The sequence below is a fragment of the Fischerella thermalis PCC 7521 genome, from assembly GCF_000317225.1.
Classification (GTDB): Bacteria; Cyanobacteriota; Cyanobacteriia; order Cyanobacteriales; family Nostocaceae; genus Fischerella; species Fischerella thermalis.
On sequence record NZ_AJLL01000061.1, the window covers coordinates 1 to 57671 of the forward strand.

The 57671-nt window shown below is 41.8% G+C and carries 55 protein-coding genes and 1 pseudogene (1 of these 56 running past the window's edge); 29 read left to right on the forward strand and 27 right to left on the reverse strand.

All coding sequences use genetic code 11. From position 1 onward, the window contains the following. Positions 1–66: 66 nt before the first annotated feature. The 3 genes from UYK_RS0112820 to pirA form a co-directional block, all read right to left on the reverse strand. Complete coding sequence (locus UYK_RS0112820) at positions 67–303, reverse strand: hypothetical protein (protein WP_009457369.1); 237 nt, start codon at positions 301–303, stop codon at positions 67–69. A gap of 497 nt (positions 304–800) precedes the next feature. Further along, entirely contained in the window at positions 801–1265 is a 465-nt protein-coding gene (gene psbU, locus UYK_RS0112825; protein ID WP_009457367.1) for a photosystem II complex extrinsic protein PsbU, read from the reverse strand. 640 nt (positions 1266–1905) lie between these two features. Beyond that, a complete protein-coding gene (gene pirA / locus UYK_RS26555) occupies positions 1906–2061 on the reverse strand; it encodes an arginine synthesis PII-interacting regulator PirA (RefSeq protein WP_009457366.1) in 156 nt (51 codons plus the stop codon). A gap of 115 nt (positions 2062–2176) precedes the next feature. Here pirA and UYK_RS0112835 point away from each other — a divergent pair, with 115 nt between their 5' ends. Together UYK_RS0112835 and UYK_RS0112840 are read left to right on the forward strand one after the other, a co-directional pair. Further along, the gene (locus UYK_RS0112835) at positions 2177–2986 is read left to right on the forward strand and encodes an SAM hydrolase/SAM-dependent halogenase family protein (RefSeq protein WP_009457365.1); all 810 of its coding nucleotides are present in this window, start codon (positions 2177–2179) and stop codon (positions 2984–2986) included. A 69-nt stretch (positions 2987–3055) separates the two neighbouring features. Beyond that, positions 3056–3712 (forward strand): DUF2301 domain-containing membrane protein, encoded by a 657-nt coding sequence (locus tag UYK_RS0112840; protein ID WP_009457364.1) that lies wholly within the window; start codon positions 3056–3058, stop codon positions 3710–3712. Here the strand turns inward: UYK_RS0112840 and UYK_RS26110 are convergent. Beyond that, positions 3683–3937, reverse strand: a complete 255-nt coding sequence (locus UYK_RS26110; RefSeq protein WP_157221820.1) for a hypothetical protein — start codon at positions 3935–3937, stop codon at positions 3683–3685. The genes UYK_RS0112840 and UYK_RS26110 overlap by 30 nt on opposite strands. A gap of 78 nt (positions 3938–4015) precedes the next feature. Here UYK_RS26110 and dprA point away from each other — a divergent pair, with 78 nt between their 5' ends. Next, positions 4016–5134 (forward strand): DNA-processing protein DprA, encoded by a 1119-nt coding sequence (gene dprA, locus UYK_RS0112850; protein WP_009457363.1) that lies wholly within the window; start codon positions 4016–4018, stop codon positions 5132–5134. Positions 5135–5147: 13 nt separating this feature from the next. Then, positions 5148–5330 (forward strand): annotated as a pseudogene (locus UYK_RS25060) (photosystem II q(b) protein); the annotation flags it as partial. 243 nt (positions 5331–5573) lie between these two features. On the opposite strand, the gene UYK_RS0112860 reads toward UYK_RS25060, so the two are convergent. Then, the gene (locus UYK_RS0112860; RefSeq protein ID WP_009457361.1) at positions 5574–5981 is read right to left on the reverse strand and encodes a hypothetical protein; all 408 of its coding nucleotides are present in this window, start codon (positions 5979–5981) and stop codon (positions 5574–5576) included. 265 nt (positions 5982–6246) lie between these two features. Continuing rightward, complete coding sequence (locus UYK_RS0112865; protein WP_009457360.1) at positions 6247–7218, reverse strand: M48 family metallopeptidase; 972 nt, start codon at positions 7216–7218, stop codon at positions 6247–6249. Between the two features lie 151 nt (positions 7219–7369). Between UYK_RS0112865 and UYK_RS0112870 the strand changes: the two genes are divergently transcribed. From UYK_RS0112870 to UYK_RS0112885, 3 genes are all read left to right on the forward strand, one after another. Further along, positions 7370–8977 (forward strand): helicase C-terminal domain-containing protein, encoded by a 1608-nt coding sequence (locus tag UYK_RS0112870; protein ID WP_009457359.1) that lies wholly within the window; start codon positions 7370–7372, stop codon positions 8975–8977. Positions 8978–9116: 139 nt separating this feature from the next. Next, complete coding sequence (locus UYK_RS0112880; protein WP_009457357.1) at positions 9117–9335, forward strand: DUF2839 domain-containing protein; 219 nt, start codon at positions 9117–9119, stop codon at positions 9333–9335. A 395-nt stretch (positions 9336–9730) separates the two neighbouring features. Then, complete coding sequence (locus UYK_RS0112885; protein WP_009457356.1) at positions 9731–10168, forward strand: Fur family transcriptional regulator; 438 nt, start codon at positions 9731–9733, stop codon at positions 10166–10168. Between the two features lie 398 nt (positions 10169–10566). On the opposite strand, the gene UYK_RS24225 is transcribed toward UYK_RS0112885, so the two are convergent. Next, positions 10567–13383, reverse strand: a complete 2817-nt coding sequence (locus UYK_RS24225; RefSeq protein WP_016871523.1) for a pentapeptide repeat-containing protein — start codon at positions 13381–13383, stop codon at positions 10567–10569. Positions 13384–13699: 316 nt separating this feature from the next. On the opposite strand from UYK_RS24225, the gene UYK_RS0112895 reads away from it, so the two are divergent. Beyond that, positions 13700–15454 carry a DUF3685 domain-containing protein gene (locus UYK_RS0112895; RefSeq protein WP_016871524.1) on the forward strand — a complete coding sequence of 585 codons (1755 nt, stop codon included), beginning with the start codon at positions 13700–13702 and terminating at the stop codon, positions 15452–15454. 150 nt (positions 15455–15604) lie between these two features. On the opposite strand, the gene UYK_RS0112900 is transcribed toward UYK_RS0112895, so the two are convergent. The 4 genes from UYK_RS0112900 to UYK_RS0112915 form a co-directional block, all read right to left on the reverse strand. Further along, on the reverse strand, positions 15605–17155 hold the full coding sequence (locus UYK_RS0112900) for a dihydrolipoyl dehydrogenase family protein (RefSeq protein WP_009457353.1): 1551 nt from the start codon (positions 17153–17155) through the stop codon (positions 15605–15607). Between the two features lie 73 nt (positions 17156–17228). Beyond that, a complete protein-coding gene (gene cobD, locus UYK_RS0112905; RefSeq protein ID WP_016871525.1) occupies positions 17229–18317 on the reverse strand; it encodes a threonine-phosphate decarboxylase CobD in 1089 nt (362 codons plus the stop codon). A gap of 29 nt (positions 18318–18346) precedes the next feature. Then, complete coding sequence (locus UYK_RS0112910) at positions 18347–18631, reverse strand: HU family DNA-binding protein (RefSeq protein ID WP_009457351.1); 285 nt, start codon at positions 18629–18631, stop codon at positions 18347–18349. Between the two features lie 629 nt (positions 18632–19260). Then, positions 19261–19428, reverse strand: coding sequence for a helix-turn-helix domain-containing protein (locus UYK_RS0112915; protein WP_235182328.1), 168 nt, complete (start codon positions 19426–19428; stop codon positions 19261–19263). Positions 19429–19432: 4 nt separating this feature from the next. Between UYK_RS0112915 and UYK_RS0112920 the strand changes: the two genes are divergently transcribed. Further along, complete coding sequence (locus tag UYK_RS0112920) at positions 19433–19633, forward strand: hypothetical protein (RefSeq protein WP_026086456.1); 201 nt, start codon at positions 19433–19435, stop codon at positions 19631–19633. 138 nt (positions 19634–19771) lie between these two features. On the opposite strand, the gene UYK_RS0112925 is transcribed toward UYK_RS0112920, so the two are convergent. The 5 genes from UYK_RS0112925 to pilM form a co-directional block, all read right to left on the reverse strand. Next, entirely contained in the window at positions 19772–20158 is a 387-nt protein-coding gene (locus UYK_RS0112925) for a four helix bundle protein (protein ID WP_009457350.1), read from the reverse strand. Positions 20159–20217: 59 nt separating this feature from the next. Beyond that, positions 20218–22611, reverse strand: a complete 2394-nt coding sequence (locus tag UYK_RS0112930) for a type IV pilus secretin family protein (protein WP_009457349.1) — start codon at positions 22609–22611, stop codon at positions 20218–20220. A 282-nt stretch (positions 22612–22893) separates the two neighbouring features. Beyond that, a complete protein-coding gene (locus tag UYK_RS0112935; protein ID WP_009457348.1) occupies positions 22894–23649 on the reverse strand; it encodes a hypothetical protein in 756 nt (251 codons plus the stop codon). Continuing rightward, positions 23646–24410 carry a PilN domain-containing protein gene (locus tag UYK_RS0112940; protein ID WP_009457347.1) on the reverse strand — a complete coding sequence of 255 codons (765 nt, stop codon included), beginning with the start codon at positions 24408–24410 and terminating at the stop codon, positions 23646–23648. The genes UYK_RS0112935 and UYK_RS0112940 overlap by 4 nt, the downstream gene beginning before the upstream one ends. A 169-nt stretch (positions 24411–24579) precedes the next feature. After that, a complete protein-coding gene (gene pilM, locus UYK_RS0112945; RefSeq protein WP_009457346.1) occupies positions 24580–25686 on the reverse strand; it encodes a type IV pilus assembly protein PilM in 1107 nt (368 codons plus the stop codon). A 143-nt stretch (positions 25687–25829) separates the two neighbouring features. Here pilM and UYK_RS0112950 point away from each other — a divergent pair, with 143 nt between their 5' ends. Then, positions 25830–27131 (forward strand): ABC transporter substrate-binding protein, encoded by a 1302-nt coding sequence (locus UYK_RS0112950; RefSeq protein ID WP_009457345.1) that lies wholly within the window; start codon positions 25830–25832, stop codon positions 27129–27131. A gap of 242 nt (positions 27132–27373) precedes the next feature. Here UYK_RS0112950 and UYK_RS0112955 read toward each other — a convergent pair whose 3' ends face one another. From UYK_RS0112955 to UYK_RS0112965, 3 genes are all read right to left on the reverse strand, one after another. Then, positions 27374–28690 carry a bifunctional folylpolyglutamate synthase/dihydrofolate synthase gene (locus UYK_RS0112955; RefSeq protein ID WP_009457344.1) on the reverse strand — a complete coding sequence of 439 codons (1317 nt, stop codon included), beginning with the start codon at positions 28688–28690 and terminating at the stop codon, positions 27374–27376. 140 nt (positions 28691–28830) lie between these two features. Beyond that, entirely contained in the window at positions 28831–28956 is a 126-nt protein-coding gene (locus UYK_RS0112960) for a photosystem II protein Y (RefSeq protein ID WP_009457343.1), read from the reverse strand. A gap of 188 nt (positions 28957–29144) precedes the next feature. Next, the gene (locus UYK_RS0112965) at positions 29145–29672 is read right to left on the reverse strand and encodes a gamma carbonic anhydrase family protein (RefSeq protein WP_009457342.1); all 528 of its coding nucleotides are present in this window, start codon (positions 29670–29672) and stop codon (positions 29145–29147) included. Here UYK_RS0112965 and UYK_RS0112970 point away from each other — a divergent pair. The 6 genes from UYK_RS0112970 (at position 29662) to map (ending at position 35623) form a co-directional block, all read left to right on the forward strand. Continuing rightward, a complete protein-coding gene (locus UYK_RS0112970) occupies positions 29662–29844 on the forward strand; it encodes a hypothetical protein (protein WP_016871528.1) in 183 nt (60 codons plus the stop codon). The two genes, UYK_RS0112965 and UYK_RS0112970, sit on opposite strands and share 11 nt — an antisense overlap. A 33-nt stretch (positions 29845–29877) precedes the next feature. After that, on the forward strand, positions 29878–30387 hold the full coding sequence (locus UYK_RS0112975; RefSeq protein WP_016871529.1) for a TIGR02652 family protein: 510 nt from the start codon (positions 29878–29880) through the stop codon (positions 30385–30387). A gap of 181 nt (positions 30388–30568) precedes the next feature. Continuing rightward, complete coding sequence (locus UYK_RS0112980) at positions 30569–31021, forward strand: VOC family protein (RefSeq protein WP_026086457.1); 453 nt, start codon at positions 30569–30571, stop codon at positions 31019–31021. Between the two features lie 180 nt (positions 31022–31201). Continuing rightward, complete coding sequence (locus UYK_RS0112985; RefSeq protein ID WP_009457339.1) at positions 31202–34024, forward strand: M16 family metallopeptidase; 2823 nt, start codon at positions 31202–31204, stop codon at positions 34022–34024. A 91-nt stretch (positions 34025–34115) separates the two neighbouring features. After that, a complete protein-coding gene (locus tag UYK_RS0112990; protein ID WP_009457338.1) occupies positions 34116–34583 on the forward strand; it encodes a cupredoxin domain-containing protein in 468 nt (155 codons plus the stop codon). 212 nt (positions 34584–34795) lie between these two features. Next, entirely contained in the window at positions 34796–35623 is an 828-nt protein-coding gene (gene map / locus UYK_RS0112995; protein ID WP_009457337.1) for a type I methionyl aminopeptidase, read from the forward strand. 191 nt (positions 35624–35814) lie between these two features. On the opposite strand, the gene UYK_RS0113000 is transcribed toward map, so the two are convergent. From UYK_RS0113000 to UYK_RS0113010, 3 genes are all read right to left on the reverse strand, one after another. Next, positions 35815–36945 (reverse strand): CO2 hydration protein, encoded by a 1131-nt coding sequence (locus UYK_RS0113000; protein WP_009457336.1) that lies wholly within the window; start codon positions 36943–36945, stop codon positions 35815–35817. A 131-nt stretch (positions 36946–37076) separates the two neighbouring features. Then, the gene (locus UYK_RS0113005) at positions 37077–38573 is read right to left on the reverse strand and encodes an NADH-quinone oxidoreductase subunit M (RefSeq protein ID WP_009457335.1); all 1497 of its coding nucleotides are present in this window, start codon (positions 38571–38573) and stop codon (positions 37077–37079) included. 230 nt (positions 38574–38803) lie between these two features. After that, on the reverse strand, positions 38804–40660 hold the full coding sequence (locus UYK_RS0113010) for an NAD(P)H-quinone oxidoreductase subunit F (RefSeq protein WP_009457334.1): 1857 nt from the start codon (positions 40658–40660) through the stop codon (positions 38804–38806). Positions 40661–41297: 637 nt separating this feature from the next. Here UYK_RS0113010 and UYK_RS0113015 point away from each other — a divergent pair. The 10 genes from UYK_RS0113015 to UYK_RS0113060 all read left to right on the forward strand — a co-directional run bounded on the left by UYK_RS0113015 (position 41298) and on the right by UYK_RS0113060 (position 50136). Further along, the gene (locus UYK_RS0113015; protein WP_009457333.1) at positions 41298–41606 is read left to right on the forward strand and encodes a carbon dioxide-concentrating mechanism protein CcmK; all 309 of its coding nucleotides are present in this window, start codon (positions 41298–41300) and stop codon (positions 41604–41606) included. A 230-nt stretch (positions 41607–41836) separates the two neighbouring features. Beyond that, positions 41837–42181 carry a carbon dioxide-concentrating mechanism protein CcmK gene (locus UYK_RS0113020; protein ID WP_009457332.1) on the forward strand — a complete coding sequence of 115 codons (345 nt, stop codon included), beginning with the start codon at positions 41837–41839 and terminating at the stop codon, positions 42179–42181. A gap of 6 nt (positions 42182–42187) precedes the next feature. After that, positions 42188–42490, forward strand: a complete 303-nt coding sequence (ccmL, locus tag UYK_RS0113025; RefSeq protein WP_009457331.1) for a beta-carboxysome shell vertex protein CcmL — start codon at positions 42188–42190, stop codon at positions 42488–42490. Between the two features lie 101 nt (positions 42491–42591). Next, entirely contained in the window at positions 42592–44235 is a 1644-nt protein-coding gene (gene ccmM / locus UYK_RS0113030; protein ID WP_016871530.1) for a beta-carboxysome scaffolding protein CcmM, read from the forward strand. 102 nt (positions 44236–44337) lie between these two features. Continuing rightward, complete coding sequence (gene ccmN / locus UYK_RS0113035) at positions 44338–45006, forward strand: beta-carboxysome scaffolding protein CcmN (protein WP_009457329.1); 669 nt, start codon at positions 44338–44340, stop codon at positions 45004–45006. Positions 45007–45050: 44 nt separating this feature from the next. Further along, a complete protein-coding gene (gene ccmO / locus UYK_RS0113040; protein WP_009457328.1) occupies positions 45051–45806 on the forward strand; it encodes a beta-carboxysome assembly protein CcmO in 756 nt (251 codons plus the stop codon). Between the two features lie 253 nt (positions 45807–46059). Next, positions 46060–47004, forward strand: a complete 945-nt coding sequence (locus UYK_RS0113045; protein ID WP_009457327.1) for a LysR family transcriptional regulator — start codon at positions 46060–46062, stop codon at positions 47002–47004. A 420-nt stretch (positions 47005–47424) separates the two neighbouring features. Next, positions 47425–47652 carry a histidine kinase dimerization/phospho-acceptor domain-containing protein gene (locus UYK_RS27270; RefSeq protein WP_009457326.1) on the forward strand — a complete coding sequence of 76 codons (228 nt, stop codon included), beginning with the start codon at positions 47425–47427 and terminating at the stop codon, positions 47650–47652. Between the two features lie 74 nt (positions 47653–47726). After that, positions 47727–49355: a mucoidy inhibitor MuiA family protein gene (locus tag UYK_RS0113055; protein ID WP_016871534.1), complete on the forward strand. Its 1629-nt coding sequence runs from the start codon at positions 47727–47729 to the stop codon at positions 49353–49355. A gap of 94 nt (positions 49356–49449) precedes the next feature. Beyond that, the gene (locus UYK_RS0113060) at positions 49450–50136 is read left to right on the forward strand and encodes a Uma2 family endonuclease (protein ID WP_009457324.1); all 687 of its coding nucleotides are present in this window, start codon (positions 49450–49452) and stop codon (positions 50134–50136) included. 101 nt (positions 50137–50237) lie between these two features. Here the strand turns inward: UYK_RS0113060 and UYK_RS0113065 are convergent, their stop codons facing one another. Continuing rightward, on the reverse strand, positions 50238–50450 hold the full coding sequence (locus tag UYK_RS0113065; protein ID WP_009457323.1) for a hypothetical protein: 213 nt from the start codon (positions 50448–50450) through the stop codon (positions 50238–50240). Between the two features lie 298 nt (positions 50451–50748). Here UYK_RS0113065 and mnmE point away from each other — a divergent pair, with 298 nt between their 5' ends. Both mnmE and UYK_RS0113075 read left to right on the forward strand, forming a co-directional pair. Next, complete coding sequence (mnmE, locus tag UYK_RS0113070; RefSeq protein ID WP_009457321.1) at positions 50749–52131, forward strand: tRNA uridine-5-carboxymethylaminomethyl(34) synthesis GTPase MnmE; 1383 nt, start codon at positions 50749–50751, stop codon at positions 52129–52131. Between the two features lie 77 nt (positions 52132–52208). After that, complete coding sequence (locus tag UYK_RS0113075; RefSeq protein WP_009457320.1) at positions 52209–52928, forward strand: energy-coupling factor ABC transporter ATP-binding protein; 720 nt, start codon at positions 52209–52211, stop codon at positions 52926–52928. Between the two features lie 196 nt (positions 52929–53124). Here UYK_RS0113075 and UYK_RS25065 read toward each other — a convergent pair whose 3' ends face one another. Then, a complete protein-coding gene (locus tag UYK_RS25065) occupies positions 53125–53319 on the reverse strand; it encodes a hypothetical protein (protein ID WP_071588122.1) in 195 nt (64 codons plus the stop codon). A 312-nt stretch (positions 53320–53631) separates the two neighbouring features. Further along, on the reverse strand, positions 53632–53802 hold the full coding sequence (gene psb34 / locus UYK_RS26125) for a photosystem II assembly protein Psb34 (RefSeq protein WP_009457319.1): 171 nt from the start codon (positions 53800–53802) through the stop codon (positions 53632–53634). Positions 53803–54121: 319 nt separating this feature from the next. Here psb34 and UYK_RS0113085 point away from each other — a divergent pair, with 319 nt between their 5' ends. Next, the gene (locus UYK_RS0113085; protein ID WP_016871536.1) at positions 54122–55201 is read left to right on the forward strand and encodes an ATP-dependent 6-phosphofructokinase; all 1080 of its coding nucleotides are present in this window, start codon (positions 54122–54124) and stop codon (positions 55199–55201) included. 29 nt (positions 55202–55230) lie between these two features. Here the strand turns inward: UYK_RS0113085 and UYK_RS0113090 are convergent, their stop codons facing one another. Next, complete coding sequence (locus UYK_RS0113090) at positions 55231–55905, reverse strand: tetratricopeptide repeat protein (RefSeq protein WP_016871537.1); 675 nt, start codon at positions 55903–55905, stop codon at positions 55231–55233. A gap of 166 nt (positions 55906–56071) precedes the next feature. After that, positions 56072–57671, reverse strand: partial view of an acetate--CoA ligase gene (acs, locus tag UYK_RS0113095; RefSeq protein WP_009457316.1) — the 3' portion only. Its footprint extends 371 nt past the window's final position; 1600 of the gene's 1971 nt are visible here — the last part of the coding sequence; its start codon lies beyond the right edge, outside the window; it ends in the stop codon at positions 56072–56074.

A 57671-nucleotide genomic window follows, 5' to 3' on the forward strand; every position in this document is an offset into this window, starting at 1 on the left:
ATTTTTGCTAACCTACTCATTTAGGCTTGAAGCTACGAGTTAGTTTTTAAAGATAGCGTCAATAAATTAACGGGACTCTGTTCCTTGATTAGGGCTACCTGCTACAGTATCTTCACTAGCTGATTCTGGTGAAGCACTAGTTTTGCCACTAGTTTCGTCGTCGCCACTGCTAGTTTTACGAGTAGCAGAATCAATATCAGTGATATTTTCTTCCATAGGATTTTCGTAACCACTAGATCCAGTAGTTTCGTATTCACCAGGCTTCATAGATGAAGATTCTTTTCCTTGTTGTTGCTCAGACATAAATTTTTACTCCTTTATTGTTTTGTCCTGGCAACAAGTTTAAAAAACCAAGAGTACAGATTCATCTTTCTAAAAACTGGTTTACCTGCTGTCTCTCATATGTCCGAAGGATTATTTTGCACTCACTAATTAGAGCTATGGTAGAGGAGTATAGACAGTATTACGAATTCTCTACCATTTCACAATCCTCTTCCTTGTCCCCCTTATCTTAGATCTTGCACCTACTTTTTCGTCCGCCAAGAAATAAATTTCAAAGGCTCAAAGCTCAAGCAAGCTAAAGCTTACTGGATATACATTTGAGTCCATTTTAACGGACTTGGGCTATGAGGGTTGAACTTCAGTTCAAGGCGTACTCAGGGCGAGGTGCAACTCAGGTGAGTTATCCCCTTGTCTCCCTTGTCCCCTTCCCTTCCCCCTGTTCTTAATAACATCCCACTCCTTATTTCTAGGGAGTGGGATACTGTTTTCTGGGAAAAAACCGTAAATACGGTTATGTTCTATCTGTAGATACCGTTGTTAAAACGATCAAATCCTTCGGTGTAGACTGGTTCTACTTCTGTAACTTTGAAGTGATCTAGGTTAGCTTGCAGGATTTGTTTTTGACGTTCGCTTAATCCTTGAATTTTCAATACATCCTCTACCTCTTTGTAAGGAGCATTTTTGATAATTTTACCTGCTAGGGTAGGATACAAGCCGGGGTATTTCTGAAAAGCTCGCACATTGGTGTTATTTAAATCAATTTTGTCACCATATACATCTGCAAGCTTGGCGTCTGCTGGGTTACGCAGGCTGATACTTTGTTCAACCGCCAGAACAGATACTGATCGCAAAGCAAAACTATTCAAATTGCTTGCTTGGGCTATCTGAGGCGTACCTAACCATGCCAAGCATCCTACCAACAAAAAACTAAAGACTGTTAATAAACGCACCAATTTTTTCACGATTTTTCCACCTCTTTCCATCAAACCAAAATAAAAAGTTTTCAGCTAGTGGCGCTTAGTTCAAGGCTGTAAATACCTATTGGGTAGGAAAAGTTTTGCAACAAAGTTCACCAAGTTAGCCCAAGGGCTTGTAGGTTTGTGTTTGCCTTGACTTTATCCTACTCTCAGGGATGGATGAGGGCTAAACCCTACAAAAACCACCCACAAGGCATTTACTGATTATGTTGTTGATCCTTTCGCTGATAGCTATTCGCTTCATCAGCACACAGCAGTCATCAGAAACTAATATACAGCGTATTAATATCCACAATCTTTGCAGCCACTATGATTGACCCAAGTTTTGCGAAAATTTTTTCAAATTAGCAATAATACTTATGCAAAAAACTAACTAAATTGGCTCAAATCTCCGAAAAAGCTGACTTTCTCGTAATTTTTATTTACAAAATTTAATACTATCTACGCTTTCATCTCAGGGAACACAGAGGTAGGTTTTGAGTCTTAGACGGTTTAACTATAAAGTCTGATACCTTTGAGGAACAGGAAGACAAGGAGGAAAAGGGAGAAGATGGTGAAATGGTATTACCACTAAGAAAGCCTGCTGAAACAGCAGGCAAAAACACAACAGAACTATGAACAACCTATGTGTAATAAACTTTATGATTTAACCGAAATATCTCATCTCTGCCTCTAGCTGGCGAATGAGGTTTTCATCGCCCTTAGCTCTTGCTACTTCCAAGCGATGCTGTAAACTTCTTCTAATGTTTTCTCTATGAGCTTCCCGTGCTTTTTTTACTACTTCTGTTCTGTTCATAATCATAGGTTTTATTTTGTCTGAATTATCGTGAACTTATGTCTTGTTATCCTAACATATCAAAATTTTAGTCGCGTATGTTACAGAAAAAACAAACTTAATAATATAAAGATTATCACTCATGTCAAAGAATCAACAAAATCCACAGAGGCTGCTGACTTTGCTCAGTGATTTTGGCGATCGCGATGTGTATGTAGGCGTAATGAAAGGAGCGATCGCCCAAATTAACCCCAAGCTCAAGGTAATAGACTTAACACACCAAATTCCGCCACAAAATATTGCCGCAGCTAGGTTTTGTCTGATGGATGCTTACCCTTACTTTCCTGTGGGAACAGTACATGTAGCGGTGGTAGATCCGGGTGTAGGAGGGCAAAGAAGAGCGATCGCTGTAGAATTTGCCAATGGGTACTTGGTAGGGCCAGATAACGGCTTATTTAGTGGAGTGTTAACTCACAGTCCTGCTATTGCTGCGGTGGAACTGACAAATCCTAATTACTGGCGCACTCCAAATCCTAGCACTACATTTCATGGTCGAGATATATTTGCCCCAGTGGGAGCACATCTAGCTAGTGGTGTTTCCCTCCAACAGCTAGGAACACAGATAAATCCAGAAAGCTTAGTCAAGCTAAAGATAGCCGAATGCAGCCAAAGCGAGAATATAATCACAGGTTGTATTCAATATATTGATCACTTTGGTAACTTAGTCAGCAACATTCCTGGAACTTACGTCCAAGACAAAAGCTGGAGTGTGCTTGTGGGTGACAAAATCATACCAGGAAGCCGAACTTATGGAGATGTGGAAATTGGGGATGCGATCGCCCTTGTTGGTAGTCACGGTTGGGTAGAACTGGCTATCAATAGCGGTAATGCGCGATCGCAATTACAGATGAATTTAAGAGATACCATACAAGTAGTAATCGAGATGGGGTGATGGGGTGATGGGGAGTAGTGAACAACTAACCACTAACCACTAACTATCAACAACCAACTAATTTGACATATGACTACTCAAACAGTGTCAGCACCGGAAGTTTATCAAGGGCAATTTGGCGAGTTTACAATTACTAAAGGCGATCGCCATGGCGTGATCATTTACCGTAGTGGGTTAATGCTAGCAGCAATTTGCTTTGCTGTGGGTAGTGCTTTAGTTTTGTTTTACCCTAACCCTACTACTTTGAAATTACTGACACCTTTATATGCTTGTTTCAGTTTAGGTCTTGGCATTAGTTTACTCACCATTCATATTTACATGGTAGAGTTGCACCGAACTTTACAAGTTTTTTGGCTCATTGGTAGTATATCTGCAATTATCTTGGGAATTACGAGTAGTGAACCTTTAGCTATTACTATTTACACTCAACCACTAACTTTACTTGGCGTTGGTTTTACCTTCGCCGCTTTGACTGGTATTTATTTTAAAGAAGCATTTTGTTTCAATCGTCTGGAAACAAAATTATTAACTCCCATCGTACCTTTGCTGTTACTAGGACATTTAGTTGGTATATTGCCAACACAGTTAGAACAGTTATTGTTAGGAACGTGGGCGATTTTATTTGTTATTTTCGCTATGCGAAAGGCAGTACAGGCTATCCCACCAGATATTGGAGATAAGTCAGTGTTTGCTTATTTAAAAGCAAAACGTTCTGCCAAAGTTTAATGCAGAAAAATGTAAAACATCAACAGCAAAAATCCCCATCATGCGTTTATTTAAGCGCAAGTCTTTGTGGATGCCAACTACCGTGGAATGGAGAGTGTGTAGACCCCTAGCGGCTTCAGGTAAGGGTGGAGTGGGGGAGCCAGCGCGGTCTTGTTGGTTTCCAACAAAGAGCGACTGGCGTGGAGTGTGGGGAGTATGAGGAGTAGAGAAATAATTATTAACCACTAACAACTAACAATTGACCAATGACAAATGATGCTCAAGGCGAGTAATCTTGACTAAATACTCAATGAGGATTGAGAATTGGCAGTTGAACGTGGGTATTGGCTAGCTTGGTCACAAATATCAGGGATTGGTCCGGTATTGCTGCAAAGGTTACAACAGCATTTTGGCACACTCCAAGCAGCTTGGGAAGCTAGTCCTGTACAGTTGCAAGCGGTGGAGGGTTTTGGTTTTCAGACATTGCAAAAAGTGGTACAACAGCGATCGCGTCTTCATCCCGAACAATTACTCATCCAACACCAAGAGCAAAATCCCAATTTTTGGACACCAGTAGATCCAGAATATCCTCGCTTGCTGTTGGAAATTCCCAGTCCACCACCACTACTGTACTTTCGTGGTGAAGTAGAACTACGAGAAACTTTAGGCGAAACTCCATTAGTTGCGATCGTGGGTACGCGCCAACCCTCAGAATACGGTATTCGTTGGACTCGTCAAATTAGTACAGCTTTGGCTAAAAATGGTTTTACAGTCGTTTCTGGTTTAGCAGAGGGAATTGATACAGAAAGTCACGCCGCCGCTTTGAAAGCTGGAGGACGCACCATAGCAGTTTTAGGTACGGGTGTAGATGTCATTTATCCAGCCAAAAATCAGCAACTTTACAAACAGATTTTAACTGCTGGGTTAGTTTTAAGTGAGTACCCAAGCAAAACGCCACCTGAACGCGCTCAATTTCCCCGTCGCAACCGGATTATTGCTGGATTGAGTCGCGCTGTCTTGGTGATGGAAGCACCACTAAAGTCTGGTGCGTTGATTACGGCGAATTATGCGAATGAATTTGGTAGAGATGTTTATGTCTTACCGGGTAGAGTTGATGATTATCCATCCCAAGGATGCTTAAAGTTACTTAGTCAAGGTGCTGCTCCCATTCTCAAAGAATTAGATGAATTGTTAAGAATGCTGGGAGCTATACCAACAATAGATTCTGTTTCTGTGTCCCCAGAACCACAACAATTGATCCTGCCTGATTTGCCACCAGAACTGCAACAAGTAATAAATGTAATTTCTTCTGAATCTTTGGCTTTTGATATGATTATCCAACAAACAGGTATGCCTGCGAGTGTTGTTTCTAGTGCGTTGTTGCAGCTGGAATTGATGGGTTTAGTCTTACAAAAACCGGGAATGAAGTATCAGCGCAAATAATAAAAAGGGAGTATTGTTTATCCAGTCAGTGATTGACTCTCAGGGTCGCGTGATCAACACTTGGGCAGACATCATCAACCGCGCTAACTTGGGTATGGAAGTTATGCACGAGCGTAATGCTCACAACTTCCCCCTCGACTTAGCTAGTGGCGATGTTGCTCCTGTTGCATTGACTGCTCCTGCGATCAACGGCTAATCTTCTCTAGTTTGTCAGATACATAAAAAAGCCCCCTCCCAACTGGAGGAGCTTTTGTTTTTGTTTAGTTGCGATCGCAAATTACGAGAGGTTTGTAGTGAGCGATAAATCGCTTAATTTTAAGGACTAAAGTCCTGACTAGGAACCTTCTCAATCAACTTATGTATCTCATCAATAATGATCGCAAGATTTGGAACCCGTCATCAAAGTTTGAGCTTTGAGACTCCTTTGTAAAATCGGTAGTTATTTCCCTTTTTGCTGTGAATAACGAGATAGTATAGCTTTTGTTTTCAAATCACAAATTTTCACGATCGCCTCTACCATTTCCTTCTGATCGCCTTGCAAATTAAGTTTGTCTAGCGCTTGACGAAAGTTATCACCAGAACGTAGGTTGTAAGTCAATTCAGTCATTTGAGATGAGTCCAAAACTTTTTGAATCTCTCGATTGCGGCGTTGACGTACTGCTTGGAGTTGTTGGCGTATTTGTGGGGTAAAGTTGATATCTAAAGATGATTGAGTTGCTGGAGCAATAGCTACAGGAGAGTTTGTCTTAAAATTAAATGGGGAAGCCGAAGCAGTTGTTGGTGATAAGACGACAAGCAGAAAAATTACACTGAAGATACATAGAAGCTTGATAAATTTGAACGTCATATTCAAAAATTTTTTTTAGTAACTACCTAGATAGTAGGATTTGAGGAAAGGAAAACAGTAGGAGCGACTCGACACCAAGTTTGTGTTTTGAACCAAAACACATGTAGCCAAACAGCCCTGTATTAGAACGGGAATGGCAGCTTAAAAATATAGTACATTTGTGCGCCAGACAAATATAAAAGAAGAAAAGATGAGACAATTCTTTTGTCTGGTCAGCCTCGCGTCTACGCGTAGCCTCTCCTTTAGGAAAATCCCTAATCTTCACCTAATCTGATTTTTTCATTCTGTCAATCTCTCTTTGCAATTGTGCAATTTTTTGTCGTAATTTTTCGATTTCTTCGTTTCGGGCAGCATTTTCCGTCGCTTTCACATCCACTGCTCCAGATGCAGGCGATCGCATGTAATTTCCTTGCTTGATCTGCTGATATTCTGTTGAAACTGCCCACTCCTGTAGATAATGTAAGCGTTCTACAGGGAAAGGATGGCTCAGCATTTCGCTTTGACTACCACTGTAAACCAAAAATTTATAGACTTGATTCAATTCATCTTCGTCAAGCACCTGATAATTTTCTGACTGACGAATTAACTCTTGTAAACTACATTCATTGGCATATTTTATACTGCCACCTGTAGTTTTCATAATTGATGACATCACAGTATTCAAGTCATCTACTAACAATAATGCGGCTCGATCTGCTGATAACTCTGCTTTGCGTCGCCATTCAAAAAAAGCATAAATTAATGCTGGTGTAACAAAATTACCTATACCAAAAGTAAATCTACCAAGGGCAGAAGCAGCACTCATCGCCCCCATCGCCATTTGAATTAAAATAGTATGACCACATTTAATATGCCCCAGTTCATGGGCTAACACCGCCCTAATTTCGGCTTCGTTTAGTAAGTCTAAAATCCCTGTATTTATGACTATATAAGGATGTTCTTGCCCCAGCGCATAGCTATCAGCTTGGGGATTTTGTGATAAAAACAGTGCTGGCTCTGGATAAATATCCAAATCCCGCACACATTCCCGAAAAATCTGGTAAATAGTGGAGTATTGACGAGGCCCAACTTGGATGGTGTTGCCCATTAAATAGATTAACTGCGGGCGCTCGTAGATAAATTCCATGAGTTTACGGGCAACTAAATCAAATCCCGGTAAACTACGCAAGGCTTGCTCTGCTTGCCGATCTAAGGGGTGTCTAAAAGCTTCGCTGGAAATTCCTGTATAGGTTGCCATAATTTACGGTAATAATGTCAGTGGTTCTTTGTTGGTGGGTGTTTGTTAGTGGGAAAATTCCAGAAAACTAACAACTATCAACTAACAACTAACAACATAATAGAAATGGGGCTGTTACAAGTAAAATCACTTTGTATGGGATGAAAAGCGTGTGATTGAGGCAGAAGTTCATTTATCATTACATAACTTCCTGCGATCGCAGGCGGGTTTCCCTTCCTGGCCCCATCATTTAACGATGGCACGGTTGGTTGCACGCGCCTTGCGCCTGGGACGTAGCGCCCTGATTCAAGTAGGTGCAGCTTGCAGCTATCAAGGGCGGTATCGTACAAGCTTTGTGGCATCAGCTTTGATGTGGCATAGCCCTGTGATTATCGTTGCTGCTGAAGTTGTGCAGCAACGTCTTGTGAAAGTAGAAATTCCCCGCTTGCAGCAATGGCTGGGAATTAACAAGCCTATTAGAATAGGTGATGCTTGGCCTGGTGGTGACTTTCAAGGATTATTTTTGATTTCACCTCAAGCTTGGTTAAAAGCACAACTAACACCCCAGGAAAAATTTCCGGCTGGCATTCCTACGATTATTGATGGCGTAGACGATTTAGAAGTTTGGGCGCGTGATCAACTCACCATCACTTGGGAAGCCCATGATTGGGATCAACTGATACTTGGCTACCCACACATTGCTGAGGAAATTCGCTCTGTACGAGCAAAACTAACACACGAACTATTCCAGCATCCTGCAAATCCCTACGAATGTTATTTGATTTCCCAAGCAGAAACAGAAATATTGAGCAGTCTTTATTCAAATTTAGACATAGATACTCTCCCCGATGCTTGGAAACAGTTTTGGCAACAATTCCAGCACTGTTGTTCCCTTACCCCCCCATTGCCCCTAATCCCCACTCCCTTGGGGGAGTGGGGGCCCCGAGTTCCCCATCGCCCCACCACCCCATCTCTCCTCTGGGCCACTATTGCCCGTCGTCAAGGTTTATTTTCTTTACACAGCGCCCCAATTGATATCGCAGAAATACTGACCCCGATTTGGCAGCGACAGCCTGTGGTATTGATTGGTAGTTCCCTAGAACCAGAAACCGAGGCTCCTATTTTTCGCCAACACCTTGGGTTAGGTGAGGAGTTGACTTGTTTAAAGTTCTCGGATAGTCAAACGGAAGCGATTCAACTTTACATACCGTACCAGTTACCCTTACCCAATACCCCAGAATTTCAAGCAGCATTTATTCACAAAGTGCGGACGCTGGTTTGTCTGAGTGCAACATCGCCAGGATTGACGGTGGTGTTGGTGGGAGATGTACCATTGAAGTCCCAAGTCGGAGCAATCTTAGCTTCGGAATTTGGTTCGCGAGTCCAGGTAGAAAAAACTTGTTTAGATGAAAATGGGATTTTAATTAGTGGTTGGGAATTTTGGCGCGAACATCAAAAAGTTTTGCCTGCACCACAATTGATTATCATCGCGACTCTACCTTTACCATCTCTTGAACATCCCTTGGTAGCAGGAAGAGTTGCCCACTATAAGCGATCGCATCAAGACTGGTTTCGTTTATATCTATTGCCATCTGCTTTAAACGAATTACAAAGAGCGATCGCCCCAGTCCGAGAAAGTCAAGGTATTGTAGCTTTGCTTGATAGTCGAGTCATCAACCGTAGCTATGGCGCTCAAATATTAACTGCTCTTAGTCCCTTAGCGCGTATTAACTATCTTGATCCCAGCTTATTTTCCCAACATAGTAAGGACGACTCATAAAAGTTGTGTTTGTGGTTGATGGTAGGGGCAAAGCATTTGTATCAGTTCAGGGTACAACAATCAACAATCAACAAACAACAAAATACACAACTGTTATTTAATAGAGAAACATTTGGAATTTTAGTCGTAGGTGAAGTCAATGGGTGAAGCAAAACGTCGTAAAGAAGCACTGGGAGAAAAATACGGTCAAGCTCAACAAGAACGCATTATGCCTTGGGTTCCGATCACAAAATCACAAGCAGAACTATTTGTCAAATGGACTTCTCGTGGTGCTTGGATTGGTATTGGTATTATGGTTGCAGCCTGGGTAACAATTCGTTTTATTGGCCCGACTTTTGGTTGGTGGCAAGTAGTTTGAACCACTGCTTTAAATAAATTTTTTCAAAAAGACAGCTTGCATAGCCCAGCTGTCTTTAAATTTTTATACCAATAACTTGCAAATATGCAGCTGTGATAATTCAGCAATTATTAAGTTGTACGAAAAGGTGAGTCAAGCTCTTACATTGCCAATTAAAGTAGACATTTACAATAATTTTAAGCTAAAGTTGTAATGAGTTTGTTTTATATTAAGGTGTGACTGCAAAATTGTCAAGGAATATAAAAATTCCTCTCGGCGATCTGTGATTTCCGCAGCAATTACTCGTAGCAACACAGTTTCAAACTGACCAGAAAGTACATAAACCTTAAAAATATAAAATAACAAATAAACATTCAAAAGAAAAAAAATTACTAAAACAGTTAACAAGCATCAATATGCAAAAACCGACAATATCTAAAAAACCCATTCGTTCCTTAGAAGATGCAATAGACCAGTGTCAAACGCAGGGTATGCGTGTTAGTCGCCAACGTCGCTATATTCTCGAATTACTTTGGCAAGCAAAAGAGCATCTTTCTGCTAGAGAAATTTACGATCGCCTCAATCAACAAGGTAAAGCGATCGGTCACACTTCTGTATATCAAAATTTAGAAGCCTTATCTTCCGGTGGCATTATTGAATGTATTGAACGCTGTGACGGACGTCTGTACGGTAATATCAGTGATTCCCACAGCCATGTTAACTGTTTGGATACAAACCAAATTATAGATGTTCACATAACATTACCGGAAGAAATTATTCGTTTGGTTGAAGAACAAACAGGCGTTAAAATTACAGACTATAGTATTAATTTTTACGGCTACAGAAATTCGTAAGAAGAGGAATCGGGGATGGGAAGGTGAACAAGGAGGACAAGGGAGACAAGAAATTTTAGATTTTAGATTTTGGATTGCAATCTCATCCAAAATCGCCAAAATGCCCAATTCCCAATCCCCAATGACAAATGACCACCACCAACCAACTATCCCAATACTGTCTCATCATCAGCATAATCTTCATATAAATCACCAGACATCATTGGTTCACCTTCTGCACTTTCAATAATATTTCCAATGGCATCATTATTTAACCAAGGGGCTGTTTTTTCATAAGAATTAATATTATTAATACAAGTAGATTTGGATAGTAATTTTTTGATAGTTTGAAAATCTTTAATTGAAAAGATTGCACCATTAAGTATGGCAATTTCTTTGTCAGTTTCTTGCAGAACAGCTTAAAATAAGCAGGTATTGGTGAGATTCGTTGACTGAAGATTTGCGCCTGTGAGGTTAGCACCAGTCAAGTTAGCACTCGCTAGGTTTGCACCTGATAAATTTGCATCTGTGAGGTTAGCACCAGTCAGGTTAGCACCTGCTAGGTTTGCATCCTGCAAATTAGCTCCAACTAAATTGGCTCCCATGAAATTAGCATTAGATAAATCTATTTGCCCAAAATTGACACCAGCTAACATTGCTTGTGACAAATCAGCGCCTGATAAGTTGAGACAAGTGAGGGATGTTGATTGCAGACGTTTTGCGAAAGCAGCTGGATGTAAAACTTTTGTCCTGGCAATTAATATTATTAATGCTTGTGAATAAAATTCAGACAAACTTTCTGGATTACCACAAGGCCAAAAAGTAGTTTTGGTTTGTTGGTGACAAGCACAAAGTAATAAAAATACATTCAGTCCCACTGCTGCATGAATCTGTTCTACATTTGCAGGGTTTTGCAATGCTTGAAAATGAGCGAATGCTTTGTGTGCAATACCTTCATCCAACCAACGACCTCGACAATAGCCATACCAAAAAGATAGCAAGCGATCGCACAACAATTCAAAAGAAAATTCATCCTGTGGTTCTCGTCGCAAACCCTCAATCACCAAATTTTCCAATTCCGGGGAAACAATTCCAAAACCAAATAAATTGTAAAGCTGCTGAGCAACGCTACTAGCAGACTCTAGCACGAAGGTAAATTCACCATAAGCGTTTTCTTGACGTTGAATAAGTAACTTCAGTTGAACAACAATAGCCTGAGTACAGAGGAATTCTCCTAATTTGGGGTGAGAGAATTCAGTTTGCAGGTGAGGAGTGTAAGGCGGGAAGGTTGAGTGTTGACTCTGAAAATAAAAGGCTGGGAGGTTCTTGTGGCTGGGTTCTAAAGTAATTTGATGGCGTTGGGAGTGCAATATTTGTAGTGCGATCGCTTGCATATGTTCGAGTACATCTTGGGGATGACGGTTTTGCAGCAGATTAGCGATCGCGTCTTGTGTGCGGTGGATATAAGTCGAACCTGAACGCAGCAGCATTGTTTTAATACCACCAGTTTGGGGATATCCTAATAACCATCTACTCAGCCGTTGGTGAATTTCCCATAAAACAGTAGCGCTGGTAGCTGCTTGAGTCTTAGTAGCTAATAGTAATATCTGCTCATCCAGAAGTCCGTCTCGATGCAACACTCCTAATAAATAAAGCATCAGGGGTTGACGGACAAGGGCTGAAAGTTCCGGTAGCTTGGATGTAGCTGAGAATAATCCTGATTGTTTGAGGAACGTAAAGAAATTTTGAGCAATAGGCAAAGATTGGACTTGCGCCCATAGTTGAAACCATTGTCTCCACTCTTCCTGTTCCCAAGGTTGAATACTAATTCGGCACAATGGCAATGGTTGTTCTAGTTCTTGAATGATTTCCTGTAAAGCTTGTGAAGTACTAGTCAAAACAATCTTATGCCGAGACTGAGACTGCAAGCTAAACAACTGCTGCATCAAAATGATTTTTGCCTGATTACCCTGACTAGCAGGTGGTAGTTCATCTAAACCATCTAACACAAGCAAACAAGGAGGATAGTCTTGTTGCAGCCAATCACCAAGGTGGATATAACGATTAAGAGCAAAACCAGAATTTAAGGTTGCTGCTAAAGTTTTACCGTACTTAACATCCTTGAGGCGAATTAATATCGGTATCCATGCAGGGTAAAGTTCTTTCGCTGCAACTGCTGTCCACATTTGACAGAAACTAGTTTTGCCATAGCCAGGTTCCGACTCAATCACAGCAATAGTATCTAAATCAACCAGTTGTTGTCGCACCCATGTCATTAAATCAATCGCTTCAACTGTTTTTTGTTCTGGTTGCGAATCACTATCATTGATTGGTAAACCATTCAGGGGAACATAAATATCCTTGAGAGCAAAGGATTCCATAAATAATGTTTCTGATTGTCTCTGCATTAAACTAGCTCGGTAGAGTTCCCGCAACAAGTCAATTTTGTCACTTACATATAAGCCAGTCTCGGAAATTTGCAGATGTTTGTCAGTGGAATTAACAGGGTATGAATTTCCTAATCCAACGAATTTTTGTAGTTGCGCTAAAGGTGGTGCGTTTTCTGCTATCACTGCTAGTAAGTGTCCAAACAGTGAATTTTGCAAGCGTTTCGTGATTAATTTACTTTCTGCTTCCTCCACTCCATTGGCAACAAACCAGGCTTTGACAGCATTATCTATTTGCTGTACCAGTAATGAATCTGCTACTAAACTTAAAGCTTGTTCAGCTTGAGTATCCGTGAGTTTACCAGGGCGGAGAGTTTTGAGGAGTCCTTGCAGTTGGGTATCTTGTAGGAGTCGCACAGGAGTTTTTAATAAATCGCCTGTGTCTTTATTGTCTCCGTTTTCTCTTCTACTATCCCAAAGCATTATCTGGTTTAACCAAGGTCTTTGTAAGCTTTTTTCTTGAGCGAAAACTTGCTGTAAGCCTCGAAGATAGGCTATTTGAAATGCTAGCCATGTGCCTTCGTTACGTTTTAATGGCTTTTTATGAGAAATGGTCCGCAGAAGACTTTCTGTCAATTGAGCAAAGACTGTTATGTCCTGCCACACACTAGCCAAGGGTAGTTCTAACACTTCTGCTAAAGTACAAATGTCCAAAGGTATGAGACTTTTTACTTCCATATCATGAACAATACGGAAGGCTATACTCACCATCTGTCCTGGTGATAATCCCCTAATATCAGAGATTTCAATATAGTTTTCTGCTAGCCAATGCCGAATACTCAAGCTCATTTAGTTAATCAGTTACATAGTATTTGTCTGTATATGGCAATTATCATCGATCTTTTTCAGTTCAAAAACACATTCATTGAATTTGGATGGATTTGGAATTGACCGATAATCTTTGATGGTGCAGAGCAAGCCAAAATCCAAAATTTAAAATCGAATGACCACTGAATACACACCGATAAACGATAGATGAGACAATTGGGTATTCGGACATCTCAATTCTGAATCTAAAATTGCTTCGGTAAGAATAGGGAGAATAGGTGAAGTATCGAAGCTGTTTCCCATTAACTACAAACAGCATCAGAGTATAGTTTAGATTATGAGCGATCGCCCTCTAAAATTATTGCTAGTTGACCAAGACCCCATCTTCCGGCTAGGATTGCGGGTCGCTTTAGAAGAATTTTCTAACTTGCAAGTAGTATCGGAGGTAGAAACAAATACTGCTGCTTTGCAGATTTTAGCAGAACTTGCCCAACAAGACCTCAAAAGTATAAATTTAGTAGTCTTGGAACTAGGTAATAGTCGCTCTCTCCACAGTCAGCAAATAAGTTTACAACTGTGTCGGCAAATCAAAACACAGTATCCAAACTTGCCTATTTTGTTACTAAGTTCTGTGCAAGACCAAGGGCTACTGTTGGCAGCCAAGTCTATTGGTATAGACGGTTACTGCCCCAAAGGAACGCCAGTGACTGAATTAGTTGAGATTATGCAAGAAATAGTAGCTGGTCGTTCTTACTGGTATGTCTTCAACGACACAACAACACAGACCCCATCTCCCCATTTCCCCACCACCCCATCTTTTTATCGTTTCTTCACTCGGCTATTAGAAAACCTCCGTTTGTCAGGAAATACCCAAATAGATGCTAATTTAGCAGCAGTAACAGCAAAATTGCAGATTCCTGGACAGCCGATATTAGAACGAGCAGTGTTAGCTGGACAGCGACGGGAGTTGTTAGCAGCTCGTTGGTTGATCAATCATTTATTAGCAACACCACAACCTAGGCAAATCAACGACCAAAGTCAACCTCAAGCTGCTGAACAATTACCATTACCCGTAGTAAATATCCCTAGCGATCGCACCATCACCCCAAACACTCCCTCCCTACTTAGCCCCAGAGCGCTGCAAGCAACAATATTTACATTTTGCCTAAATAAACTACAATTACCATTGCAAAATGTTACAGATGTGTCTTTAGAAATTGACATTTTGCGCCCAGATAAAAAACGAGAATTACTTTATTTGATTTTGCAAAAAGTTGCTGATACTTTAGATGATCTGCGTAATTCCCAAATTGAAATTAATCAACTATCTGACATCAAAAGTGCAATCTTACATGAATTATGGAAGGAAGTTTCTACAGAATTTTTTGGGAAATTTTCTCGTGTAAGATTTGGTAATAATCAGATCGAAATTATCAATGTGATATTACAAAGTGCTGGAGTAGTACAAACAGGCATTCTCAACCAAATTCCCTTAGTTGTCGATTTATTTTCTTACTTGTTATTTCAAACAGATTTAATTATTGATAATACTAATTATTCTGCGGGAAGCTTTGAAGCTAATCAACAGGCAGAAATGTTATTAGAAAACTTGTTAATTCAAGTAGGTAATGCTGTAGTACAACCCCTCCTGAACTATTTAGGAGATATAGAAGATATTAAGCAAAATTTTTATGATCGTAAATTGATTTCCACACGAGAAATTGAACGCTTTAGAAATAGTTTATCTTGGAAATATCGGATCAAAAATTTGGTTACAGAACCGAAAGCTATTTTTGAAAGTCGCTATGATCTATTTGTATTTGCTCCCCGTGGTATTGCCAAAACTTCTATTTATGCTCCTCGTCGTCAAGAATTAGCTGAACTTTCAGGAATTCGTTTATTGGTGACACTAGGACTAGAATTTGGTGATGCGATCGCCCCTCGTTTGCAATCGCTATTATCTTTCTTAGGGAGTGGAGTCGTCTTTGTGCTCACAAAAATAGTTGGTCGGGGTTTAGGTTTAATTGTTCGTGGGATTTTGCAAGGTATTGGTAGTGTTTCGCTCCCAGAAGGAAAAAATAAAAAAAGTTAGTGGTTAGTAGTTAGTGGTTGGCGGTTGGTGGTTGGTGGTTGATAGTTAATTACCATTGACAAATGACCAATGATCACCAATTACCCATTACCAATTACCAATTACCTACCCAACGGATAATATTAAGTGTTCAAGCGGACATGATATAACTCATATTTTCCAATCACGGCGGAAGTGGAAGAAACTTTCCAAACAATCTTGCAATTTTGTATTATTTTGTAACCTTTGCTGATGCCACTGTCTGGCAGTTTGTTCTAAAATTTCTGAAAAACTAGGAAAAATTGCAGCTAAATTTGCTATGTGATTGATTTTAATTTTTTGAGCGATCGCTAAAGCAATAATATTAATTAATTCATTTGCTGCTGTTCCCAATACCCCACATCCTAAAATCTCTCCATTACGTCGAACAATTAATTTACAAATACCTGTGGTTTCTTCCTGGATTTGAGCTGCTGCCAGGAGTTTAAAATACTGTCGTAACACTATAATTTCATTCTTACCATACTGGTGTTTTGCTTGTGCCTCTGTCCAACCAACTTGAGCCAGTATGGGGTGAGAACAAACTCCCCAAGGAATGGAATGATAATTGACTTTATTCCAAGGAAAAAATAGAGCATTTTTCAACGCAATTCCTGCCTCATAATTAGCAATGTGAGGAAATTCATAGCCACCAATAACATCACCACAAGCGTAAATCTGGTGATTAGTTGTTTGCAGTTTTTCGTTCACTACTAAGCGGCGTTGATGCCATTTTACACCCACAGCTGCTAAATTCAGGGATTCAATATTTGGCTGCCGGGCAGTAGCTACCAAAATTTCATCAGTTTCAATGGCTTTGTGTCCTGCTTGGAGCCATTTTTTATCTTCAATGAGCCGAACCTGAGTTACTGTTGTGTTTGTCAGGACGCGCACACCTTCTGCTTCTAATTGTGCCTGTAGAAGTTGAACTATTTCAGGGTCAGCATGACGGATGATAGAGGGGTGGTGAACTATGAGTGTAACACTACAACCCAAACGCGCCAGAGTTTGTGCTACCTCTACGCTTTGGGGAGTACCACCAATAATCACCCAATTTTGGGGTGGTGTAGAACTGCCTAGAGACTGCCAAATTTCCGAGAGGGTAAGAAAACCAGTTTTTTGCAATCCTTCAATATCTGGAATTACCGGAACTGAACCACTAGCCAATAAATAGGTGCGTGCGCGCAGTAGACGATTATTAACAGCAAATACTAAATCGGGTGAGGCTTGAAATTGTCCTTTGCCAATCACAACATCGACACCTTGAGCTGCTAATACAGCAGGTGAATGGAATTGTTCTAGATTAGAACTCACACCACGAGCGTAGAGCAATGCTTCTGACCACATCACAGGCGTTTGAGATTTTCCTGAAGATATAGCTATAAAAGAGTCTTGCAGGGAAAGTGCCTCTGTTTTTTCCGTTGAGCTATGAATTGTGCCGTTGGAGACATTTGTAGGATAAAAAATATCTGGTGGTTTAGAAATACCAATTCCGAATTGAGCAGCATTACTTACCTGTTGGGCCAGCCTGCCAATTTCACTAAAAACGTGGTGATGAATAAATCCATAATCTGTTTTGGCTTCTACTAAAGCAACTTTAGCTTTGAGTTGGGTTGCCATCAAAGCAGCAGAACGCCCTGCAAGACTGCCACCAATAATTACGACATCGTAGTCAAGAGTCATTAGTCAAGGGTCAATGGTCAAGGGTCGATTGTCAATTGTCAATAGTCAGAAACTTGGAACATTGGACTGTTAACTATGGACTATTGACTAAAGCGATCGCATCTAATAAACGCTGGTTTTCTGAGGATAAGCGGACAGCAACACGGAAATAGCCATCGCCCAATTCAGGGAAACTCAAGCAGTCGCGAATTAAAATTCGGTGATGCTTGAGTAGTTGTTGCTGCAATTCAAGACTGGAGTACTGTGATTTTACAAGTAAAAAGTTAGCAGCACTTGGCAAGGGTTGCAAACCTGGAATTTGGGCTAAACCCTCAAACAACTGCTTTCGTGTTGGTTCTAGCCATGTCCAGGTTTGCTTCTGAAAGTCTTTATCAGCGATTACAGCAACTGCTGCGGCTTGGGCAAGAGTGTTGACAGGCCAGGGGTCGCGCCAAGACTGCCAACGCCGCAAACGGTCAGGATGAGCGATCGCATAACCCAACCGTAGCCCAGGCAGACTATAGAACTTGGTGAGCGATCGCAAAATGACTAAATTGGGATATTTCTCTACTTCTCCAATTATGCTTTGTTGTTGATCTGGAGGTAGAAAATCCATAAAAGCTTCATCCACCACTACCAAAGCGAATTTCTCTAGATAGGGCAGAATGGCTTGTTTTGAGAATAATTTTCCTGTTGGATTATGGGGGTTATTGAGAAGTAGCCCTTTGTCTTTTGTGATTTGTCCTCTGTCAAGAATAGATGACAGATCACTGATCACAAATGACTCTTGATCAATAACTGAGGAAAGAGGAAATTCCAGCACTTTAGCGTTGTATGCCGCTAGCGATCGGTAGTAGTCGCCAAAGGCTGGAGTTATGAAAGCTGTTGCGGCTAATTCTGCCAATTCCTTTCCTGCCAGGGTTAGTAATTCTGCCGAACCGTTACCCGGCAGAATCCACTCTGGCGGCAGTTGATGAAACTTACCCAGAGCCAGCCTGAGTTCACAATAATCTGGATCTGGATAGTGCCGAAGATTAACCAGTTGTGACTCAATAGCAACTAACGCACTGCTTGGGGGTCCCAACGGGCTGATACTCGCAGAAAAATCAACAATAGCACTGGGGGAACAGCCAGCCAGCGCTGCTGCCCAAGCTAAATTTCCCCCATGTGCCATTTGCCGCATCAAAAAAGATTTCCCTAAAACATCACTAACTAAGATTTTGGGGGTGCAACTTTCTCTCTAAACAGCTTTCCAGCAGAGAAGGCAGGAACCTTGGTTGCGGGAATTTCCATCTTTTCGTTGGTTTTGGGGTTACGCCCTTCGCGGGCTTTGCGTTCCCGCGATTCAAAAGAACCAAATCCCACTAGGGTCACTTTATCACCAGAGGAAACAGCTTCAATGATAGTTTCCAAAGCCGCAGTTAAAACAGCATCAGCTTGTTTTTTGGTTACGCTAGCCTTCTCTGCTACTGCGTCAACTAATTCACCTTTGTTCATGTCAAACTCCTTGAGGTTTATTTGAGATAGGGTACAGATGCACTTGACGCATCTTTACTTAAATCTCTGTTTTGAGATTTACAAAAGCCGTCCTTGTGAGTATTTTTGCTTAAAATTCTTGTAACTCTCATAGGCTCGACTTTTCAATGAATCATTCTAAAGTGTTCAAGCCAGAAGTGGATAGATGAAAGCATTAATTTATATGGATTTCAGGATTTTTTATTGTAAAAGAGTAATTGTTTCACAAAAAACACCCCTAAAATTAGGAAAAAATACTTAGTAAAAGACCCTTTTGCGAAGGTAACAGGGGTGGGGAGGTTGGGGGAGTGGGGGGAGTATGAGGAGTGTCTAGACGCGCTTTGCGCGGCTTCCTGTAAGGGTGGAGTAGGCGAAAAGGGGAAGAAAAGTTTTTAATCTAGCCTTATCATCCCTTTATTTTGTTTTCTAATTTTTTATTAACCAGGATTTGGAATTATTAATTATCTTTTTCAACCTAATAAGAACTTTTTTATAAGTTATGTAAACTTCTCGACCTCTATTAAAACAACACGGGAGAGCGAGAACCCCTATCTTTTTCTTTTAAGGAGGGGATGAAGTCCGACTTGCAGGACTTTAGAAGACGCGTTTCTCTACTTTCCGCGTTCAACGATTACCAATAAATCACCTATTTCACAATCGAGCGCTAGACAAATTTTCTCTAAGGTATCAAGGGGGATAGATTTTGCTTTGCCATATTCAGTTTTTTGAATATTCGCAAGCGACATCTCTAGCTGTCGTGCTAACGCATTTTGAGACAAGCCTTTGTCTTCTCTTAGCTGTTTGAGTCTGATCTCCAGAGGATTGCTGAATTTGGTTTATGCTCGTCAGATTCAGTTTCGGAAACTTGATAAAAATAATCAGCGGCGATTTGCCTGTCGCATTACTTGGAACAACGGTGACAAAGATGTTTTTTTAGGGAATGATGCTCAAGCGATCGCCCAAAAACTTCGACAAATTACATAACACAAAAGTTTTCTTGCTCCCATGCTTTGTGTGGGAGTGGGGAGGTGGGAGTGTGAGAAGTGGGGGGAGTGTGAGGAGTGGGAGAGAAAAGATTCTTAATCTACGCCTGTCATTCCTCTACTTCTTTTCTTCACCTTTCTAATGTTTCATTAACCAGGATTCGGAATTATTAATCATATTGTTGAAGCCACTAAGAACCTTGTTATAAGTTCTGTAAACTTCTCGACCTGTATCACTGTTCAAGTAACCACATTTGACGGCAAACTCTATCCATGTTTGAGTTTCAGCTGCTTCTGCTTCACAATCATTTAACTTAGCTACAAATGCAGCCTTGTATCTTCGTTTTCGCCAAGCCTCTGCAAAATTAGCACAAACAGAACGAGAAGAACGACGAATTTGGTCAGTTAATGAAAAACGTTCCTCAATAGGAAACTTTTTAGACAGATCAAAAATTTCCATTGCAGCATCAAACGCCATCTTATAAACTTCTAAATCTTGGTGTTTTTTCACTAAACCTTTAACCATCTTCCTCAACCCCTCACACCCCTCACACCCCTCACACCCCTCACACTTACAATCACCTACTACTTCGGAACCTGCAACCCCCGACGCTCAAGTATTTGCCGTACCTCTGGGCTAGGAGTATAGCTATAGCCATAAGATGATTTCTCAGAATCATCTATAATTTGAGGTGTGAGTAATACGATTACTTCATTGCGCTGATTCTGTTTGTTTGTCCTTCTAAACAGTGAACCAATTAGGGGAAGATCTCCCAGGATAGGAAGCTTAGAGACAGTAGCTCTTTCTGTGTCTTGAATGATGCCACTGAGAATTAAAGTCTGACCATCGCGTAGACGAATCAAACCGGAATTAAGCGACCTTTGAGAAACTAAGAATATTTGCTGGCTACCTGTACCTAAATTAAGGTTAGTAGCAGCTTGAGGTGCTTTGACAGTCGGAGCCACCGAGAGAGAAACAAAACCATTGTCATCAATGCGATCAACTTTGACAGCTAGGGTTAAACCCACATCTTCTTTCTCTGCTGTAACTGTTTGTGTAGAACTGCCGTCACCTCGTGTAATTTCGTTCTTAATATTTCCCACTACTTGTTGAGTCAAGTTGACATTAGCTGTTTGACCTTCTTGCACAATCAAAGTCGGGTCAGTTAGAATTTTGGCATTACCACTTTGCACCTGAGATTGGAGACTGAGGAGAAAACGTTTGGGGAACTGGTACAAAGAAGGAAGAGAGAATGTATATTTGTCAGGTGTTCCTGGAGTTGTTGTAGTTTGAAAATCATACCTAGTCGGTAGCCCTGTAGCAGGGTCAATTGCAGTCGGCACTATTTCGGTTGTGGTTTGTCCCGGAGTTCCCGGAGAAAACTCTGAGATACCGGGTTGTAGTGGGTTTGTACTCACAGGTGGATTAGCGGAAGGTCTACCTTTTGGATTAAAGAAACCATTATCCAGAAATACACCATCTCCCTCAATAGGATTGGTTATTACTGGTGTACCAGTCACACTAGTTCTTGCTTCTGCACTAGTAGCTGGTCTAGAACCGCCAAAATTTAAAGCTGCTGCACCGCCGTCATTGACGAAAAAGTTATTGCCAATACCAAAAGAAAAGCTAGTGTTAACGTCTTTGGTATTTAAAAGGTTAACATCAATAATTTTGATATTAACTGCCACTTGCCGACGGCGTACATCTAGTTGAGTAAGTTGAGCCATTGCTATTTCAACCAATCTTGGTGGCCCAATCAAAGTCAAAGAATTTGTCCGTTCATCTCCGAGTGCTTGTAAACCCCTAAGTAAAGGTTTGGAATCCTGAAAATCTATGCGTTGAGTTTCAACTCTTGTTTCTGTAGTGGTCTGAGTTTGAGTAATCGGAGCAACTCCATTACCCACAGGAACAGCACTGACATTAGTGACTTGGCGTTCACGATTGACAGCACTTTCTGCACCCAAAGACACTAAAAAGTTAAGAGCAGTCCCTACTGTTACCTGATTCAGTCGCAAGTTCCGCATGACGACATCACGGGTGGAATTGGGTAGCCTTGGCCCGACAAAAACTGTGCGACCACTGCGGTTTGCTTCCAAACCACTCAGACGCAAGACGTAGTTAAATACATCTTGCACTGGCTCATTTTCTATATCTATGGAAATTGTCGGTCCAGCTGCTTGTCCCCCTTGTCCTCCCTGTCCCCCTTGTCCTCCAGTTGTTTCTGCTCCTGAATAAGCCAAATTCAAACCAGCAGCACGAGCCAGCAATGATAATACTTCCCTGACTGGTGCATCTCGCAGCACAAGCCGGGGTACACGTTCTTGAGTTCCTAAGTCAACGCTGCTGGGAGAAGCATCAATATTAGAAATGGCAATGTCTCCTACTGGTGGTGCAACAGCTCTAGGTAAGAAAGGTGGAGCTTGGGTTTGACCTTGTCCTGGTCCGGCTGTTTGCGCTGGTGTGCCGTCAATACTGACTTGCGGGTTCGGAACTACAGACGGGACTGATGGACTGGGATTAGGAGTCGGTGCTTGGGGAGGTGTGGGTGCTGATGCTGTGGTTCCTGTACTGGGAGTTAAGCCAAGAGTAATGTCGTTTGTTCCACGCATCAAAGGCTGAGTATTAGGAGCGCTGTCAGTACCAATTGCCAATACTCTAATGCTATTGGTATCTAGTTGAGTCACCTCAATCGAGGCAATTCCTGGAATGGGATTATCTTTGCGGAAACTATTACCTTTGGGTAAACGTAGTTGAGTGTTAATAATATCTGCAACTAAAGTTTTGCCCCTCTGGGTCGTAAAAATTTGCGGTCGAGAGCCAGAAGAAGTTTTTAAAACAACATTCACTCCGCCATTAACTGTTTTTAGCTGCACATCTGTAATTTGAGTAACCTGTGCTTTAACTGGTTGAGCAGCTAAAAAAACTATTGTGGTAGCACCTAATATAAAATCTAAACCTTTACCGTGAAGCTGTCTCACAGTTCATTCCTCACATTTCACCAATTTTTTTGACTATTTTTGTGACCAATTTTTCGGTATTTATACGTAAGTGCGATCGCTGCTAATTGTGTTTATAGTTTGTATATTTCCCAAAAATTCTGCTGAAATATCACAGTGTCACTAAATTAGGTGGTTAGTGGTTAGTGGTTAGTGCTTATTCCCCTACTTCTCACACCCCTCACACTCCACCCTTACGGGAAGCCGCTACCGCGTCTACACACCCCTCACACCCCTCACACTCCCCACCTCCCCATCACTCCATCACTTCTTCGGTGCTGCTTGAAGGGCTGCGATATCTTCTGGAGTTAGTGGCATCAGCGCCTGTAATTGAAAAGATGTAGAAATAGGTGCTGGTCCTATCCGCAATAGCCTTTTGCCTGGTTCTGAAGCTGGTTGGGGAGCTAAGGTAGATTGATAGTCTTTTACTATTAACAAAGGTTGCAAACGCTCAATATTGCGGAGTATTGATTGCGTTTGTTCATAAGTTCCGATAATTTCCACATTCACACTTCTACGCTTCAGCTTGCCATCTACTTGTTTCCCTAACGAACCATCATTAATTGGTTCAGCTTTATCTGAAACTGGTACAAATTTCCTCAGTTCGGCTCTGGTAGCATTGATAGCAACTGTGGCGTTGTTAGACTCAACTAGACGATTCAAGTCCAGCAGTAAGGTGTCTAGGGTTTTCTCATTCGCAAACAAACCTAAAACTTGAGTTTGTTGCTGTTTGGCGTCTGCTAGTTCCTGTTTAACTTTATCTATCTGCTTGATGGTGGCTTTCTTTTGGTCAACTTGTCCTTGTAGTTCACTTTGTTTAGCTTGGTTTTGTCCAAAGGTTTCCCAAGCCGGCATGACTAAGTTGAATAACATGTAAAGCGCACCAGCAAATCCCAACACCCCTACTAAGATGCCTATAACCTTGGGTGTAAAGCTAATACCAAAGACAACGGGGTAGGCTGATGCAGCCTCTAGTGATTCCCCATCTTCCACAAAATTAATATCTTGACTCAGCGTCATTTTTGAATGACTCCTGTTTTTTGCAAACTGCGAATACGTGCGACTAATCCCACTGTGCCTTTTTGTTCTAATTCTCGGATTAAATCCGAAGCTGGGATATCGCTAAGGCTGGCTTGAATAGTGTATCTGGCTACTTTCGGTGGTTTAATGGCTACACCTGTTTGAGTACCAGGATTTTTTACTGGTGCATCTACTAGTTCTGTGGAAATAATTTTGACATCACTAGCTTTAAAGAAACGAGATTGTTGCAAACTAAGCAAGAAATCATTGACATCATTAAAAGAGCGAGCTAAACCAGTAATTTCTACTCCACCGGCGGGATTTGGTGGAGGCTGTCCCTCGACTGCGGCAGCAGGTGCTATTTGCTTGACATTTTCTATTTGTACTGTAGCTGGAATGCGATCGCGCAAATCTTGTAACATTGCAGACCAAGGACGAATCTGATCAAATACAGCCACTAAAGATTGAGTTTCCGCCTTAACTTTATTGGTTTCTTCCTTAATCTTATTAATACTACCGATTTGGGCATCTAAGCTTTTGCTCTCCTCTTCCAGCTGTGCAACTACTTGCTCCAACTCAGCATTTTTTGCTTGCAAAAGCCACCAACCAGTTGCTACAAAAGCCGGAAAAATAACACCAATCGCCACTCCAATAAACACAGGTGCTAAGTTTCCTGTTTTAATCGCTACTTTTACCTTTTTTTCACTATTTTTGGCAAAATTTGGCCGATCATTGAGAAAATTAATATCTAAACTATACATTTTTCATCATTTGTAATTGGTTAGTAGTTAGTAGTTAGTAGTTAGTGGTTAGTGTTAATGGCTTACTACTCCTCACACTCCTCACACTCCACCCTTACGGGAAGCCGCTACCGCGTCTACACACTCCTCACACTCCCCACACTCCCCATCACCCCATCACCCCATCTCCTCACACCTCCCGCATCCCAAGACCCAGCACTATCCCCAACCCAGGACGTTGCACACTGGGAAACTTTTCTTCGTCAACTTGCAAAGACAAAGATCCTATCGGGTCTATTTGGGAGGTCGGCAAACTCAATCTTTGTGTGAAGAACTCATCTAACTGTGCCAATCCTCCACCCGGACCTGACAAGAAAATTTGTGCTACCTCTAAATTTTCACTTTGGTTGAGATAAAAATCGATGGAACGGCGTAGTTCATCTGTCAGCTCTCCCAACACCCGCATCATTGCTGCGACACCAGGATTAGCTTCGGTGACACCCGTTTTTGCGCCTTCCATAGTATTGAGAGGAATACTCATCCCCTGCAATAATTCCATATCTCGTGATGCAGGTAAACTCATTGCTCTGGCCAGTGCCATTTGCATTTGATAAGTTCCCAAGGGGACTGTCCGTGAAAATTGTGGTACTCCGTTGACAATAATGGCAATTTCTGTGCTGTCGAATTCTATATCGACTAAAACTGCTGCTTCCTGTGGCCCGTATTGCCGCAACTGGTCACGAATTGTCCGAATCAGCGCAAAAGAATTGATTTCTAAGACATCAATTTGTAACCCTGCCTGCTCGAATGTATTTATGTAGGTATCAGTAATTTCCTTGCGAGTTGCAACCAGTAGCACTTGTACTTTTTCAATCCCATCTTCATCTATAAAGTACCCAAGTTTCTGATAATCTACATCAGCTTCTTCACGAGGATAGGGTAAATATAAGCTTGCTTCATGGTTTAACACCATCTCGCGTAGCTCTTTATCATCTAATTCTGATGGAACGGGTATCAGGCGCACAATTGAATCTCGTCCTGTGACAGCAGTGGCAACCCGAGAAGCTTTTATTTTACTCTCTGTGAGTGCCTGCTGAATGATTTGTGCCATTGCTGGAGGATCAGCAATTTGACCATCAACAAAAACACCTTCTGGAACCGGTACTGATGTTAAAGCGTCTAGTTTCAGACCTTGGCGTTGTTTGCGTAAACGAGCGACCTTGACGCATTGTGGCGCCAGTTCGATGCCAATTCCACCTCTAGATTTGCTAAACAGATTATTGATGCTTTTAACCACTGTTTTGTCCGCATGAATGCTAAATTGAAAAGTTTAAATATTAAAAGTCAATTGTTAAGAGTCGTGACCATTGACAATTGACCATTGACCCTTGATCACTCATCAACTTTTCACCCTGATTTAACTGAAAAACTATAAGCACAATGATTCAAGTTCAAAAATTCAAAAGATTAACTATTTGGGCGTTAGTTGGCTTACTGACAAGTTGGATTGTCAGTTGCAGTACAGGTAACGTTAACCCAAGCACAAAACAGGCATCTTCAGGAGCGGCAAAAATTGAGTTTTGGACTATGCAACTCAAACCTCAATTTACCGACTACTTCCAAAGCTTAATTGCGACTTTTGAATCGCAAAATCCAGGTGTAAAAGTTAACTGGGTGGATATACCTTGGGCGGAAATGGAAAACAAAATTTTAACAGCTGTCTCCGCAAAAACGCCACCTGATGTTGTGAACCTAAATCCGGATTTTGCATCTCAGTTAGCAAGTAGAAATGCTTGGTTAGACTTGGATACAAAAGTCCCAAATAACGTACGCTCTTCATATTTACCGAATATATGGAAAGCTAGCACACTGAATGGTAAGAGTTTTGGAATACCCTGGTATCTCACCACACGGCTAACTATTTATAACACTGATTTATTAAAACAGGCAGGTATCAATAAGCCACCTGCTACTTATACTGAATTGGCACAGGTAGCTCAACAAATTAAAGATAAAACTGGTAAGTATGCCTTTTTTGTCACTTTTGTTCCGCAAGATTCCGGTGAAGTTTTAGAATCTTTTGTGCAAATGGGAGTCACCCTAGTAGATGCCGAAGGAAAAGCTGCTTTTAACTCTCCGCAAGGTAAAGCAGCATTTCAGTATTGGATAGATCTTTATAAAAAAGGGTTACTTCCCAAAGAAGTATTGACACAAGGACATCGTCATGCTGTAGAGTTATATCAATCTGGAGAAACGGCGTTACTAGCTTCAGGCCCGGAATTTCTCAAACAGATAGCTAATAATGCACCTGCGATCGCTAAAGCTTCTGCGATCGCACCTCAAATTACTGGTGACACGGGTAAGAAAAATGTCGCTGTGATGAACGTAGTTATTCCTCGTGACACAAAGCAACCAGATGCTGCTGTCAAATTTGCGCTGTTTCTAACCAATGATGAAAATCAGCTAGCTTTTGCGAAACAAGCAAATGTCCTACCATCCACAATCAAGGCTTTATCTGATAGCTATTTCAAGAATGTATCAGCAAATGCCTCAACAATAGATAAAGCTAGGGCAATTAGCGCTAGTCAAATGCAACAAGCAGAAGTTCTAACCCCTACTTTGAAAAATTTCAATATTCTGCAAAAGGCTATTTATGAAAACCTGCAAGCAGCAATGTTAGATGAGAAGACTGTGGATAAAGCTGTAGAAGATGCAGCACAGGAGTGGAATAGCCGTATTTAATAGTCAATGGTCATCCGATTTTGGATTTTGGATTTTGAATTACTCCCACAGAGCAATCTACTTTCTTGTACCATCAAGGAATTATAGGTCATAGATATGTAAAAGTCATTTTGTTTAGAAGCATTCAAATCCTGATTTTGCGAATTTTACCGCCTTGGAATAAATTCCAAGGCCAATAGCTAAAGTCATTTTTAACTGACTGAAATCAAGACAAATTTAGCTTGAACCCACTTTAGCAGGTTTTAACTATTGGCTCTTAATTCTTTTAAAAAATGCCCAATTAAATATAATGAACCACATAAAACAACCAAATCATCCGTCGAGGAAAAAGCGGCTTCTAGTGCGGATGTGACATCTGGAAAAGTATTACAAATACTCAATTCTGGACAAATATCCCTAGCTAGCTTTGCTAATTCCTCAGGATTAGCTGAACTATGATTGGGTACTGGTACTAAATACAATTGGTCATTTGGTCGGAGTAAGGCTTGAAAAATTTCCTGATGATCCTTAGTTGAAAGCATTCCCATTACCCAAGTTACGCCGATTTTGGATGGGGTATCAAAGAATGGGAAAATATCAGCTTCTCTAGGATTTAATAAAATATCTACATAATTTCGCAAAACTTGAGCAGCTGCCGGGTTATGAGCGCCATCAAGCAATAGTTTATAATTTTTCCAGTTAATCCATTGCATTCGTCCTGGCCACTGGGTTTTAGCCATACCATTAATAATGGCTTGCTCAGAAATCTGCCAACCCTTTTGTTGCAAAATTTCCAAAGCACATAAAGCTATAGCTGAGTTTGTCAACTGAATTTGTCCCTGTAGCGGCAAAGGGTATTTGATAGGGTGACCTTTCTCCCCACCACCCAATCTTTCATATTCTGCCCATCCCGCAGCAATTTGACGGGCTGGTTGTGGTGTGTAGATGGGGCATTGCAATTCCAAAACGCGCGATCGCACAACTTGTTCTGCATCTGGTGGCAAGGGGCCAATCACAGCCGGACATCCCACTTTGAGAATACCCGCTTTTTCTCTAGCGATATCGGCAACGGTAGGGCCGAGCCGCTGCCAATGTTCGCGACTAATGGATGTAATGACGGTAATTAGAGGTTGTTCACAGACATTAGTAGCATCTAAGCGTCCTCCCAATCCAACTTCTACTACCGCTACATCAACTTTTTCCTGAGCAAAATATAACCAAGCTGCTGTGGTAATCACCTCAAACTGAGTCGGTAAGTCATCATTCGGGAAAATAGCAGCTTTAACTTCTTGCAATAATTTGCAAAATTCCTTAGAAGAAATTGGCTGTTGATTAATACAAATACGTTCTGTCCAATCAACTAAATGGGGGGAGATGTAGCGTCCCGTGCGATATCCTGCCTCCGTAAGAACCGAAGAAATATAGGCACAAACAGAACCTTTGCCGTTAGTACCAGCAACATGAATTACTGGAACTTGATGATGGGGATTACCAAGATTTGCCAACAATTTTTGGCTGGAATCAAGTCCCAAACGGACGCCAAACTGTTGGAATGGTTGTAATAAGGAGTCGATATCCACAAGTTTTTAAAGGTTGGTGCTTGATGGTTGATGGTTGGTAGTTGATTGTCAACAAACAACCAACAACAAACAACTAAATAATAAAACCGACTGCTTTGATGAGAAACAGCCGGTATCAGACTGATGATGTTGAGTATATTTTATGCTTCTTTATTCAAAAAGCTTTGTACTTGTCTTAAAGCAGCAGCGCCAATATTAAACAATGCCCAACCAGCTGCGATCGCAACTGGCGCTAATACGATAACCACACGCATATCTAAGTCCATATTTAATACCCTCTCTTAAGTACAACTTAAAGTATTGTCAACACTTCTCATTTTTTTATTTTTAGCTGAAGTGGACAATTTTTCCCAAATAATATGTAAAGATTCTTTACAAACTTAGTCAATTGTCATTTGTTGGTTGTTGGTGGTTAGTGGTTAATTGTTTACTACTCCCCATCACCCCACCTTCCTCACTCTGCGCTAAAACCAATATCAGTTCCTTTCCCAGCATGGACTAAACCTAACTTTTTGTAACGTTCAGCGTGTTCAATCAATTCTGCTGCCTGAGTGTCTGTGACTTGACGCAATACCTTTGCAGGAGTCCCAACTACAAGGGATTGAGGCGGTACATCTTTGGTGACGACTGCGCCAGCCCCTACAATGCTGCCAGTCCCGACTCTGACTCCATCTAAAATAATTGCCCCAATTCCAATCAAACTTCCACGTTCAATGTAGGCTGAATGTACCACAGCACGATGCCCTACGGTAACATGGTCTTCTAAGATTGTGGGCTTACCCGGATCTCCGTGTAGAATTGCTCCATCTTGGATGTTGGTGCATTCGCCAATTTCAATTCGTTCTACATCTCCCCTAATGACTGCTCCATACCAAATGCTCACCCCTGCCGCTATTTTCACTGAACCAATAACAACAGCGTTAGGTGCAACGAAGGCAGCTTGAGAAATATTAGGAGAAGACCAGTAGAAAGTGTTAGACACGATAGAATATGAATATGAATATGGTACTCAGGAACACTGGAAAATTTCCAACCTTGGAGGCTGGTTGCAAAACCAGAATATCATGGCTTCGAGCCTGTTCGCTGAGGCAGCAGTCAGTAAATACGCTTATGATGTGGCGCAGAAGTGTAACAAAAACCAACGTCACTGGTGAAGACAAAACCATTCTTCTTATATGCACTTCATGATGAATCCAGGCTTGCAGTACCCAATATTTGGCCCTGAAATACAGTGTCCCCACTGCCGACAGACAATACCGGCACTTACACTGACAGATACCTATCTGTGTCCCCGTCATGGCGCATTTGAAGCCAACCCTAAAACCGGAGAGTTGATTCATTTGCAGTCTGGACGACATTGGCGCAGATGGAATGGCGAATGGTATCGGCAACATACTCATCCCGATGGCATTCGATTTGAAATTCACGAAGCCCTAGACAAGTTATATACACAAGGTTATAGAGCAACACGGGTGATTATCGCTCGCCGCTATCTGGAGTTGATGAGTGGGTATTTAGAACGCAGCACTCCTTGGCGGGGAGGACAGCCGGAAGGGACTGCGGCACGGCTATATGGTTTGCCAGTAGAATTTAGCCCAGATTCCACAGAAGAACCCTGTTGGGAAGTAATTAATTTTGATTTGGAAAAAGAACCTGGCGTGCCTGTGCGCTACCCTTATTTTCGATTGTTTGAATAATAGTTATTAGTTCGTTGTAGGTGGTTGGTAGTTGTACAGACGTGCCATGGCACGTCTGTACATTGGTTATTGGTTAGTGGTTAGTAGTTGGTTGTTGTTTATGGGGTATTCCCAATGCCCAATTACCAATGCCCAATTACCAATTACCAATTACCAATTACCAATTACCAATTACCAAATTATGCACCACGCTTCCATTCGTACTGCTAATATCCATAAAGCGATCGCCTTCTATGAACAACTAGGGTTTACAGTTTGCGAACGCTTCACCACTGGTTATACTCTTGCTTGTTGGATGGAAGGACTAGGCGGCAGAATAGAGCTGATTCAAATACCAGAACCAAAACCAGCGCCAGATGCCTTTACCGACGAACATTATGTAGGCTACTATCACTTGTCTTTTGACCTGACTGAAGTTACTCCCGATTTACCTAGCTACTTGAAAAATTTAACAGAATCTTTTGCTCTAGCTGCACAAGAGCAACCAGAATATCTACAACCACTGAAGATTTTGTTAGAACCCACACAACAGCAAATAGGCGATCGCGTTTATGAAGTCGCTTTTATTGCTGATACTGATGGCTTACCCCTGGAATTAATTCGAGTTTTAGCAACACTAGGGGACAGGGAATAGGGAATCGGGAAAAGGGGAAAGGTAAAGAACTTTCACCCCTCAGCTAGTTGTCATTTTATTACTTTCTCAGTAGAATATTCTTTCTCTGTAGTGTTGCTGAGGTAACAAAATCCCTAGCAGCAATACACTATAGTCATAGAAAATTCTGTAATTTAATTTACAGATACATTAAGCAAATACATGTCTGTGTTTAACAAGTTGCATAGATATCGTCTCTCTATTTTTGTGTTAACTCTCTGGTTAATTACGGTTTTGCTACTGAGTGATGGATCAGCTACTAGTCACACGACCGCAAATTTTTCCAAAGTAAAATCACTTAAAGAAAATGTTTTAAAAAAGACAACAAAAAATTACGTGACAGAGAACGTTTCCCAGACAGTACTGGAAAATGGTTTGATGGTGCTGACAAAGGAAGTCCATTCAGCACCAGTGGTATCGGTACAGATGTGGTATAAGGTTGGCTCGCGCAATGAACAACCAGGTGTAAATGGTATTGCCCATCAATTAGAACATATGATGTTCAAAGGCACAAAAAACCGTCCAATTCAATTTGGACGTTTGTTTAGTGCTTTAGGTAGCGACTCCAATGCTTTCACTACTTATGATCAGACTGCATACTATAACACAGCAGAACGTGACAAGCTCAACGCTCTGCTGATATTAGAAGCAGACAGAATGCAAAATGCTCTAATTGATGCAGAGAACCTAGAAAGTGAAAAACGGGTAGTGATTTCTGAGTTGCAAGGCTACGAAAATAGCCCAGAGTATCGCCTAAATCGTGCGGTATTACAAACAGTATTTCCTGAACATCCTTATGGCTTACCTGTAGGTGGCACTAAAATTGATGTTGAGAAATTTCAAGTTAAACAGGTACAAGAATACTATCGGAAGTTCTACAGTCCCGATAATGCTGTTTTAGTAATTGTTGGTGATTTTGACACAGCCAAAACCCTGAAAGTTGTGAAAGATATATTTGGGAAAATACAGAAAAGCCAAGTATCAAGTGTCAAAAGTCAAGTATCAAGCGTCAAGAGTCAAAAAGTTTCCCACTCTCCTATAATCTTGCGCGAACCGGGAGCAAACGCATTGTTGCAAGCGATATATCCTTTACCAGATGTAAATCATCCTGATATACCAGCGTTAGATGTGATGGATTACATCTTGACAGAAGGGCGGAACTCTCGGTTGAATCAAGCATTGGTGGAATCTGGTATAGCAACCGATGTGACAGGTTCCATTGTGAGTTTGCACGAAGCTGGTTGGTATGAATTGTCTGTGACTGCTGCACCCGGCGAAAATTTGAAAAAAATTGATACAGCGATGCAAAAAGCGATCGCATCTGTTGCTGTGCAGGGAGCAAAAGCAGAAGAAGTGAATCGCGCCAAAGCACAGTTAGAAGCTGCTGTCATTTTGAATAACCGTGATATTACCAGTCAAGCAATGCAGCTGGGTAACGACCAAACAACGGCTGGTGATTATCGCTACACAGAACGCTATCTAGCAGCCGTCCGTCGGGTAACAGCTACAGATGTGCAACGTGTCACAAATAAATATTTGCAACAGAAAGCACGTTTTGTTGGCAATTTTGAACCCACTCAAATCCAAGCATTAGAAAAGAGCAACACTAAATTACACTCTACACTCATCACTGAAAATTTCTCTACTGGTACACCAGAAGTAGCTTCCGAGGTGGTGAAATATTTGCCACCCGTGGATATGAAAACAGTTCCCACTGGGCTATCCCTAACTCCACCAGAGCAATTCAAATTATCTAATGGCTTGGAAGTGTTGTTGTTGCCAGACAAAAGTACGCCAACAGTGACCTTGAGTGGCTATATAAAAGCTGGTAATGAATTTGACCCAGAAGCGAAAGCCGGACTCGCATCTCTTGTGGCAGAAAACTTGATGAACGGGACTAAAACGAGGGATGTATTGGCGATCGCAAAAGCTTTGGATGAACGCGGTGCTAGTTTAGATTTTGAGTCATATCGTGAAGGTGTAGAAATTCAGGGTAGCAGCTTAGCAGGAGACTTACCTGTTGTTGTGCAAATCTTAGCAGATGTAGTCAAAAATCCGACTTTTCCCAGTAAAGAATTAGAACTGACTCGACAACAAGCTTTAACAGACTTGAAAGAGGAATTAGACGATCCGACAGAAGTTGCCAAAAGAATATTTGTGCAATCTGTGTATCCGAAAAACCATCCATTGCACAAATTTGCTACCCAAAAGAGTTTACAGCGCATTCGTAGAGAAGATTTAGTTGCTTTTAAAGCAAAACACTACCGTCCAGATGCAATGGTGCTAGCACTGGTAGGAGATTTTGATCCTCAACAAGTGCGATCGCTCATCGAAGCTGAATTTGGTAACTGGCAAGTTAGCGGTCAAGCTCCAAAATTAGAATACCCTGTAATATCAGTACCAGACAAAATTATGCGTGTGAATCCGGTGTTACCAGGTAAAGCCCAAGCTGTTACTTATATGGGTAACACAGGGATTAATCGCCGAGATCCGCGATATTATGCAGCATTGGTATTAAATCAAATACTAGGAGGCGATACTCTATCCAGTAGACTAGGGGCAGAAATACGCGATCGCCAAGGCTTGACCTACGGAATTTATAGCACCTTCCAAGTTGGAAAAAACGTTGGTATATTTTTAATTGAAATGCAAACAGCACCAGAAGACACAACTCGTGCCATCAACAGCACTCGCCGACTTCTAGAAGAAATTCATCAGCAAGGTGTCACCCCTGAAGAATTGGAAACAGCAAAGCGTACTTTGATCAGTAACTACAATGTTTCGCTTGCCAATCCAGACGAGTTGTCATACAGAATATTGATGAACCAGGTGTACGGGTTAGATAAAGAAGAATTGCGCTCTTTTGTTAGTAAAATTGCCTCAGTCACCCTTGAGCAAGTCAATCAAGCAGGTCGTGAGTTACTCCATCCCGATAAAATCGTTGTGGTGACTGCTGGGCCAACTATAGTAGCGGATAGTCATTAGTCATTGGTTATTGGTTATTGGTTAGTAGTTAGTGGTAAATAGCTAATAACTAACAATCAACAAATGACAAAGAACAAAGGACAAAGGACAAATGACAAAAATATTCCTAAAGATTTTACAATTTATATGCATTGTACTGGTGCTACTAAGTTTCACTATTCTCACAGCTACTCCAACAGAAGCAGCAAGCTTATCTGGGGATTTACTGAAGCAGCCGCCTACAGAAATTACAGTTAGCCTTGGTAACTCTGCTAATGAACTGAAATATGAGCCAAATCATCTAGAATTTTTGGCAGGTAAACGTTACAAGTTAAAGCTGATTAATCCTAGTAATCAAAAGCACTACTTTACTGCCAAAGACTTTGCTGATGGAATTTGGACACAAAAAGTCGAAGCTGGCAAAGTAGAGGTAAAAGGAGCTATTCATGAAGTGGAACTGAAGCCAGGGGCTGAGGCTGAGTGGGTATTTGTACCGATTAAGCCTGGTAAGTATGGCTTACGTTGTCCAATTGCAGGACATACTGAAGCTGGGATGACAGGAGATATTGTTATTCAGTAAACAGTTATCAGTTGCCAGTTGCTAATATGCGAATGGTGAAAAAGGTGGAAGTCACAAGGTAAAAATACGTTAACTTAAAATATAGATACTATTTCCCAACTAACCTTAGCCTGCTCATACAGTAGTTAGTAGTTGCTTCAAACAACAAATAATGAACAACTAACAACTAAAAATGAAAAAAGCAGCAAGGTGCAAATAACTACTAATTTCCCATGAACATTCTAAGTAACCTGCTTTCTCAACCAACTCAAAATAACCGTCCCAAGAGACAACGCAGAGGTATTGAAATTAAGTCGCCACGTGAAATTGAAATTATGCGGCAATCAGCTAAAATTGTGGCAACTGTGCTGAAAGAAATTTCTGAGTTGGTACAGCCAGGAATGACCACAGCTGACTTAGATGCTTATGCGGAAAAACGCATTCGGGAGATGGGTGCAACACCCAGCTTTAAAGGCTATCACGGCTTTCCTGGTTCTATCTGCTCCAGTATCAATAATGAAGTGGTGCATGGCATTCCTAGCAAGAAGAAAGTTATTCGATCTGGGGATGTTTTAAAAGTAGATACAGGAGCTTATTATGAAGGTTTTCATGGTGACTCTTGCATTACTATTGCTGTCGGTGAAGTCACTCCAGAAGCTGCGAGATTGATTCGCGTTGCTGAAGAAGCACTTTATAAAGGTATCGAACAGGTAAAAGCAGGAAATTACCTGATGGATATTGCAGGTGCCATTGAAGACCATGTGAAAGCTAACAAGTTAACCGTAGTAGAAGACTTTACTGGTCATGGTGTCGGTCGTAACCTCCATGAAGAACCTTCCGTGTTCAATTTTCGGACTCACGACATGCCAAATGTGAAGCTACGGGCGGGAATGACACTGGCAATTGAACCAATTTTAAATGCTGGATCTAAGTATACACGGATACTAGCAGACCGTTGGACAGCTGTAACTGTAGATAATGCTTTGTCGGCTCAATTTGAGCATACTGTGTTGGTGACAGAAACAGGCTACGAAATCTTGACAGACCGTTCTCTGGTCTAATTGTTATACCGATTTGAAAAAAAGGCCGTTGCTGAATCAAGATATGAATTTACAATTCACGGATATGTAGAGACGTAGCAATGCTACGTCTCTACAAAAATGTATACAAACATAATTCATGACCAGATTCAGCAACGCCATACAAGCGATCGCTCAAATAAGATTTTAGTAATATATTGTCAACAATTTAGCTACGCATTAACATCCATCAATCGCGATGTTTGTAATCTATCCATCCACTTTTCTAAATAAACTCGGTTAAGTTCCTGTTCTTGTGGATCTTGAGTATCCGCAGGGTAAGGCATAAGTCCCAAAATAGCTGCTGTAGTCACACAGAACATAGACTTTTGGAAACTCATACATATTTGTACTCGCAAATCATCTTCTCCCCGAAGACTACGGCGATATACTTCATGCAAATACTCTGGCAAAAAGTGACGCATATCTTGCATTAACAATGTGGGGGGAATACCGGCGCCGCCGATGGGTAGAGGATCAGCATACAAAGCACCGTACTGAAATCTACCTTGATCTGGTGGAATTTGATATGCTTGGGCATTGTAGGAAACTGTGCCAGGAAAAGGTGTTCCCCGAAAGAAGACAGCTTCTACATAGGGAATTGCTGTATCTGCAAGGAATGTTAAGCCAAGGCTGGCGGGAAGAATTTCGTAAACTTTATTCTTAATTTTGACAGAGTAGGTAATCGGCTTATGTGCAGCTTTTACTAAACCAAGTTTGATGTGATCTACAACTTGCGGAATAGATTTAATTTTGCCTTGATCATAGAGGTCTGATAAGCTGAGAAAAATATCAGCCATCACCCGCCAAAATTGACCCAAGCCACTGTAGTAACAAGAAACGCGCAACTGCTCAATTAAAAAATCAGGAAAAAGTTGATGGATTCCCATCATTATCGGATTATTTTTAAACTTAGCTGCAATCACAGCTTTAGCTCTTTGCTGAAAATCTTTTGTGTCTAAATATTGATCTAGTCCACCGCCACCATGCCAAAACATGGCTTTCATGCAATACTCGGCGTACTCAAAATTAATGCGATCATGCCACCAGTGGCGCAGTAATTTCTGGAAAGAAATTTCGCCATTAAAATATTTGAAAAAAGGGAAAAAAACTAAAAATTGATTTTCAGCAATATAGATAAGATTTTTTGAATAAGCATCTAAAACAACGCCGTAGCTTTTGAGAATACCAACTACTTCTAATACATTTTCTGGGGTATCGCGAAGTAGCGCTTCGCCTGTTTGTAACCGTTGAACAAACTCCGTTAATGGATGGCGAGTACGATTATTTGTAGTAGTTACCATTGCAGTTCTCCTGATTTAAAGGGAGTGGGGACAGGGAGGACAAGGGAGTGTGGGGAGTAATGTAGAGACGTGCTGTTTGAAGCGTCTGGGAGTGTGGGGAGAATAAATAGTGACAAATGACTAATGGATCACTAATCCCTGATCCCTTGCACTGAAACATGAGCAACAACGCTTCGGGTATTGGCTATTGCTGTTGTTGTTGCTTCACTCCAACGGGTTAACCAAGCAGGTTGGATACCTAAAATGACAATCAATACCGCTAGAATGATGGCTGGAGTCCGATCGCTCCAATATACTCTTGGTAGGTTGATGACTTGTGCTGATAAGCGCCCAAAAAAGGCGCGGTTGGTGAGAAGTAAGAAGTAAACCGCAGTTAATCCTGTACCGACCATGCATAACAAAGTTTGCACTGGATAAACTGCAAAACTGGCACGAAAAACGACGAATTCTGCAACAAATCCTACCATTCCTGGAATGCCCGCACTGGCCATAACTCCAATTACAATCAAGCTACCAACTACAGGCATTCCTCGTTCTGGGTTAAACAGTCCCCGCAGTACATCTAAATCACGGCTACCCGCTTTTTTATACACTACTCCCACTAATAAAAACAGTAGTGCAGAGATTAAACCATGACTAATCATTTGCATGACAGTTCCCAATATGCTTAATGGGGTAGCAGCAGCAGCAGCTAACAAGATGTAACCCATGTGTCCAATTGAACTGTATGCCACCATTTTTTTCATGTCTTTTTGGGCGATCGCACAGGATGCACCATAAAGGACGCTGATTACTGCCCAAGTAGCCAAAGCGGGAGATACATATCTCCAAGCATCTGGTAATAAGTACATGCCAAAGCGCAGTAAGCCGTATGTTCCCAACTTCAACAATACCCCAGCCAACAGGACTGAAATTGGAGTGGAAGCCTCTACGTGAGCATCTGGCAACCAAGTATGGAAAGGAACTAAGGGAATCTTGATGCCAAAACCAACTAAAATCCCTGCCAACAGTAAAATTTGGGTTGCTAAAGGTAAGCCTTTGCTGTTGAGACTTTCCAGGGCAAAGCTAGGGGAACCACTCAACCACACTAACCCGAGGAAACTTGCCAAAATTAAAATGCCAGAAAAAGCAGTGTAAATCAAAAATTTAGTCGCCGCATAACCGCGCCTTTGACCGCCCCAAATCGCAATTAGTAGATAAAGAGGAATAAGTTCTAGCTCGTAAAACAGGAAAAATAATAGTAAATCCTGTGCGAGAAATGCTCCACTGACGCCCGCACTTAACAGCAATAGTAAAGAGTAATAAAATCGTGGGCGTTGTATATCTTCGTCTGTACTATAAATGGCAATGCCAGTTAAAAGTCCATTCAAAAGTAGTAAAGGCAAAGATAAGCCATCTATGCCGAGATAATAGTTTAAACCCAAAGCATCTATCCAAGGTAGGAATTCGGCAAATTGTTGACTAACTATGGTGGGGTTAAACTGAACTGCGAGGAAAACTATCCAGGCAAAAGCCAAACTAGCAAAGACTAAAGCGATACTACGGGATAGTTTTCCATTCATACCGACAGGCAAGAAACCAATCAAAGCCGCACCTAATAATGGCAGCAAAATTAAAGCACTGAGCATAGGGGATTGGGGATTAGGGAAGTAAAGGGAGGTGGGGAGATGGGGGAGTGTGTAGACGCGCCGTGCGCGGCTTCCCGTAGGGTGGAGTAGTAAGCCATTAACCACTAACCACTAACCACTGTAGGCCGCGTGCATTTGTACCAAGATATTTAGTTTTCAGCAAAGATACTTATACAAATGCTTCGCCCCTACTAACCACCAACAACCAACAAACAACCATTGACAATTGACTAAAAAGGCAATTTCTCTAATAAGCCTAGTGACCAGCTAATGAAGAAACCTAGTATACTGATGCCGACAAGGATAGTGAGTAAATACCCTTGTGATTGCCCAGATACGCTATATCTCAAGCTTTGTCCACCGAAAATTGCTGCAAATCCTATCAAGTTAACCAGACCGTCTACTAGATAGCGATCGCTCCAAGCGGATATTTTAGAAAATAGGGCAACTGCACCAACTACTGTAAATTTATAGATCCGATCTATGTAAAAGTCGTATCCCAGCAAGTCTTGTACCAGTCTCCAAGCCAATATTCTAGAACGTGACCAAGCTTTATGCAGGTACATTGTAGAGCCAATACCTACTCCTAAGAGAGTAGACAACACCAGCATCGCCACTACATACCAGTTGACGCTTTCCCAGGTAGGTAGGAGATACCACTGCTGCAACATCATGGGTAATAATAGGGTAAGAATTGTGAGAGTTACCATCGGGAAAGCCATTGGCCAAGGGGCTTCTGGGGCGCGGCGGGTCTTTTGCTGCGGTTTTCCCCAGAATACTAACCGGAATACTCTTGTTAAATTTAATGCTGTGAAGCCATTCACAATTACTAGTACCCACAGTACCCAAGGGGTGACTATTGCCAAGCCGTCAGCCCAGGACAACATCGCCCAGAAGCTTCCTAAGGGTAACAGACTTACCATCCCAGCAGAACCAACTACAAAAGCGGTCGTAGTTGACGGCATTCGTGACCATAAGCCGCCCATTTCTGTTAAATCTTGACTGCTGGTGGTGTAAATTACTGAACCACTACTCATGAATAATAGTGCTTTGGCTATCCCATGGGTAAACAGTAAAATCAGAGCTACGCCTCCTTGCTGTAAGCCGACTGCCAAAAACACCAAACCCATGTATGCACTAGTGGAGTGAGATAGTGCCCGTTTGATATCAGTTTGAGCGATCGACACTAAAGATTCACCAATTGCCGTTACTGTACCAATAATTATGAGAGTATTGAGAGCAAAGGGCGATAGTGCTAAGATAGGCTGCATTTTGTAAAGCACATAGGCCCCACCAGCTACTACCATTGAGTTCCGCATCACTGAAGCCGGATTCGGCCCTTCCATTGCTTCATCTAACCATAGGTGGAGCGGGAATTGAGCACATTTACCCGCAGGTCCTGCAATCAATGCTAATCCTAACAAACTTGAAGTTAATGGGCTAAGGTGCACTGTTTGCGCCCATTCATATAAATCAGAAAAATTCAAACTCCCTGCTTTCGTAGACAGAGTTACCACCCCCATTAGCAACAACAAGTCTCCTACACGCTTAGTTAAAAACGCATCTCGTGCTGCTGTGACTACCAGTGGTTGAGCGTACCAAAATCCTACAAGCAAGTAAGTCGAAAGAGTCAGCATTTCTAGCAACGCATAGCTGAGAAATAGGGAATCACTTACTGCTAAGCCGCTTAGGGCTGCTTCAAAAAAGCCCATTAAGGCAAAAAACCGAGCCAATCCCCAATCTTTTTCCATGTAACCCAAAGCGTAAGTTTGTGCCAGTAAACTTAGCCCCGCAATTAAAACTGTTGCCCCAACACTGACTGGTGAAATTTCCAAAGCAAAGGATATGTTTAAATCCGCAGCACTAAACCAGGTCATTACAAAATGTTCTGGTTCTCGATTCCAAATATCCTTGAAGACCAACAGGCTATGGATAAAAGCCAAAAAAGTCGTCAACAAATTAAAATATGCTGCGGGTCTTGGGCCAGTACGACGAATTATTCCCATTGCCCAAGGCAAGGTCAAAATTGCTCCTATTAAGCTATAAAATGGTATCCACCAAGTTGTTGAGAACAAAAACTCATTCATTTAATTTGTCCTTGATGTCTCAGCTTGTAATTCTTCGCCTTGCTAAATGAAATGGATAAGTAAGAGTCTATGATTAAAAGCGTTTAAATTTCATTAAACAGCATTATTTGACTTTTGCTGTCTAATCAATAAGAAATAAAGAGTAATCTTTCCTATAAATCTTTTTTCATTTAAATCTATGCTAACCTCCATTTATTAACTAGAGATTTCTAATGCGAAAATAAACATTTATATGACTGATAATAAAAACTTATAATTTCATTTTTAAATTATCAGGTACAAATAGCGAAACGTGAGGAAGGACACCAATGCTGCTTTGTAGCTTGCTTGTCATTCCCCCAGAGACTGGATTTACGTCTGTATGAAATTGTTTCAGGAAATATTATAAAAAAATTATAAAACAGAAGTAGCTACTCTAGGAATCCGTGAACATTGGTTGAGTAGAATACACATAATCAAAAATTATTAAGTTTTTTTAAACTATTTTATTATAAACTATTATACTAATTTATATTGTCAGGGAAGCCAAGCTTTCTTATGCTTAAGTTGAGAACAGTTAATTAGCTCAAGATGAGCATCCCCGTCAAAAATTTCCACAAAAGAGTACTAATTGCATTAATTGTGTAGGAGTCCTGCGATGCCTATTGCGGTTGGAATGATAGAAACAAAGGGTTTTCCGGCAGTAGTTGAAGCTGCTGATGCGATGGTGAAAGCCGCTCGCGTTACATTAGTAGGCTATGAAAAAATTGGTAGCGCTAGGGTAACAGTGATTGTGCGGGGAGACGTTTCTGAGGTGCAAGCTTCAGTAGCTGCGGGAGTTGAAGCAGCTAGAAGAGTCAACGGCGGTGAAGTGGTATCTACCCATATCATTGCTCGCCCCCATGAGAACCTAGAATATGTTCTACCGATTCGGTACACCGAAGCCGTGGAGCAGTTCCGCACTTAACATAATTGTTTTGCGAAAAGCGAAGTTCCTCGCGTAGCGCGAGGCTTAAAGCTTTTCAAAATGGATTTTAGATTGACTTCGCAGGCAAACGCTTCAAGGGGTAATAGATTGAGAGAGATTTGGCTTGAGATTTAGCAAACCCTAATCCAAAATCTAAAATCTAAAATCTAGAATTTTTGTGGCTTTGCTTGTTTTTGTTTGTTGGAAGCTTCTTAAGGATCGAAAAGAATATGTCAATTGCAGTAGGAATGGTAGAAACGCTTGGCTTCCCAGCAGTAGTGGAAGCAGCAGATGCGATGGTAAAAGCTGCTCGTGTAACCTTAGTAGGTTATGAAAAAATCGGTAGTGGTCGCGTCACTGTGATTGTCCGGGGAGATGTTTCGGAAGTACAAGCATCAGTAGCAGCAGGAATCGAATCAGTCAAGCGAGTCAATGGTGGACAAGTCTTGTCTACTCACATCATTGCTCGTCCCCATGAAAACTTGGAGTACGTTCTGCCAATTCGTTACACCGAAGATGTAGAACAGTTCCGTGAAAATGTGAATGCAATTCGTCCCTTCGGCAGAAGACCATAAATCATAATGCAAATTGCCAAAGTGCGCGGCACAGTAGTTAGCACTCAGAAAGATCCAAATCTCAGGGGTGTGAAACTACTGCTGTTGCAGTTCGTAGATGAAGAAGGACGCATTCTGCCAAAATACGAAGTAGCCGCCGATAGTGTTGGTGCTGGGGTAGATGAATGGGTACTTGTGAGTCGTGGTAGTGCGGCTCGTCAAATTCTTGGCAATGAACAGCGCCCAGTAGATGCCGCTGTCATAGCGATCATTGATACAGTTTATGTTGAAGATCGCATGGTTTACAGCAAAAAAGAGCAATATCGATAACCTTTGGTTAGTGGTTAGTCGTTAGTAGTTAGTAGTAAAAAACAACTAACAACTAACAATCGATAACTAAAAACTAACAATTTTTGAGGAGGAATCTCGCAATGGCAGTCCGCAGTATCGCGGAGGCGGCTCCCCCAACCCCGTGGTCAAGGAATTTAGCTGAGCCAACAATACATCCATCAGCATTTTTACATTCATTCTCCAATATTATTGGGGATGTCAGGATAGGAGCAAATGTCATCATTGCGCCCGGTACATCGGTGAGGGCAGATGAAGGTACGCCTTTTTATATTGGTGAAAACACTAATCTCCAAGATGGTGTTGTGGTACACGGTTTGGAGAAAGGGCGGGTAATTGGTGATGACCGACAAGAATACTCTGTATGGATCGGCAAGAATAACTGTATTACCCACATGGCTTTAATTCACGGGCCATGCTACATAGGCGATGACTGTTTTATCGGTTTTCGCTCTACGGTGTTTAATGCCAGGGTGGGAGCAGGTTGCATTGTCATGATGCACGCTTTAATCCAAGATGTAGAAATTCCCCCAGGTAAATATGTTCCTTCAGGGGCAATAATTACTAACCAGCAACAAGCGGATCGCTTGCCAGATGTGCAAGCTGATGATAAAGAGTTTGCCCATCACGTGGTCGGGATTAACCAGGCACTACGAGCAGGTTATTTGTGTGCTGCGGATAGTAAATGTATTAGAGCTATTCGTGATGAATTAAATAATTCTTATACAAGCATAGAAGTTGATGTATTGGAAAGGAGCGACGAGGTGTCTAGCAATAGCTTGAGTGCGGAAACAGTAGAGCAAGTACGCTATTTGTTACAGCAAGGATATCACATTGGTACAGAACACGTAGACCAAAGACGGTTCCGCACAGGTTCTTGGACTAGTTGCAAACCAATTGAAGCGAGAAGCTTAGGTGAAGCGATCGCAGCTTTGGAAGCTTGTCTGAGAGACCACAGTGGCGAGTATGTCCGTCTATTTGGCATTGACCCCAAAGGCAAACGGCGTGTGTTGGAAAACATCATCCAACGTCCTGATGGTGTTGTTCAAGCATCAAGTTCCTTTAAAGCTCCTGCTTATTCTAGTAACAATGGCAGCTACAACGGCAATGGTAGCAGCAGACTCAGCAGCGAAACAATTGACCAAATCCGGCAGTTGTTAGCAGGTGGTTACAAAATTGGTACAGAACACGTCGATGAACGCCGATTCCGTACTGGTTCGTGGCAAAGCTGTAAGCCCATTGAATCAAGTTCTCCTGGGGATGTGGTTGCAGCTCTTGAAGATTGTATGGATAACCATCAAGGTGAATACGTACGCTTGATTGGTATCGACCCCAAAGCGAAACGCCGCGTTTTGGAAAGCATTATCCAGCGTCCCAACGGTCCAGTTAGTACACCTAGTAGTAAATCAACTGCTACAACAACCTCTTATGCTGCTAGCGGCACAACAGCAACAGCAACTAGCAGCAAATTAAGTTCCGAAGCAATAGAACAACTACAGCAACTGTTGGCTGGAGGCTTTAAAATTAGCGCTGAACACGTAGACGGGAGACGTTTCCGTACAGGTTCCTGGGCTAGCTGTGGACAAATTCAGGCTAATAGCATTAGGGAAGCGATCGCAGCATTAGAAGGCTACATGAACGAATACCAAGGCGAATACGTGCGCTTGATTGGTATTGACCCCAAAGTCAAGCGTCGGGTATTAGAGCTGATTGTTCAGCGCCCGTAATTAGGGGTATGAGGGGTACAAGGATAAAATATTTGTTTTACTCCCCCCACTCCCCCTACTCCCCCACTCACATCTATCCTGGCTTCCGAGGTTAAAAATTCCATGTCTGTGCCGCCACTGCGCCTGGGTAATAACTTTGACTCCTACATCAGTGGCGAGGTAATGATTCATCCGAGTGCTGTGATTGCGCCAGGGGTGATACTGCAAGCGGCTCCAAGCAGTAAGATTATTATTGGATCAGGGGTTTGTATTGGTATGGGGTCAATCCTCAAAGTTCATGAAGGAACCCTAGAAGTAGAAACTGGGGCAAACCTGGGAGCCGGTTTCCTCATGATTGGTAGTGGTAAAATTGGTGCAAATGCCTGCATCGGTTCAGCAACAACAGTGTTTAATTGTTCCGTCGCTCCTGGACAAGTAGTTGCACCGGGTTCAGTTCTTGGAGACAACAGTCGCCATTTTAGTGATTATGTCCCAATAGCTGAGAAAACCCAACAGCCACAACCATCTACTACAAATCCTGCTTCTAGGCAAGAGGACACAGACATACAAGAAGACTTGTGGAACTCTCAATCAAATTCCTCCCTATCTTCCGCTACTCAGGACTCACAACTGGACACTCAGGGTAAACAAGAGCCTACCACTGAATCTCCAACTCCAAATAATATCGGTACTCACATTTACGGACAGGGAAGCATCCAGCAATTGTTGATCACTTTATTTCCGCATCGGCAATCCTTGAATAAGCCCTCTTCTGACGAGCAGTCTGAGTAAGTGTTAATTGTAAGTTGTCGGTTTGAATATCCTGGAGAATTCACATGGACGCATACAATGCCCAGACATCTCGTCGAAATATACTTAGGGACAGTGCTTTAGGGCTAGTGTCAACTCGCAGTTTTCCGGCCATAGTAGGTACGGCAGATATGATGCTTAAATCCGCTGGGGTTCACCTAGTCGGATATGAAAAAATTGGTAGTGGTCATTGTACTGCAATTGTCAGAGGAGCGATCGCTGATGTCCGTCTAGCGGTAGAAGCTGGTGAGCAAACTGCTAAACAGTTCGATCAGTTTGTTTCTAGCTTAGTAATTCCTAGACCATTTCCCAACCTAGAAATAGTGTTACCGATCAATAGTCGTCTCAATGCAATCACTGAAGATGGTACTTATAGTCGTCTGAGTAATCAAGCAGTTGGCTTAGTAGAAACGCGGGGTTTTCCTGCTATGGTGGGAGCTGCTGATGCCATGCTCAAAGCTGCTGATGTCCAGCTAGCAGCCTATGAAAAAATCGGTTCAGGTTTGTGTACAGCCATTATTCGTGGCTCTGTAGCAAATGTTGCAGTAGCAGTAGAAGCAGGCATGTACGAGGCAGAACGTATTGGAGAACTAAATGCTGTAATGGTAATCCCTCGACCGCTTGATGAATTAGAGAAAACTCTACCAGTCGCAAGTTGCTGGCTAGAAGAACGTCAACCTGTGAGATTGCCACTCAATATTAAAGAGCCAGTTGCTGAGGCAGAGTTACTCCAGTTGCCAGATTTATCTACATTACCTGTAAAAATACAGGAGGAATCATAACAAATGTGATGAATAAAAAAACGTTGTACACACCCAGCAGGAAGAGGTTAGTACAACGTTGTTTACTATCCCCAAAAAGCACCTTCTAAGGTGTGCAACGTTGGCTGGAAGGCATCTTACGCTTTGCTTGTTGTTCTGATAATAACTTTTTAATTCTATAAGTTAAATACCTATCTAACAATAACAGGCATAGATTAATATCTATATTTACAACTCATTACTTGAAGTTGCCATTAGTAGAGGAGAATCACCCTTGAACCAAGCGACGTTGCACCAATTGAAGGTGTTTGAGGCAGCGGCGCGACACGGTAGCTTTACACGTGCCGCTGAAGAACTGTTTCTTACCCAACCTACTGTTTCTATGCAAATCAAGCAACTGACGAAATCAGTAGGTTTGCCGTTATTTGAACAGGTAGGTAAGCGCCTGTATTTGACGGAGGCTGGACGGGAATTATATGCCACTTGTCGGCAAATTTTCGATACTATAGCCCAGTTTGAAATGAAAGTGGCGGATTTAAAAGGGCTAAAACAAGGGCAATTACGCTTAGCAGTAATTACCACAGCTAAATATTTTATACCACGTTTGTTAGGGCCTTTTTGCCAACTTTATCCAGGAATTGAGATATCACTACAAGTGACAAATCATGAAGGCATTCTGGAACGCATGACTAACAATATGGACGACTTGTATATCATGAGTCAGGTGCCAGAACATTTGGATGTAAGTTATCAACAGTTTTTGGAAAATCCCCTAGTAGTTTTAGCACCAATTAATCATCCTCTGTCGAAAGAAAAAAATATCCCTATTCAACGTCTTGCTGATGAACCTTTTATCATGCGGGAACCAGGTTCAGGAACACGCCGTGCTGTGCAGCAATTGTTTGACCAGCATGGGGTAACTGTAAAGGTTAAACTAGAATTGGGAAGCAACGAAGCAATTAAACATGCCATAGCTGGTGGTTTAGGAATTTCGGTTTTGTCTCGTCATACCCTGTTACCAGATAGCGGAGATTTAACTATTCTAGATGTAGAACACTTTCCCATTAAACGAGACTGGTACATGGTCTATCCATCAGGGAAACAACTATCTATTGTTGCTCGTACCTATTTTGAGTATCTACTAGATGCAGCCAAACAAATTGTTGAGCAAACTGCTGTTTCTAGTAGTGAGAAGCATGAGGAAAGTGGCATCAACTAAAGTTTGCAATTTGCAAGTTTGGATTTTCATAGGGAAGGTTAAAAATGAAATTCTGTAGTAATTTTGTCTGACTTGCAAACAGGGGAGACATAGAAGGAAAATGTCATTTTTCTTGGCTATAACCTCCCCTATACAGCAACCTCAACTTGAAATAGATGTGGATATAGTTAGTACAGTTTTGCTTAAAAGCATAGCGTTATTAAACGCAGATAGTCGCAGAAGATAAGGCAAAGGGACGCAGAGTTTTGGTACAGAGATTTCGCTATCGGGCTACTTCAGAAGAAGTGGAATTAATCCAAGCTTTGGCAGACACTACATCAGTAGCAATAGAAAACGTCCGAGTTTACACGCGATCGCACAGCGGAGTTAGAAGCTGCAAATCAAGAACTAGAAAGTTTTGCCTATACCCTCTCTCATGATTTGCGATCGCCACTAGGTGTGATCGATGGCTACAGCACACTTTTACTGAATGACTACGGTAGTCAACTTGATGAGCAAGCAAAATATTACATTCAGCGCATTTGTCTTGCTGCGGAGCGTATGAACGATCACATTGAGCATATGCTCTCTTTACACCAACTCTCACGAGTGGAAATTCAGCCGCAAACAATCAATCTCAGCAACATGGCTCAGGCCACCAAAAACTAAATCTTGACGGTTAGACCTGTAAACCTGCAAAATTAACCAGCACGTCTATATAAAAACATAGGGGGAAACTGGCAGTGGTGAACCCAGAAATACCATCTGTGCAAAAAATTGTAACAAGTCAGATTGTGGCAGTGACGGTGTACTCTGACAAAGCTTTGGTAACAAGAAGAGGTATTGTATCCTTAACGGGGCAGGAAAAAGAATTAGTAGTAACTCCACTGCCAGATATTGTGGAAACAGAGTCGGTAAGGGTTAGTGGAAAGGGAAAGGTAGCAGTGCGCTTGTTGGAAGTGAAATGCGATCGCATCTTTTCTACCGAACCTGTAGCAGCAAAAGTTGCTCAATTGACTCAACAAATCCAACAACTAGAAGCAGAATGGCAACATCTGCAAGCACAAGTTGATGCTTTAGCGTTGCAGTCGAGTTTTATCCAAGGTTTGCGTGAGAAAACAGAAGAACAATTTTCGATCAGTCTGGCTCGAAAAAATCTCAATTTGAGTGAGACTTTGGATTTTGTTAACTTTTTGGGAAGTCAGTATACAGAGTATGCGATCGCCACAGCAGAATGCAAAACCCGTCAGCAAGAATTAGATAAGCAATTACAAGCACTCCGCCAGCAGTTACAAACTATCCAAACACCCCATCCCAAAGAAAGTTTAAGCTTGAGTGTCGGGATAGAACCTGCGGGTGCAGGAGAGTTTGAGCTAGAAGTATCTTACCTAGTTAGTCGTGCCAGTTGGACTCCTTTGTATGACCTGCGGGTAAGTAGTACTAGTAATGTTGTCAACCTTGGTTATTTAGCAGAAGTAACCCAAAGCACAGGCGAAGATTGGTTGGGTGTAGCTCTGACTCTTTCTACCGCCAAACCTGGATTAGGTACACTGCCACCAAAACTTGAACCCTGGTATATTGACATACCTATTCCTAGGCAGTATGATTACGTCATGACGGCCGCACCTATAGGCGCTAGGCATCAGTTAGGAGCCGCAAAAGTGCGGACTGTTATGCCAAGTCCACCACCAGGAAGTGGAGAAGTACAAGAAGACATAGCAGCCGAAACTGTGGTAGCAGAAGTATCTAGAGAAGGAAGTGTAGTTACTTTTAAACTGAGTAATAGTGGGAATATACCTAGTGATGGCACACCCCACAAAACTACAATTTTCCATGACGATTTTCCATGTACTTTTAATTACATAGCAATGCCGCGCCTAGTGAGTTTTGCCTATTTGCAAGCAAAGGTCAAAAATAGTTCAGAAGGTGCGACTTTGTTACCTGGTAAAGCAAACATTTACCGCGACAATATTTTTGTGGGTATTACTCAACTAGAAAATATTGCACCAGGACAAGAATTTAATGTTAACTTAGGTATCGACGAAGGTTTGAAAATTGAGCGTGAGTTAGTTGAGCGGCAAGTTGATAAAAAGTTAATTGGTAATAACCGCAGAATTACTTATGCTTATCGATTATTAATTACCAATTTGCTCAACCAACCAGCAAATTTAAAATTAACTGAACAACTACCAGTCAGTCGCAACGAACAAATAAAAGTACGACTAACTCGCAGCAACCCTTCAATTCAACTTGGTGAAATGGGGATGTTGGAATGGGATTTGATGATTCCTGCTCAGGGGAAACAGGAGATATATTATCAGTTTATGGTTGAACATCCGCCGCAGTTAACAGTGGTGGGTTTGGATGTTTAAGGAAGAAGATTAATGCGTTCAAGCACTACTGGATATTTAGTCTCATATTGTATAACTGCTACCCTAAACTTACAGCACCCATACACTTGCAGCTATGTCCGTTGCTAAAGAGATAGAAACCCCAGAATTAGAAACACCGGAAGATGCTATTATATTTCCTCCTGGTGATTTAGACAGTGATGAACCGCCTTTGGAATCTGATTTACATCTGCGGCAAATAATTTTACTGCTTCAATGCTTAGAATTGTGGTGGCGAAACCGCACCGACTTTTACTGTGCGGGAAATCTTACTGTCTACTATAGCCCTCGTCAGCGCAAATCTGAAGACTTCCGGGGACCTGATTTTTTCATGGTATTGGGAACTGAACGCAAACCGCGTAAAAGTTGGGTGGTTTGGGAAGAAGATGGAAAATATCCGAACCTAATTATTGAACTACTCTCGAGTTCAACAGTAGCAACTGATAAAGGCTTAAAAAAACAGATATATCAAGATATCTTTCGCACACCGGAGTACTTCTGGTTTGATCCGCATAATTTAGAATTTGCTGGATTTATCTTAGTTGGTGGAACTTATCAACCGATTGAACCCAATCCTCAAGGCTGGTTGTGGAGTCAACAACTAAATTTATTCTTGGGAATTTATCAAGAAAAATTACGCTTTTTGACAGCAGCAGGGGAACTGGTTCCCACTCCAGAAGAAGTTGCAGAACAGGAAAAACAAAGAAGCGATCGCCTGGCGGCAAAACTGCGAGAATTAGGTGTAGATCCAGATTCAATTTAAAAACTTTTAATAAACTTTACCCCTCTGGAATAACAAAATCAAAGGCTGAAAATTCTCAAGGAGTAAGAAGACATCATCACTACAAAACTAATTTAAGAGCATTAATCTTCTGGTAATACCCATTTTGGTGGTTCCATGAGTTTTTTGAGTCTTGCAGCTTCAGCAATCTCATGCATTTTGTCTAAAGAAGTCTGTTCAATAAACTTAGAAGTCTCCTCTAAATAAGCTTTCTCATCCTTGACATTCTCTTTGTCGCTGGCTTGGGGATTATTTGTTTTACCCTCTTCCACGCTGACCTCCTTGATTACAGTCATGATTGCTGCTAAGCAAAAACACTTTAGCTCCTCTCATAAATCTTAACCTTGTCACTGCTCCTAGAAACATTGTTGTAATATTTCTAAAATCATGACCGAAGAAAGGCAGAGGAGCCACTGCGGTGGACGGGTTTCCCCGCATAAAGCATGTGGTCTGGTAGAAGGCAAAAATTTAGTAAATATTTATACCAAAATCGGAAATGTGTCCCTGATTTTTGACTTTCCACAAAGAAATGAACTAAACAAAGTCTCTACAATCGACAATAGATTCAATTCCTGATTCCTGAAAAAGGCGCTGATGTCGGAAATTTTTGCCACAACTGGAACCATTGCCGCGATCGCAACTGCTATTGTCCCCCAACAAGGTAGCGTTGGGATTGTGCGCGTATCTGGTTCAGAAGCAATACCCATTGCCAAAACCCTTTTTCATGCGCCTGGGCGTCAAGTTTGGGAAAGCCACCGCATTCTCTACGGTTATATTCGTCATCCCCAAACACGACAACTGGTGGATGAAGCACTACTGCTGATTATGCAAGCGCCCCGCTCTTATACCCGTGAAGATGTTGTAGAGTTTCATTGCCACGGGGGAATTATGGCAGTACAGCAGGTGTTGCAACTATGTTTAGAAAACGGTGCTAGACTAGCGCAGCCAGGAGAATTTACCTTGCGGGCGTTTTTAAATGGACGGCTAGATTTAACCCAAGCCGAAAGTATAGCTGATTTAGTCGGAGCGCGATCGCCCCAAGCTGCACAAACTGCTTTAGCAGGCTTACAAGGTAAACTCGCTCAGCCTATCCGACAACTACGGACTCAATGTTTGGATATCTTAGCGGAAATTGAAGCGCGGATTGATTTTGAGGAAGACTTACCTCCGCTGGATGATAAAACTATCATATCAGAAGTTGAGAAAATTTCAGCAGAAATAGCTAAGTTACTGGCAACCGCCGAGCAAGGCGAACTGCTACGCACAGGTCTAAAAGTCGCGATTGTCGGGCGTCCGAACGTGGGAAAATCAAGTTTGTTGAATGCCTGGAGTAGAAGCGATCGCGCCATTGTCACCGATTTACCTGGTACAACTCGTGATGTTGTGGAATCACAATTAGTCGTTGGTGGAATTCCTGTACAGGTCTTAGATACTGCGGGTATTCGAGCTACAGAAGACCAAGTAGAAAAAATTGGTGTCGAGCGTTCCCGCAGTGCTGCACAAGCTGCCGATTTAGTCCTGCTCACCATTGATGCTTCCGCAGGATGGACAACAGACGACCAAGAAATTTACGCACAGGTAAAACATCGTCCCTTGATTTTGGTGATCAATAAAATTGACCTAGCAGCAGCAGAAACAGTGCAGTATCCCAGAGAAATTAGCCAAGTTGTAAAAACAGCAGTGGTACAAAATCAAGGAATTGCAGCTCTAGAAGCAGCGATTTTAGAGCAAGTGCAAGCAGGGAAAATCCAAGCTGCTGACATGGACTTGGCAATTAATCAAAGACAAGCCGCCGCACTTGTCAAAGCCAAAACATCTTTAGAACAAGTGCAGACAACGATCGCTCAGCAATTACCTCTTGATTTTTGGACAATTGATTTACGTGGAGCAATTCACGCTCTAGGCGAAATTACAGGAGAAGAGGTAACAGAATCTGTCTTAGATAGGATTTTTAGTCGGTTTTGTATTGGTAAATAATTAATTTGTCATTGGTCATTGGTCATTGGTCATTTGTCAATGGTCAACCACCAACTAACAACCACCAACTAACTAAAATGTCACAAACTGTAGTGGTTCAAGACTTAGTGTATGCGTATTCTACACGTGAACCAGTTTTACGAGAAATTTCTTTTACCTTAAATGCAGGCGATCGCGTCGCACTCATGGGACCGACTGGTTCGGGTAAAAGTACTCTGCTTGAGAACCTGATCGGCTTAAAAGAACCCCAAGCAGGGAAGATTTGGATTAATAATATTCCCTTAGAACCAAAAACCTTAGCCCAAATACGTCGTCAAATTGGTTTTGGTTTTCAAGATGCTAACGATCAGCTATTTATGCCCACTATTCTTGAAGATATTACCTTTGGACCACGTAATTATGGTGTATCACCAGCGATCGCCATTGATAAAGCTAGAAATCTATTAGCTGATTTTGGTTTAGAAGCTTATGCTAATCGTTCTGCTCATGAACTGTCTGGAGGACAAAGACGCCTTGCTGCCTTAGCTGCAATTTTAGCATTGGAACCAGATATTTTGATTTTGGACGAACCAACCAATGGTCTTGATCCCGCATGGCGGCGTCACTTTGCTCAAATGTTATTAAAGTGGCAAGGTAAAGTCATGTTAATCGCCTCCCACGATTTGCACTGGTTAGGGAAAGTTACTCAACGTGCTTTAGTGCTTTCTGGAGGACGTATTCATATAGATGGTGATATTCAGTCATTATTACAAGAAACTGATACTTTGGAAAGATTAGGTTTACCTGTAGATTGGTAAATACTTGATGCACATCTTGGACATTCCATAGCGATCCCACTAATTCATATTTCTATTCTCAAACGCCGCGATCGCGCTTTATGATAACGCACGCGACCACTAAGGTTTTCTGTCGATAGCATCTAAAAAAACCCCGGCGTTAAGTACCGGGGCGAAGAGGAGAAGTGTGAATGACGGTGAAAATTGCAGCTTGCTGTTAACAATCAGTTGAGTGCTGAACCTCGGTTTTACCGTTATTCTGGCGCACCTCAACATGCGAACACTGACGCTGACCGCCCGAGGTGTACTCGGATGTGCGTGTTTGCTGTACTTGCTCATTCTGTTGAGTGGTACAGCCTATTAAGGTAGCGATCAGCATGTAAGGCAAAAGTTTGTTGAATAATCTATCCATGGACTGAGGTTGATACGAATCAGATAGCCGTGATTCTGCGGTTTCTAGACCAATTCAGCAATCAATAAAATTCAACTCTTTCTTATTGTTCACTCCTAAACAGCGATCGCATTGGTCTATATGAGTATCTACAGCTTGACTGCTTGCCTTTCCAGAAAACTTACTATTTTTTGCCGATATTATAATCAGGGGGCGATCTTCGAGAAACTGCTAAGTGTTTACGCACCCCACAACAAAAAACCCCGGTGAAACCGACCGAGGTAACGCAGAGAAGAACGAATGACAATAAGAGATATTGCGAGAAAGAAAATCTTAACTAACGCTAAAAGCAACTAAAACTAAAGTACTGACAATGGCTGAAGCAAAAACAGCTTGGATAACGTATTTGCGTTGTTGCCAAATTGCAGGATACTCGGCGTAGTACATCTTGGGTTCAGTTGCGTAGTTGTTGAGAACGCCGTCTTCATTAACAGTAGTGTACATAGCTTGTTTCCTTTATTTGTTTCTCTATGTAAATAAATATAACAATATTTTTACAAAAGGTCAATAAGACTTGACAAAAAAGTTTGATACCTCTAAAAAGAGTCACTTATCAGAAAAAAGAGAGTTAGATGATGAATAGACCTACAAGATAGGTCTAATGTCCAATTCACAAGGGGGTTTGGGAAATCGTCCGTAGGGTCTACAGTCGGGAGATGAGTTTAAATATATAAAATCACTTTAAATTTTTTGGCGCCGGAATCCTGCTCATCGTTTAATCTACTACTAAATATGTTTCACGCAGGAAATGTAAAAACAACATATGGCAAAATGCAAGCGTATTGGCATTCTTACTAGTGGAGGAGATTGCTCTGGTTTAAATGCGGCCATCAGAGCTGTTGTTCATTGTGCTTGTGGAAAAGGTTGGGAAGTACTGGGAATTCGTCAAGCAACTCTAGGATTAATGGCGCGTCCACCGCAATTTATCAAACTGGAAATCGACCAAGTTGACCCACTGTTAACTTCTGGTGGAACAATGTTAGGAACCACCAACAAAGGCGATCCCTTTGCTTTTCCTATGCCTGATGGTACTGTATGCGATCGCTCTGAAGAAATCATTGCAGGCTACCATCAACTACACTTAGATGCTTTGATTGGGATTGGTGGCGATGGTAGCTTGGCTATTCTGCGTCATTTAGCCCAACAAGGCGGTATTAATTTAGTGGGTATTCCCAAAACAATTGATAATGATATTGGCATTACCGAACATGCGATCGGTTTTGATACGGCAGTTAACATCGCCACAGAAGCGCTTGATCGCTTACATTTTACCGCTGCTTCTCACAGTCGAGTCATGATTTTAGAAGTCATGGGTCGTGATGCGGGACATATAGCCATTGCTGCGGGAATTGCTGGGGGAGCAGATGTGATTTTAATTCCAGAAATTCCCTATACGATTGACCAGATTTGCTGCCAAATTAAACAGCGCCAAGACCAAGGCAAAAACTATTGTTTAATTATTGCTTCCGAAGCGGTTCGTACTCAAGACGGTGAAACTCTCACAATGACAAATCGTTTGGGTCAATGTCGATATGGTGGTATAGGTCAATACTTAGCCGATCAACTTAGCGATCGCATTGGTGTAGAAACCCGAGTCACAGTCTTAGGACACATCCAACGAGGTGGAACCGCTTCCCCACTAGATCGACTTGTGGCAGCTGCCTTTGGTGTAGCTGCGGTAAATCTTATAGAAGAAGGTAAATACGATTACATGGTAACATGGCAAAATCGCCAGGTTCTCAGTGTACCTATTGCTGAGGCGATCGCTCAATATAGAGCTGTCAACCCAGAGGATACTTTAGTGAAAACTGCTCGTGGTTTGGGTATTTATTTGGGAGATTGACATTGCTAAGGATATTGAAAAAACTCATTTCACGATACAGTCGGGTCATCGTTAGGTTTGAGCTGACGTAAAATCTCTTGAATTCGTTCTACCTTTCGAGGTTTATTTTGGGCTTTAAAAGCACTCAATGCTTTTTCTAAAGATGCGATCGCTTCTTCGCGTTTACCAACTTCCCAAAACGCTTGAGCTAAATTAGTCAGTGCATCACCATAATTGGGATTAATTGCTAGTGCTTTATTATATTCTGCAATCGCTTCTTCCCATTGTTCTTGACTGGCAAAAACAAGTCCAATACCATTGTGTGCAAGCGCGTATTTAGAATCTAAGCGAATTGCTTCTTGATATTGTTTAATTGCCTCGTCTTTTTTCTCCTGACGAAACAAGACATTACCTAACTGGTAATAGCCAAAAGCATCTTTGGGATACTTCTTAATTAATTTACGTAAATTCTCTTCTGCACCAGCTAAATCACCTTGGCTAAATAAAGTATTTGCTGTTCTAATTAGTTGCGATCGCTCTTGCTGTCCACTGTTAGCGTCGGAAAATTGCGCTAGTATTTGCTCCTGGGTGTGTTGTTTAGCAGTACCAGGATTACGTACTTGTGCAAAAGCAGACTCAAAGGTATTTGTGACAATCAAAATACCCAAACTCAAGTAACAAGCAGTTTGAGCCAATCTTGGCTGAAAAGAATTTTTTGGCTTCATCACGCAGTAATTTTTCTATTATTTGGGATTTATATCTATATAAATAAATATGTTAACAATTTTCCCATCTCTACTCTTCCCTCTGCGTTCTCTGTGCCTCTGCGGTTAAATAAATTACATTTAAACCGCAGAGACGCAGAGGACACAGAGTAAAAAACTAGCAGTGCTAAGCACCTTCCCGTAGCTTATCTAACACACTTCTATCCTCAAGGGTAGAAGTATCACCTGATACTTCCTGTCCGGCAGCAAGATTCCGTAATAAGCGGCGCATAATCTTACCAGATCGGGTTTTAGGCAAAGCATCGGTAAAACGAATTTCTCCGGGACGAGCGATCGCACCAATTTCACTAACGACGTGCTGTTTGAGTTCTTTATTGAGTGCTTCACTCGGATTATTACCACCCTCTAAAGTCACAAAAGCAACTATTTCTTCCCCTTTAAGTTCATCTGGTTTACCTACCACAGCCGCCTCAGCCACCGCAGGGTGGGAAACTAAGGCTGATTCGATTTCCATTGTTCCCAAACGATGCCCTGATACATTAATCACATCATCAACACGACCCATCACCCAGAAATAACCGTCTTCATCTCGTCTTGCACCGTCGCCTGCAAAATAAATATACTGCCCATCTTTCGGGGGAATATGTTCCCAATAAGTACGGCGAAAGCGCTCCGGATCACCGTATACTGTCCGCATCATCCCAGGCCAAGGATAGCGAACTACCAAATAGCCGCCTTCGTTGTCGCCAACAGAATTACCTTCCAGATCCACCACATCGGCTAATATTCCTGGGAAAGGACGAGTTGCAGAACCAGGTTTGGTAGGAATAGCTCCTGGAAGCGGTGTAATCATGATTCCACCAGTTTCAGTTTGCCACCATGTGTCGACAATCGGACAGCGTTCGCCACCAATCACCCTGTGATACCACACCCAAGCTTCCGGGTTAATGGGTTCACCTACAGTTCCCAGCAAACGTAGAGAAGATAAATTCCGGGCTTTGGGTAAATGTTCACCCATTTTGATAAAAGCACGAATCGCGGTGGGTGCAGTATAAAAAATCGTCACGCCATACTTTTCAATAACATCCCACATACACCCAGGATTAGAAGCACGGGGCGCGCCTTCATACATTACCGTTGTGGCACCGTTGGAAAGCGGCCCATAAACAATGTAGCTGTGCCCCGTAATCCAACCGACATCCGCAGTACACCAGTATACATCCGTATCTTGCAGGTCAAAAATCCATTTGGTGGTAATGTGAGTATACAAATTGTATCCAGCAGTTGTATGCACAACTCCTTTGGGTTTACCGGTACTACCAGAAGTGTAGAGAATAAACAGCATATCCTCGCTGTCCATCTCTTCGGCGGGACAATCTGCGCTCACACCCTTTTGCAAATCATGCCACCAATGGTCACGTCCTGGTTCCATGTTAGTTTTTTGATTGGTACGAGCGACAACTAAAACGTTTTGCACAGTCGAGACTGTACCATCTGCCAAAGCTTTATCTACTTGTTCCTTGAGAGGGACGATCGCATCTTTACGCCAACCACCATCAGCAGTGATCACTAATTTGGCTTGGGCGTCAATTAATCGATCCCGTAAAGCTTCCGCACTAAAACCACCAAAGACAACACTGTGGGGTGCGCCAATTCTCGCACAAGCAAGCATAGCAATGGCAGCTTCGGGAATCATCGGCATATAAATACCAACGCGATCGCCCTTTTGTACTCCCAATTGTTTAAGCACATTGGCAAATTGACAA

What these genes read in the sequence shown, in the direction of transcription:
- UYK_RS0112820 (WP_009457369.1), bottom strand. Translation starts at nt 303, where the DNA reads ATGTCTGAGCAACAACAAGGAAAAGAATCTTCATCTATGAAGCCTGGT.
- psbU (WP_009457367.1), bottom strand. Translation starts at nt 1,265, where the DNA reads ATGGAAAGAGGTGGAAAAATCGTGAAAAAATTGGTGCGTTTATTAACA.
- pirA (WP_009457366.1), bottom strand. Translation starts at nt 2,061, where the DNA reads ATGATTATGAACAGAACAGAAGTAGTAAAAAAAGCACGGGAAGCTCAT.
- UYK_RS0112835 (WP_009457365.1), top strand. Translation starts at nt 2,177, where the DNA reads ATGTCAAAGAATCAACAAAATCCACAGAGGCTGCTGACTTTGCTCAGT.
- UYK_RS0112840 (WP_009457364.1), top strand. Translation starts at nt 3,056, where the DNA reads ATGACTACTCAAACAGTGTCAGCACCGGAAGTTTATCAAGGGCAATTT.
- UYK_RS0112860 (WP_009457361.1), bottom strand. Translation starts at nt 5,981, where the DNA reads ATGACGTTCAAATTTATCAAGCTTCTATGTATCTTCAGTGTAATTTTT.
- UYK_RS0112865 (WP_009457360.1), bottom strand. Translation starts at nt 7,218, where the DNA reads ATGGCAACCTATACAGGAATTTCCAGCGAAGCTTTTAGACACCCCTTA.
- UYK_RS0112880 (WP_009457357.1), top strand. Translation starts at nt 9,117, where the DNA reads ATGGGTGAAGCAAAACGTCGTAAAGAAGCACTGGGAGAAAAATACGGT.
- UYK_RS0112885 (WP_009457356.1), top strand. Translation starts at nt 9,731, where the DNA reads ATGCAAAAACCGACAATATCTAAAAAACCCATTCGTTCCTTAGAAGAT.
- UYK_RS24225 (WP_016871523.1), bottom strand. Translation starts at nt 13,383, where the DNA reads ATGAGCTTGAGTATTCGGCATTGGCTAGCAGAAAACTATATTGAAATC.
- UYK_RS0112895 (WP_016871524.1), top strand. Translation starts at nt 13,700, where the DNA reads ATGAGCGATCGCCCTCTAAAATTATTGCTAGTTGACCAAGACCCCATC.
- UYK_RS0112900 (WP_009457353.1), bottom strand. Translation starts at nt 17,155, where the DNA reads ATGACTCTTGACTACGATGTCGTAATTATTGGTGGCAGTCTTGCAGGG.
- cobD (WP_016871525.1), bottom strand. Translation starts at nt 18,317, where the DNA reads ATGCGGCAAATGGCACATGGGGGAAATTTAGCTTGGGCAGCAGCGCTG.
- UYK_RS0112910 (WP_009457351.1), bottom strand. Translation starts at nt 18,631, where the DNA reads ATGAACAAAGGTGAATTAGTTGACGCAGTAGCAGAGAAGGCTAGCGTA.
- UYK_RS0112925 (WP_009457350.1), bottom strand. Translation starts at nt 20,158, where the DNA reads ATGGTTAAAGGTTTAGTGAAAAAACACCAAGATTTAGAAGTTTATAAG.
- UYK_RS0112935 (WP_009457348.1), bottom strand. Translation starts at nt 23,649, where the DNA reads ATGACGCTGAGTCAAGATATTAATTTTGTGGAAGATGGGGAATCACTA.
- UYK_RS0112940 (WP_009457347.1), bottom strand. Translation starts at nt 24,410, where the DNA reads ATGTATAGTTTAGATATTAATTTTCTCAATGATCGGCCAAATTTTGCC.
- UYK_RS0112950 (WP_009457345.1), top strand. Translation starts at nt 25,830, where the DNA reads ATGATTCAAGTTCAAAAATTCAAAAGATTAACTATTTGGGCGTTAGTT.
- UYK_RS0112960 (WP_009457343.1), bottom strand. Translation starts at nt 28,956, where the DNA reads ATGGACTTAGATATGCGTGTGGTTATCGTATTAGCGCCAGTTGCGATC.
- UYK_RS0112975 (WP_016871529.1), top strand. Translation starts at nt 29,878, where the DNA reads ATGAATCCAGGCTTGCAGTACCCAATATTTGGCCCTGAAATACAGTGT.
- UYK_RS0112980 (WP_026086457.1), top strand. Translation starts at nt 30,569, where the DNA reads ATGCACCACGCTTCCATTCGTACTGCTAATATCCATAAAGCGATCGCC.
- UYK_RS0112985 (WP_009457339.1), top strand. Translation starts at nt 31,202, where the DNA reads ATGTCTGTGTTTAACAAGTTGCATAGATATCGTCTCTCTATTTTTGTG.
- UYK_RS0112990 (WP_009457338.1), top strand. Translation starts at nt 34,116, where the DNA reads ATGACAAAAATATTCCTAAAGATTTTACAATTTATATGCATTGTACTG.
- map (WP_009457337.1), top strand. Translation starts at nt 34,796, where the DNA reads ATGAACATTCTAAGTAACCTGCTTTCTCAACCAACTCAAAATAACCGT.
- UYK_RS0113000 (WP_009457336.1), bottom strand. Translation starts at nt 36,945, where the DNA reads ATGGTAACTACTACAAATAATCGTACTCGCCATCCATTAACGGAGTTT.
- UYK_RS0113005 (WP_009457335.1), bottom strand. Translation starts at nt 38,573, where the DNA reads ATGCTCAGTGCTTTAATTTTGCTGCCATTATTAGGTGCGGCTTTGATT.
- UYK_RS0113010 (WP_009457334.1), bottom strand. Translation starts at nt 40,660, where the DNA reads ATGAATGAGTTTTTGTTCTCAACAACTTGGTGGATACCATTTTATAGC.
- UYK_RS0113015 (WP_009457333.1), top strand. Translation starts at nt 41,298, where the DNA reads ATGCCTATTGCGGTTGGAATGATAGAAACAAAGGGTTTTCCGGCAGTA.
- UYK_RS0113020 (WP_009457332.1), top strand. Translation starts at nt 41,837, where the DNA reads ATGTCAATTGCAGTAGGAATGGTAGAAACGCTTGGCTTCCCAGCAGTA.
- ccmL (WP_009457331.1), top strand. Translation starts at nt 42,188, where the DNA reads ATGCAAATTGCCAAAGTGCGCGGCACAGTAGTTAGCACTCAGAAAGAT.
- ccmM (WP_016871530.1), top strand. Translation starts at nt 42,592, where the DNA reads ATGGCAGTCCGCAGTATCGCGGAGGCGGCTCCCCCAACCCCGTGGTCA.
- ccmN (WP_009457329.1), top strand. Translation starts at nt 44,338, where the DNA reads ATGTCTGTGCCGCCACTGCGCCTGGGTAATAACTTTGACTCCTACATC.
- ccmO (WP_009457328.1), top strand. Translation starts at nt 45,051, where the DNA reads ATGGACGCATACAATGCCCAGACATCTCGTCGAAATATACTTAGGGAC.
- UYK_RS0113060 (WP_009457324.1), top strand. Translation starts at nt 49,450, where the DNA reads ATGTCCGTTGCTAAAGAGATAGAAACCCCAGAATTAGAAACACCGGAA.
- UYK_RS0113065 (WP_009457323.1), bottom strand. Translation starts at nt 50,450, where the DNA reads ATGACTGTAATCAAGGAGGTCAGCGTGGAAGAGGGTAAAACAAATAAT.
- mnmE (WP_009457321.1), top strand. Translation starts at nt 50,749, where the DNA reads ATGTCGGAAATTTTTGCCACAACTGGAACCATTGCCGCGATCGCAACT.
- UYK_RS0113075 (WP_009457320.1), top strand. Translation starts at nt 52,209, where the DNA reads ATGTCACAAACTGTAGTGGTTCAAGACTTAGTGTATGCGTATTCTACA.
- UYK_RS25065 (WP_071588122.1), bottom strand. Translation starts at nt 53,319, where the DNA reads ATGGATAGATTATTCAACAAACTTTTGCCTTACATGCTGATCGCTACC.
- psb34 (WP_009457319.1), bottom strand. Translation starts at nt 53,802, where the DNA reads ATGTACACTACTGTTAATGAAGACGGCGTTCTCAACAACTACGCAACT.
- UYK_RS0113085 (WP_016871536.1), top strand. Translation starts at nt 54,122, where the DNA reads ATGGCAAAATGCAAGCGTATTGGCATTCTTACTAGTGGAGGAGATTGC.
- UYK_RS0113090 (WP_016871537.1), bottom strand. Translation starts at nt 55,905, where the DNA reads ATGAAGCCAAAAAATTCTTTTCAGCCAAGATTGGCTCAAACTGCTTGT.